This window comes from Streptomyces hokutonensis (assembly GCF_042751305.1).
In the GTDB taxonomy this organism is placed as follows: domain Bacteria; phylum Actinomycetota; class Actinomycetes; order Streptomycetales; family Streptomycetaceae; genus Streptomyces; species Streptomyces hokutonensis_A.
In genome coordinates this window covers 1-57,671 of record NZ_JBHYWD010000016.1, presented here as the reverse complement: position 1 = coordinate 57,671, position 57,671 = coordinate 1, and the positions used below count along the sequence as shown (strand labels likewise).

50 protein-coding genes (1 of these 50 running past the window's edge) are annotated in these 57,671 nt (G+C 70.6%); 36 read left to right on the top strand and 14 right to left on the bottom strand.

Annotated features, from left to right (window positions below; genetic code table 11):
* The 7 genes from ACFXC1_RS34360 to ACFXC1_RS34330 all read left to right on the top strand — a co-directional run.
* Window positions 1–437, top strand: the 3' end of a protein-coding gene (locus ACFXC1_RS34360; protein WP_381250340.1) for an SCO3242 family prenyltransferase. Its footprint begins 463 nt before the window's first position; 437 of the gene's 900 nt are visible here — the last part of the coding sequence; its start codon lies beyond the left edge, outside the window; its stop codon occupies window positions 435–437.
* On the top strand, window positions 434–1,294 hold the full coding sequence (locus tag ACFXC1_RS34355) for a sugar phosphate isomerase/epimerase family protein (protein ID WP_381250337.1): 861 nt from the start codon (window positions 434–436) through the stop codon (window positions 1,292–1,294). Before ACFXC1_RS34360 ends, ACFXC1_RS34355 begins: the two co-directional genes overlap by 4 nt.
* Window positions 1,295–1,386: 92 nt before the next feature.
* A complete protein-coding gene (locus ACFXC1_RS34350) occupies window positions 1,387–2,103 on the top strand; it encodes an EboA domain-containing protein (protein WP_381250334.1) in 717 nt (238 codons plus the stop codon).
* Window positions 2,103–2,957 (top strand): TatD family hydrolase, encoded by an 855-nt coding sequence (locus ACFXC1_RS34345; protein WP_381250331.1) that lies wholly within the window; start codon window positions 2,103–2,105, stop codon window positions 2,955–2,957. Before ACFXC1_RS34350 ends, ACFXC1_RS34345 begins: the two co-directional genes overlap by 1 nt.
* A gap of 7 nt (window positions 2,958–2,964) precedes the next feature.
* On the top strand, window positions 2,965–4,155 hold the full coding sequence (gene eboE / locus ACFXC1_RS34340; protein ID WP_381250328.1) for a metabolite traffic protein EboE: 1,191 nt from the start codon (window positions 2,965–2,967) through the stop codon (window positions 4,153–4,155).
* A complete protein-coding gene (locus tag ACFXC1_RS34335) occupies window positions 4,152–5,528 on the top strand; it encodes an alkaline phosphatase family protein (protein WP_381250325.1) in 1,377 nt (458 codons plus the stop codon). Before eboE ends, ACFXC1_RS34335 begins: the two co-directional genes overlap by 4 nt.
* A 17-nt stretch (window positions 5,529–5,545) precedes the next feature.
* On the top strand, window positions 5,546–6,742 hold the full coding sequence (locus ACFXC1_RS34330) for a cytochrome P450 (RefSeq protein ID WP_381250322.1): 1,197 nt from the start codon (window positions 5,546–5,548) through the stop codon (window positions 6,740–6,742).
* Between the two features lie 99 nt (window positions 6,743–6,841).
* Here ACFXC1_RS34330 and ACFXC1_RS34325 read toward each other — a convergent pair whose 3' ends face one another.
* The 9 genes from ACFXC1_RS34325 to iolC are packed head-to-tail and all read right to left on the bottom strand — an operon-like array spanning window position 6,842 to window position 17,299.
* Window positions 6,842–7,708 carry a sugar phosphate isomerase/epimerase family protein gene (locus ACFXC1_RS34325; RefSeq protein ID WP_381250319.1) on the bottom strand — a complete coding sequence of 289 codons (867 nt, stop codon included), beginning with the start codon at window positions 7,706–7,708 and terminating at the stop codon, window positions 6,842–6,844.
* Window positions 7,705–8,721: a Gfo/Idh/MocA family protein gene (locus ACFXC1_RS34320; RefSeq protein WP_381250316.1), complete on the bottom strand. Its 1,017-nt coding sequence runs from the start codon at window positions 8,719–8,721 to the stop codon at window positions 7,705–7,707. The genes ACFXC1_RS34325 and ACFXC1_RS34320 overlap by 4 nt, the downstream gene beginning before the upstream one ends.
* A gap of 37 nt (window positions 8,722–8,758) precedes the next feature.
* Window positions 8,759–10,186 (bottom strand): sugar porter family MFS transporter, encoded by a 1,428-nt coding sequence (locus tag ACFXC1_RS34315; RefSeq protein WP_381250313.1) that lies wholly within the window; start codon window positions 10,184–10,186, stop codon window positions 8,759–8,761.
* A 12-nt stretch (window positions 10,187–10,198) separates the two neighbouring features.
* The gene (locus tag ACFXC1_RS34310; protein WP_381250310.1) at window positions 10,199–11,149 is read right to left on the bottom strand and encodes a TIM barrel protein; all 951 of its coding nucleotides are present in this window, start codon (window positions 11,147–11,149) and stop codon (window positions 10,199–10,201) included.
* Between the two features lie 40 nt (window positions 11,150–11,189).
* The gene (locus tag ACFXC1_RS34305) at window positions 11,190–12,680 is read right to left on the bottom strand and encodes a CoA-acylating methylmalonate-semialdehyde dehydrogenase (protein ID WP_381250307.1); all 1,491 of its coding nucleotides are present in this window, start codon (window positions 12,678–12,680) and stop codon (window positions 11,190–11,192) included.
* A 12-nt stretch (window positions 12,681–12,692) separates the two neighbouring features.
* Window positions 12,693–14,570 (bottom strand): 3D-(3,5/4)-trihydroxycyclohexane-1,2-dione acylhydrolase (decyclizing), encoded by a 1,878-nt coding sequence (iolD, locus tag ACFXC1_RS34300; protein ID WP_381250304.1) that lies wholly within the window; start codon window positions 14,568–14,570, stop codon window positions 12,693–12,695.
* A complete protein-coding gene (gene iolB / locus ACFXC1_RS34295) occupies window positions 14,567–15,445 on the bottom strand; it encodes a 5-deoxy-glucuronate isomerase (protein ID WP_381250301.1) in 879 nt (292 codons plus the stop codon). The genes iolD and iolB overlap by 4 nt, the downstream gene beginning before the upstream one ends.
* Window positions 15,442–16,314: a Cgl0159 family (beta/alpha)8-fold protein gene (locus ACFXC1_RS34290; RefSeq protein ID WP_381250299.1), complete on the bottom strand. Its 873-nt coding sequence runs from the start codon at window positions 16,312–16,314 to the stop codon at window positions 15,442–15,444. The genes iolB and ACFXC1_RS34290 overlap by 4 nt, the downstream gene beginning before the upstream one ends.
* Before the next feature lie 4 nt (window positions 16,315–16,318).
* Window positions 16,319–17,299, bottom strand: a complete 981-nt coding sequence (gene iolC, locus ACFXC1_RS34285) for a 5-dehydro-2-deoxygluconokinase (RefSeq protein ID WP_381250297.1) — start codon at window positions 17,297–17,299, stop codon at window positions 16,319–16,321.
* Between the two features lie 208 nt (window positions 17,300–17,507).
* On the opposite strand from iolC, the gene ACFXC1_RS34280 reads away from it, so the two are divergent.
* A complete protein-coding gene (locus ACFXC1_RS34280; RefSeq protein ID WP_381250294.1) occupies window positions 17,508–18,509 on the top strand; it encodes a LacI family DNA-binding transcriptional regulator in 1,002 nt (333 codons plus the stop codon).
* A 67-nt stretch (window positions 18,510–18,576) separates the two neighbouring features.
* Here ACFXC1_RS34280 and ACFXC1_RS34275 read toward each other — a convergent pair whose 3' ends face one another.
* From ACFXC1_RS34275 to ACFXC1_RS34265, 3 genes are read right to left on the bottom strand one after another with little or no spacing between them, the layout of a single operon-like run.
* Window positions 18,577–19,464 (bottom strand): ATP-binding cassette domain-containing protein, encoded by an 888-nt coding sequence (locus tag ACFXC1_RS34275; protein ID WP_381250292.1) that lies wholly within the window; start codon window positions 19,462–19,464, stop codon window positions 18,577–18,579.
* 5 nt (window positions 19,465–19,469) lie between these two features.
* Window positions 19,470–20,546: an ABC transporter permease gene (locus tag ACFXC1_RS34270; RefSeq protein ID WP_381250289.1), complete on the bottom strand. Its 1,077-nt coding sequence runs from the start codon at window positions 20,544–20,546 to the stop codon at window positions 19,470–19,472.
* Window positions 20,546–21,550, bottom strand: coding sequence for a sugar ABC transporter substrate-binding protein (locus ACFXC1_RS34265; RefSeq protein WP_381250286.1), 1,005 nt, complete (start codon window positions 21,548–21,550; stop codon window positions 20,546–20,548). Before ACFXC1_RS34265 ends, ACFXC1_RS34270 begins: the two co-directional genes overlap by 1 nt.
* 924 nt (window positions 21,551–22,474) lie before the next feature.
* On the opposite strand from ACFXC1_RS34265, the gene ACFXC1_RS34260 reads away from it, so the two are divergent.
* The 23 genes from ACFXC1_RS34260 to ACFXC1_RS34150 all read left to right on the top strand — a co-directional run bounded on the left by ACFXC1_RS34260 (window position 22,475) and on the right by ACFXC1_RS34150 (window position 51,215).
* The gene (locus ACFXC1_RS34260) at window positions 22,475–22,633 is read left to right on the top strand and encodes a hypothetical protein (RefSeq protein WP_381250283.1); all 159 of its coding nucleotides are present in this window, start codon (window positions 22,475–22,477) and stop codon (window positions 22,631–22,633) included.
* Window positions 22,633–22,875: a hypothetical protein gene (locus tag ACFXC1_RS34255; RefSeq protein WP_381250281.1), complete on the top strand. Its 243-nt coding sequence runs from the start codon at window positions 22,633–22,635 to the stop codon at window positions 22,873–22,875. The genes ACFXC1_RS34260 and ACFXC1_RS34255 overlap by 1 nt, the downstream gene beginning before the upstream one ends.
* 790 nt (window positions 22,876–23,665) lie before the next feature.
* Window positions 23,666–25,165 carry a sugar transferase gene (locus ACFXC1_RS34250; RefSeq protein WP_381250278.1) on the top strand — a complete coding sequence of 500 codons (1,500 nt, stop codon included), beginning with the start codon at window positions 23,666–23,668 and terminating at the stop codon, window positions 25,163–25,165.
* 70 nt (window positions 25,166–25,235) lie between these two features.
* Window positions 25,236–26,552 carry a nucleotide sugar dehydrogenase gene (locus ACFXC1_RS34245; RefSeq protein ID WP_381250275.1) on the top strand — a complete coding sequence of 439 codons (1,317 nt, stop codon included), beginning with the start codon at window positions 25,236–25,238 and terminating at the stop codon, window positions 26,550–26,552.
* Window positions 26,542–27,807, top strand: coding sequence for a glycosyltransferase family 4 protein (locus ACFXC1_RS34240; protein WP_381250273.1), 1,266 nt, complete (start codon window positions 26,542–26,544; stop codon window positions 27,805–27,807). The genes ACFXC1_RS34245 and ACFXC1_RS34240 overlap by 11 nt, the downstream gene beginning before the upstream one ends.
* Complete coding sequence (locus ACFXC1_RS34235; RefSeq protein WP_381250270.1) at window positions 27,804–29,171, top strand: Wzz/FepE/Etk N-terminal domain-containing protein; 1,368 nt, start codon at window positions 27,804–27,806, stop codon at window positions 29,169–29,171. Before ACFXC1_RS34240 ends, ACFXC1_RS34235 begins: the two co-directional genes overlap by 4 nt.
* Complete coding sequence (locus tag ACFXC1_RS34230; RefSeq protein ID WP_381250267.1) at window positions 29,168–30,688, top strand: Wzz/FepE/Etk N-terminal domain-containing protein; 1,521 nt, start codon at window positions 29,168–29,170, stop codon at window positions 30,686–30,688. Before ACFXC1_RS34235 ends, ACFXC1_RS34230 begins: the two co-directional genes overlap by 4 nt.
* 2 nt (window positions 30,689–30,690) lie before the next feature.
* The gene (gene asnB / locus ACFXC1_RS34225; protein WP_381250264.1) at window positions 30,691–32,625 is read left to right on the top strand and encodes an asparagine synthase (glutamine-hydrolyzing); all 1,935 of its coding nucleotides are present in this window, start codon (window positions 30,691–30,693) and stop codon (window positions 32,623–32,625) included.
* Between the two features lie 15 nt (window positions 32,626–32,640).
* Window positions 32,641–34,830, top strand: coding sequence for a bi-domain-containing oxidoreductase (locus ACFXC1_RS34220; RefSeq protein WP_381250261.1), 2,190 nt, complete (start codon window positions 32,641–32,643; stop codon window positions 34,828–34,830).
* The gene (locus tag ACFXC1_RS34215) at window positions 34,827–36,794 is read left to right on the top strand and encodes a heparinase II/III family protein (RefSeq protein ID WP_381250258.1); all 1,968 of its coding nucleotides are present in this window, start codon (window positions 34,827–34,829) and stop codon (window positions 36,792–36,794) included. The genes ACFXC1_RS34220 and ACFXC1_RS34215 overlap by 4 nt, the downstream gene beginning before the upstream one ends.
* Window positions 36,791–38,326, top strand: a complete 1,536-nt coding sequence (locus ACFXC1_RS34210; RefSeq protein ID WP_381250666.1) for a right-handed parallel beta-helix repeat-containing protein — start codon at window positions 36,791–36,793, stop codon at window positions 38,324–38,326. Before ACFXC1_RS34215 ends, ACFXC1_RS34210 begins: the two co-directional genes overlap by 4 nt.
* 1 nt (window position 38,327) lies before the next feature.
* The gene (locus ACFXC1_RS34205) at window positions 38,328–39,620 is read left to right on the top strand and encodes an O-antigen ligase domain-containing protein (RefSeq protein ID WP_381250255.1); all 1,293 of its coding nucleotides are present in this window, start codon (window positions 38,328–38,330) and stop codon (window positions 39,618–39,620) included.
* A gap of 2 nt (window positions 39,621–39,622) precedes the next feature.
* Window positions 39,623–40,864: a glycosyltransferase gene (locus ACFXC1_RS34200; protein ID WP_381250252.1), complete on the top strand. Its 1,242-nt coding sequence runs from the start codon at window positions 39,623–39,625 to the stop codon at window positions 40,862–40,864.
* Window positions 40,861–42,114 (top strand): class I SAM-dependent methyltransferase, encoded by a 1,254-nt coding sequence (locus ACFXC1_RS34195; RefSeq protein WP_381250249.1) that lies wholly within the window; start codon window positions 40,861–40,863, stop codon window positions 42,112–42,114. The genes ACFXC1_RS34200 and ACFXC1_RS34195 overlap by 4 nt, the downstream gene beginning before the upstream one ends.
* A complete protein-coding gene (locus ACFXC1_RS34190) occupies window positions 42,111–42,905 on the top strand; it encodes a sugar phosphate nucleotidyltransferase (RefSeq protein ID WP_381250246.1) in 795 nt (264 codons plus the stop codon). Before ACFXC1_RS34195 ends, ACFXC1_RS34190 begins: the two co-directional genes overlap by 4 nt.
* A complete protein-coding gene (locus tag ACFXC1_RS34185) occupies window positions 42,902–43,549 on the top strand; it encodes a PIG-L deacetylase family protein (protein WP_381250243.1) in 648 nt (215 codons plus the stop codon). The genes ACFXC1_RS34190 and ACFXC1_RS34185 overlap by 4 nt, the downstream gene beginning before the upstream one ends.
* 5 nt (window positions 43,550–43,554) lie before the next feature.
* Window positions 43,555–44,580 carry an NAD-dependent epimerase/dehydratase family protein gene (locus tag ACFXC1_RS34180; protein WP_381250240.1) on the top strand — a complete coding sequence of 342 codons (1,026 nt, stop codon included), beginning with the start codon at window positions 43,555–43,557 and terminating at the stop codon, window positions 44,578–44,580.
* Entirely contained in the window at window positions 44,577–45,851 is a 1,275-nt protein-coding gene (locus tag ACFXC1_RS34175) for a DUF4910 domain-containing protein (RefSeq protein ID WP_381250237.1), read from the top strand. Before ACFXC1_RS34180 ends, ACFXC1_RS34175 begins: the two co-directional genes overlap by 4 nt.
* A complete protein-coding gene (locus tag ACFXC1_RS34170; protein ID WP_381250235.1) occupies window positions 45,848–47,155 on the top strand; it encodes an MATE family efflux transporter in 1,308 nt (435 codons plus the stop codon). Before ACFXC1_RS34175 ends, ACFXC1_RS34170 begins: the two co-directional genes overlap by 4 nt.
* The gene (locus ACFXC1_RS34165) at window positions 47,152–48,099 is read left to right on the top strand and encodes a glycosyltransferase family 2 protein (protein ID WP_381250232.1); all 948 of its coding nucleotides are present in this window, start codon (window positions 47,152–47,154) and stop codon (window positions 48,097–48,099) included. The genes ACFXC1_RS34170 and ACFXC1_RS34165 overlap by 4 nt, the downstream gene beginning before the upstream one ends.
* Window positions 48,096–49,328 carry a polysaccharide pyruvyl transferase family protein gene (locus ACFXC1_RS34160; protein WP_381250229.1) on the top strand — a complete coding sequence of 411 codons (1,233 nt, stop codon included), beginning with the start codon at window positions 48,096–48,098 and terminating at the stop codon, window positions 49,326–49,328. Before ACFXC1_RS34165 ends, ACFXC1_RS34160 begins: the two co-directional genes overlap by 4 nt.
* Window positions 49,325–49,876, top strand: coding sequence for a dTDP-4-dehydrorhamnose 3,5-epimerase (rfbC, locus tag ACFXC1_RS34155; RefSeq protein WP_381250226.1), 552 nt, complete (start codon window positions 49,325–49,327; stop codon window positions 49,874–49,876). The genes ACFXC1_RS34160 and rfbC overlap by 4 nt, the downstream gene beginning before the upstream one ends.
* Before the next feature lie 7 nt (window positions 49,877–49,883).
* Window positions 49,884–51,215, top strand: a complete 1,332-nt coding sequence (locus ACFXC1_RS34150) for a glutamate-1-semialdehyde 2,1-aminomutase (RefSeq protein WP_381250223.1) — start codon at window positions 49,884–49,886, stop codon at window positions 51,213–51,215.
* A 12-nt stretch (window positions 51,216–51,227) separates the two neighbouring features.
* Here the strand turns inward: ACFXC1_RS34150 and ACFXC1_RS34145 are convergent, their stop codons facing one another.
* Window positions 51,228–51,962: a phosphatase PAP2 family protein gene (locus ACFXC1_RS34145; protein ID WP_381250220.1), complete on the bottom strand. Its 735-nt coding sequence runs from the start codon at window positions 51,960–51,962 to the stop codon at window positions 51,228–51,230.
* Window positions 51,963–52,155: 193 nt separating this feature from the next.
* On the opposite strand from ACFXC1_RS34145, the gene ACFXC1_RS34140 reads away from it, so the two are divergent.
* The 4 genes from ACFXC1_RS34140 to ACFXC1_RS34125 all read left to right on the top strand — a co-directional run bounded on the left by ACFXC1_RS34140 (window position 52,156) and on the right by ACFXC1_RS34125 (window position 55,197).
* The gene (locus ACFXC1_RS34140; RefSeq protein WP_381250217.1) at window positions 52,156–52,287 is read left to right on the top strand and encodes a hypothetical protein; all 132 of its coding nucleotides are present in this window, start codon (window positions 52,156–52,158) and stop codon (window positions 52,285–52,287) included.
* A 173-nt stretch (window positions 52,288–52,460) separates the two neighbouring features.
* Window positions 52,461–52,823, top strand: a complete 363-nt coding sequence (locus tag ACFXC1_RS34135) for a bifunctional 3-phenylpropionate/cinnamic acid dioxygenase ferredoxin subunit (protein ID WP_019069625.1) — start codon at window positions 52,461–52,463, stop codon at window positions 52,821–52,823.
* On the top strand, window positions 52,820–53,989 hold the full coding sequence (locus tag ACFXC1_RS34130; protein WP_381250214.1) for an NAD(P)/FAD-dependent oxidoreductase: 1,170 nt from the start codon (window positions 52,820–52,822) through the stop codon (window positions 53,987–53,989). Before ACFXC1_RS34135 ends, ACFXC1_RS34130 begins: the two co-directional genes overlap by 4 nt.
* A gap of 77 nt (window positions 53,990–54,066) precedes the next feature.
* A complete protein-coding gene (locus ACFXC1_RS34125; RefSeq protein ID WP_381250212.1) occupies window positions 54,067–55,197 on the top strand; it encodes an aromatic ring-hydroxylating oxygenase subunit alpha in 1,131 nt (376 codons plus the stop codon).
* A 1-nt stretch (window position 55,198) separates the two neighbouring features.
* Here ACFXC1_RS34125 and ACFXC1_RS34120 read toward each other — a convergent pair whose 3' ends face one another.
* A complete protein-coding gene (locus ACFXC1_RS34120; RefSeq protein WP_381250664.1) occupies window positions 55,199–55,945 on the bottom strand; it encodes an IclR family transcriptional regulator in 747 nt (248 codons plus the stop codon).
* 236 nt (window positions 55,946–56,181) lie between these two features.
* Here ACFXC1_RS34120 and ACFXC1_RS34115 point away from each other — a divergent pair, with 236 nt between their 5' ends.
* Window positions 56,182–56,862, top strand: a complete 681-nt coding sequence (locus ACFXC1_RS34115) for a DUF2637 domain-containing protein (RefSeq protein WP_381250210.1) — start codon at window positions 56,182–56,184, stop codon at window positions 56,860–56,862.
* Window positions 56,863–57,671 lie beyond the last annotated feature (809 nt).

Below are 57,671 nucleotides of genomic sequence, written 5' to 3'. Positions count from 1 at the left end.
CGGAGCCCGGGAGCCGGGCGAGCGCGGTGCCGGCCGCCCTGCTGGTCGGCGCGCACACCTACACCGTCACCGCGCTCAGCCGTCACGAGGTGTCCGGCGCGCCGCGCGCCGTACCCGCCGTCACCCTGGCCGGCAGTACGGCAACCGCCTTGGCCGCCGCCGCGCTTCCCGCTCTGCGCCGGGGCGGCCGGGCGGCGCGGGTCGGTGCCGCTGTCGGAGCGCTCGGCTATATCGCCTCGTACGGCACGGCGCAGGCGCGGGCCGCGCGGGAGCCGTCGGCCGCGAACGTCCGGCAGGCCGTCGGCACCGGGATCATGTCGCTGCTGCCCCTCCAGGCGGCGCTCACCGCCGCCGGCGGTGGCACGGGCCTGGCCGGTGTGCTGGCCGTGGCGCATCCGCTGGCCCGCAGGCTCGCCCGGAAGGTGTCACCGACGTGAGCCCGATACCCGGTCCCCCCGGGCGGCTCCGGTTCGGATTCGGGACCAACGGCTTCGGCTGCCACCGGCTCGACGACGTGCTGAGTGTGCTCGCCGACCTGGGGTACGACTCGGTCGGCCTCACGCTCGACCACGGTCACCTCGACCCGTTCGCCGCCGACCTGCCTCGGCAAGTCGCCCGTCTCGCACGGCGGTTGGACCGGCTCGGCCTTGCGGTGATGGTGGAGACGGGGGCGCCGTACCTGCTGGACCCGTGGCAGAAGCACGTCCCCACGCTGATGTCGGCCACGGGCACCGGGCGGCGCGTCGATCTGCTGGCGCGTGCGGTGCGCATCGCGGCCGACCTCGGCGCCCCGGCCGTCCAGCTGTGCAGCGGCCCGGCACCCGAGGGTATGGCGGAGGGGGAGGCCTGGAAGCGGCTGGCCGCCGGCTGTGAAGAAGTCCTGGGCATCGCACAGGAGCACGGGGTGGCGCTGGGGTTCGAGCCCGAGCCGTACATGTTCGTCGACACCGTGGAACGCGTGGTGGATCTGCGACGCCGGCTCGGCGACCCCGACCTGTTCGGCATCACGCTCGACATCGGTCACGCCCACTGTGTCGACCACCTGCCGCTGCTGGGCTGTGTCGAACTGGCGGCGCCGTATCTGGTGAACGTGCAGATCGAGGACATGCGGCGCGGCGTCCACGAACACCTCGAACTCGGCACGGGTGAGATCGACTTCCCGCCCGTCCTGGCCGCCCTGAAGGCCTCGGGCTACCAGGGGCCGGTCTCGGTGGAGATCCAGGGCGCGTCCCTGAACGCCCCCGAAGTCGCCCGCCGCTCCCTGGAGTTCCTCAAGGCCGCCGAGCCGGTCTGACGCCGCGGCGCTGCATCCCTTCGCTCCGCACCACCAACTCACCACTCCCACAAAGCCGTTGTCGAACACGCATCCAGAAGGAGGCATGCGCGGTGGCCCCACCCATCCTTACCGCCCTCGATCACCACCTCACACCGGAGGCGCGGCGCTGGCTCGCGGATGCCGTCGCCCGCGTCGGCGACGACCCGACAGCGGTGCGCAGCGTCTTCCCCGCCGTCGGCCGGCGCTGCGGGCGCGGGCCGCTCGTCGACGGCTGGGCGGTGGCGGACGCCGCCCGAGCCCGGCTGCTCGCCGCCCTGCCGCTGCGCGGAGCGGCCCTCGTCGAGGAGATCACCGCCCTGCACCGGTACGGCGACAGTGCCGAACAGCGGGCGGTGCTGCGCTCGTTGGCGCTGTTGGAGGACACGGACGCCTCGTTCGCCGACCTGGGGCTGCCCCTCGTGCGTGCGGCGCTGTGGGGCAACGACACGGACCTGATCGAGGCGGCCCTCGGCCCCTACGCCGGACGGCACCTGGACGAGGACGGCTACCGGCACGCCGTACTGAAGTGCGTCTTCTGCGGCATCCCCCTCGACCGGGTGGCGGGCCTCACGGAGCGCGCGGACCGCGAACTCGCCCGCATGCTGGCCGACTTCGCCCACGAACGGGTCGCCGCCGGCCGTGACGTGCCCTCCGACATCTGGCCGATCGTGCGCGCGCACCCCGGCGCGCTGGAGGCCTCGGGACTGCCCGGGGAAGCCACCTCGTCCTCGCCCGACCGCCGAGCCGCCGCCGCAGCGGCGCTCGCCGCCTTCACCGGAGCTGAATGATGCGTATCTTCGACCCCCACATCCACATGACCTCGCGCACGACGGACGACTACGAGGCGATGTACGCGGCCGGTGTCCGGGCGGTGGTGGAGCCCTCGTTCTGGCTCGGCCAGCCCCGCACCTCCGTGGACAGCTTCACCGACTACTTCGACGCGCTGCTCGGCTGGGAGCCGTACCGCGCCGCGCAGTTCGGCATCCAGCACCGCTGCACGATCGCCCTCAACCCCAAGGAGGCCAACGACCCGCGCTGCGCTGGGGTGTTGGACGTGCTGCCGCGCTACCTGGCCAAGGACGGGGTGGTGGCCGTCGGCGAGATCGGCTACGACTCCATGACACCCGAGGAGGACGAGGCCCTGGCCCGCCAGCTCGAACTCGCCGTCGAGCACGACCTGCCCGTCCTCGTCCACACTCCGCACCGCGACAAGGCCGTCGGCACCCGCCGCACCCTCGACGTGGTCCGCGAGTCCGGCATCCCGCCCGAGCACGTCCTCGTCGACCACCTCAACGAACTCACCGTGTCCATGGTCGCCGACAGCGGCTGCTGGTTGGGCTTCTCCATCTACCCGCACACCAAGATGAGCGAGGACCGCATGGTGCGGATCCTCCAGGAACACGGCACCGCGCGGATGCTCGTCAACTCGGCCGCCGACTGGGGGCGCAGCGACCCCCTCAAGACCCGGAAGACCGCCGACGCGATGCTCGCCGCCGGCTTCGACGCCGACACCGTCGACCAGGTCATGTGGGGCAACCCGGTGGCCTTCTACGGGCAGAGCGGCCGACTGGACCTGGAGGACGTCAAGCCGGACGAGACGGCCCTTTTCGAGGGCAACTCGATCAAGCGCGGCGGGGAGTGAGGCCGCCGTGCGCTTCCGGCACACCGACGGCACGACCGTCCACCTCGCCTACTGCAGCAACGTCCACCAGGCAGAGGACCTCGACGGAGTGGTCGCCCAACTCGCCGCCTACGCCGAGCCCGTACGGGAGTCACTCGGCGCCGACCTGCTCGGCATCGGCCTGTGGCTGGCCCGTGACGTGGTCACCGAACTGTCCGCCCGGCCCGACGCCGTCCACCGTCTGCGGACCGAACTGACCGCACGCGGACTGGAGACCGTCACCCTCAACGCCTTCCCCTACGGCGGTTTCCACCGCGAGGTGGTCAAGAAGGACGTCTACCTGCCCGACTGGACCGACCCCGCGCGCCTGCACTACACCGTCGACTGCGCCCGGGTGCTCGCCGGACTGCTGCCCGAGGACGCGCGGCGCGGCAGCGTCTCCACCCTGCCCCTGGCCTGGCGCACACCCTGGCCGACCGCCGCCCGCGACACCGCCCGCCGGGCCCTGGACCAACTCGGCGCCGAACTCGCCGAGTTGGAGCGCGACACGGGCCGTACGATCCGGGTCGGCTTCGAGCCCGAGCCCGGATGCGTGGTGGAGGACACCGTCCAGGCGGCCCGGGAACTCGGGGGACTGGACCCCGAGCGGCTCGGCATCTGCCTCGACACCTGCCATCTCGCCGTGCAGTTCGAAGAACCGGCACAAGCACTGCGCCGCCTCGCCGAAGCAGGCCTCCCGGTCGTCAAGGTCCAGGCCTCCAGCGCCCTCCAGGCCGACGACCCCACCGATCCGGCCGCGCGCCGAGCGCTCGCCCGGTTCGCCGAACCCCGCTTTCTGCACCAGACCCGTACGGCCCCTGGCGGCGCCGTCACCGGCGTGGACGACCTACCGGACGCCCTCGCCGGGGGATTGGACCCAGAATCCGCCTGGCGAGTCCACTTCCACGCGCCGCTGCACGCCGAGCCCGAACCACCGCTGCGTACCACCGCGGCCGAACTGACCACCGCGCTGGGCGAGTTGCTCGGCGGCCCGCACGCCGTCTGCGACCACGTCGAGGTCGAGACCTACACCTGGTCCGTCCTGCCCGAGCACCTGCGCCCGCACGACCGCGCCGGTCTCGTCGCGGGCCTGGCCGCCGAACTCGCCTGGACCCGCGACCGGTTCGAGGAACTCGGCCTGCTTCCCCAGTCCCTCACGCGAAAGGAGACCGTCTCATGACGAGACTGGTCGTTCTCGACATCGCCGGCCTCACCCCCCGCCTGCTGAAGCACATGCCCGCCGTCTCGGCCCTCGCGGCACAGGGCTTCCAGGCCCGGCTCAACCCCGTGCTGCCCGCCGTGACCTGCTCCGTGCAGTCCACCCTCCTCACCGGTGCGCCGCCCGCCGAGCACGGTGTCGTCGGCAACGGCTGGTACTTCCGCGACCTGGGCGAAGTCCTGCTGTGGCGCCAGCACAACGCCCTCGTCGGCGGCGAGAAGCTGTGGCACACCGCCCGCCGCGCCAAGCCCGACTACAAGGTCGCCAACGTCTGCTGGTGGTACGCCATGGGCGCCGACGTCGACCTCACCGTCACCCCGCGCCCCGTCTACTACTCCGACGGCCGCAAGGAACCCGACTGCTACACCTGGCCTCCCGCACTGCACGACGAACTCACCACCAGACTGGGCCCGTTCCCCCTCTTCACCTACTGGGGCCCCAACGCGGGCATGCCCTCCAGCCAGTGGATCCTGGCCGCGGCCCGCCAGATCTTCGACGAACACCACCCCGACCTGACCCTGGTCTACGTCCCCCACCTCGACTACGAACCCCAGCGCTCCGGCCCCGGCTCACCGCAGTCCGCCCGCGAGGCCCGACGGCTCGACGACGCGCTGCGCCCCCTGCTGGACCACTTCCGGCGCGAGGACGCCACGGTCGTGATCCTGAGCGAGTACGGCATCGCGCCCGTCTCCCGCCCGGTCGACATCAACCGCGCGCTGCGCCGGGCCGGGCTGCTCGAAGTCCACACGCAGGACGGCATGGAGTACCTCGACCCGTGGACCTCCCGTGCCTTCGCGGTCGCCGACCACCAGGTCGCCCACGTCTACGTCCGCGACCCCGCCGACACGGACGCGGTGGCGGACATCATCGCCGAACTCCCGGGCGTGGAGCAGGTGTTGGACGAGAAGGGCAAGGCGTTCCACGGGCTGGACCACGAACGCTCCGGGGAACTGGTGGCCATCGCGGAGTCGGACGCCTGGTTCACGTACTACTACTGGCTGGACGACGAACGCGCCCCGGACTTCGCCCGCCAGGTGGAGATCCACCGCAAGCCCGGCTACGACCCCGCCGAACTCCTCTACGACCCGACCGTGTCCGGCGTGAAGGCACGCGCCATCGGCCAGGTCGCCCGTAAGAAGGCCGGCCTGCGCTACCGCATCAAGACGGTCCCCCTGGACCCCTCGGGCGTGCGCGGCAGCCACGGGCGTCTCCCGCACGATCCGCAGGACAGTCCCGTCCTGCTGTGCTCGCAGCCCGGTTCCGCACGCGACGCGATCGACGCCACCGACGTCAAGGACCTCCTCCTCACCCTCGCCGGCATCACCACCCCCTGACCGCAGGAGCCCCCCACATGCACTCGACCGACAGTCCGCCGCCACCACTGCCCCGCCATCGCCCCCTCCTCGACCCCGCCGCCGAGTACGGGCGGTGGATCCGTGAGCGGCCCCTGACCAGGATCAGCCTGTGGGGCGACACCCACCCCTGGCTCGTGACCCGCCACGAGGACGCCCGCGCCGTCCTCAGCGACCCGCGGTTCAGCTCGGAGAACGTCCGGCCGGGCTTCCCCGGGCTCCAGCCGACGACACCGCCGCGCACTCCCGGCCAGTTGTTCGCCATGGACCCGCCCGACCACACCCGGCTGCGCCGCATGCTCATCCCCGAGTTCAGCTTCCGGCGCGTGGAGCAACTGCGGCCGGCCATCCGGCACATCACCGACGAACTCCTCGACGGCCTCGTCAAACAGCAGCAACCCGCCGACCTGGTCGAGCACTTCACCCTGCCGCTGCCTCTTCTGGTCATCTGCGAACTGCTCGGAGTGCCGTACGCGGACCGGGACTTCATCCACCGGCAGGCCGCGGCCTTCGCCACGGTCTCGGCCGGGCCGGAGGCGATGCGGGCCGGATGGGCGGCGCTCTTCGGCTATCTGCAGGAACTGCTGGCCGCCAAGTCGCGCGAACCGGGCGACGACCTGATGAGCAAGCTCGCCACCGAACGGGTCGCCACCGGCGAGGCCACCCCGGCGGAGGCCGCCGGCCTGCTCGTCCAGACACTCATCGCCGGGCACGAGACAACCGCGAGCATGCTCTCCCTCGGCGTCGTCGCGCTGCTGCGCCATCCCGGCCAACTGGCCGCACTGCGCACCGACGAGGAACTCGTGCCGGGCGCGGTGGAGGAACTCCTTCGCTACCTGACCGTCGTCCACATCGGCCTGCGCCGTATCGCCACCCAGGATGTCGAGGTCGGCGGTGTCACCGTCCGGGCGGGCGAGGGCGTGGTGGTCGCCCTGCAGGCGGCCAACCGGGATCCTGCGGTCTTCGCCGACCCGGACACCCTCGACCTCACCCGGGACGCCGGCCGGCACCTGGCCTTCGGCCACGGACTGCACCACTGCCTCGGCCAGTCGCTCGCCCGGGCCGAACTCCGGATCGCGCTGCCGATGCTGTTCCACCGGCTGCCGGCTCTGCGCCTGACCGGTCCCGCCGCGGAGGAGTACGCGTTCGAGGGACGAGCGGTCCACGGCGTGCGGGAGCTGCCCGTGAGCTGGTGATTGTTCGGGGGCGTGGGGCTCGATGAGCGATGTCACCGAATCCCACCATGCTCCCGAACACCCGGAGCGCATCTCAAGTCGGCCTGATGAGGTGGTCGTTCACACCGTGAGTTCCTTGGTGATGCGGTCGAGCATGAACGTCGAGGATTCGCGGGCGCGTTCCTCCCAGGCGAAGACGCAGGCGGTGGCGACGCCGTCGAAGTCGAGTTCGCGGAGGGTGCCGAAGAAGGCGTTCCAGTCGACTTCGCCCTGGTCGATGTCGAGGTGCTGGTGGATGCGGGCGGTGGTGCCGGGCGGGTTGAGGATGTAGCGCAGGCCGCTGGAGCCCTTGTGGTTGAAGGAGTCGGCGATGTGCACGTGCTGGAGCTTGTCGCCTGCGTAGCGCATCATCGCGGCGATGTCGGCGGTCGGGTCGGAGCCCGAGAGGTGGAAGGAGTGCGGGGCGCAGTAGAGGTAGTTCACCCAGGGCTTGTTGATGGCGCGGACGAGGTCGACGGCGGGGGTGTTCTCCTCGCAGAAGTCGTCGGGGTGGGCCTCCAGGTTGAGGGCGATGCCTTCCCGCTCGAAGACCGGGAGCAGTTCCTCCAGTGAGCGCCAGAAGGCGGCCTCGCTCTCGGCGGCGCGTTCGGGGCGGCCGTTGAACTCCGAGTTCATCAGGGGACATTCGAGGTCGGCGGTGATCTCGATCATCCGCTTCCAGTACCGTACGGCGGTCTGCCGTTCCGTCTCGTCCGGGGACGACCACTTGTACAGCGGGAGCACGGAGGACAGCTGAACCCCGTGCGTGCGCAGGGAGTTCTTCAGCTCCGCGATCCGTTCGTCGTCGGCACGCGGGTGCAGGAAGAACGGCATGAAGTCGTCGCGAGGCGACAACTCGATGTACTCGTAGCCGAGTTCGGCGACCGTGCGCACCATGTCGTCGATGGGCAGGGCGCGGAACATGTAGGGGTCGAGGGCGATCTTCACGCGGCACCTCCGTAGAAGGCGGGACGGGGCTTGAGGTCGGTGGCGACGACGTGGCCCGATTCCAGGGCCTCGACGGTCGCGGCGGTGATCACGGTGGCGGCATAGCCGTCCCAGGCCGAGGGCCCGGTCGGCTCGCTGCCGGCCGCGAGGCCCGCGATCCACTCGCGGAACTCGGTGTCGAAGGCCTCCTTGAAGCGGCCCACCCAGTCCGTGAGGACCTCGGTGCTGTGCCGGCCGGCGGTGCGGACGCCCACCGCGGCAGGGTCGGGCAGCCGGACCAGACCCTCCTCACCGACGGCCTCGCACTGGATGTCGTAGCCGTACTGGCAGTTGACGAAGACCTCCAGATCGATGCGGACGCCCTTGGCGGTCTCGAAGAGCATGATCTGCGGGTCCTTCAGGTGGGCGAACCGCTTGCTCGTGGCGCGCGGGGTGACCACCTGGGTGGAGACGATCTCGTCGTCGAGCAGCCAGCGCAGTACGTCCACCTCGTGCACGGCCGTGTCCAGGGCCGCCATGGCGGAGGTGTACGACTCGGGGACGGTCGGGTTGCGGTGCGCGCAGTGCACGATCAGCGGCTCGCCGATGCGGCCGGCGTCGATGACCTGCTTCATCTGCCGGTATCCGGCGTCGTAGCGGCGCATGAAGCCGACCTGGACCAGGCGGCGGCCGTGCGCCTGCTCGGCCTCGATGATGCGCAGGCAGTCCTCGGCGGTGGTGGCCAGCGGCTTCTCGCAGAAGACCGGTTTCCCGGCGGCTATCGCGGTCAGGACGTGTTCGGCGTGGGTGGGGCCCCACGACGTCACGAGTACGGCGTCCACGTCGTCCGCCGCGATCAGGGCCGCGCCGTCGGGCAGCACCCGGGCACCGACCGGCGCCGCGGCCTCTGCGGCGCGGTCGGGGTCGATGTCGGTGACGGCGGTGACGCGGGCGCCGGTGACGGTGTGGGTGAGGCGCTGGATGTGTTCGTTGCCGATCCAGCCGGCGCCGATGACGCCTACACGTACGGTCATGGTCATTCCTTATGCGGCAGAGGTCGGATTTCAGGGGTCAGGAGAAGCGCGCCCGGAGTTCGGCTTCGAGGGTTTCGAGGGTGCGGCCCTTGGTCTCGGGGACGTAGAGCCTGACGAAGGTGAACGAGAAGACGCCCGCCACCACGAAGAGGAAGAAGGTGTTGGAGATCCCGATCGCGGAGACCAGCGTCGGGAAGACCAGGCCGATGGCGAAGTTGGTCAGCCACAGCACCACGGCCGCGACGCCCATGCCGAAGCCGCGCATCCGCATCGGGAAGATCTCCGACAGCATCAGCCAGGTCACCGGCGAGATCGCCCCCTGCTGGAAGGCGAGGAAGGTGACCGTCATGGCGAGGACGGCGAAGGCCCGTCCGTCGCCCGACGGCAGCAGCAGGGAGAAGACCCCGATGAGCAACAGGGCTGCTGTGGTGCCGATCTGACCGGTCATCAGCATCGGCCGGCGCGGGACCCGGCCCAGCAGCCAGATGCCGACGAAGGTGGCGAGTACGGAGATGGCGCCGTTGGCGATGTTCGCGGTCAGGGCGCTGTCGGCGGTGAAACCGGCGTCGGTGAGGATCTGGGTGCCGTAGTACATGATCGTGTTGACGCCGGTGATCTGCTGCACGATCGCGATGCCGAAGCCGACGAACATGAGCCTTCGCAGCCATGGCGTGGACTTCATGTCCTGCCAGCCGCCCAGTCGTTGCTGGTCCTCCTTGACCGCGAGCGCGGAGACTTCGGCGAGTTCGGCTTCGGCCCGCTGCTGGGAGCGGACCTGCTTGAGGACTTCGAGGGCCTCGGCGAAGCGGGTCTTGGAGGCCAGCCAGCGGGGGCTCTCCGGCATGACCAGCATGCCGAACCAGAGCACGACGGCCGGGACGGTGGCGAGCACGAGCATGTAGCGCCACACTCCGCCGGACTCACCGCCGACCCGCGCGATCACCGCGTTGAAGGTGAAGGCGAGCAACTGCCCGCTGACGATCATGAGTTCGTTACGGGTGACCAGTGCCCCGCGCTGCTCGGCGGGCGAGATCTCGGCCAGATAGACCGGCACGGTCACCGAGGCGCCGCCGACCGCGAGGCCCAGCACGAACCGTGCCACCACCATGACGGCCGTGTTCGGCGCGAGCGTGCAGCCGAGTGCGCCGACGAAGAACACCACCGCGAGGACGAGGATCGTACGGCGCCGTCCGCGTGCGTCCGAGAACCGTCCACCGGTGATCGCGCCCAGCGCGGCGCCGAGCAGCAGCGAGCTGGTGACCATGCCCTCGGTGAAGGGGGTCAGGCCCAGGTCGTCGGTCATGTAGGGCAGGGCGCCGTTGATGACGCCGGTGTCGTAGCCGAAGAGCAGGCCGCCGAAGGTGGCGATGACGGTGATGAGCCGCAGCCGCCGTGACACCGCCGGAGGGGCGTCGTCCGCGATCGCGGTGGGCGTGGCTGTGGTCGTGTCGTCCCTGACGTCCATAGCCGTTGCCTCCTATCGGTCGAGGTGCGGGCGGCGGGTGCCCGTCAGGCCGCAGCCGGCCAGGTGTTCACGTGTGCTGACCGCGATGGGCAGCGGCACCTCGGGAGCGCACGGGTACAGGTCCTGCTCGACGATGACGAACAACTCGGCGTCCAGCCGCGAGAGTTCGGCCACCACGTCGGCCGGGTTCGGCACGCCCGCGGGAGGTGACACGCACACCCCCCGCTTGACCGCCTCGCCGAACGACAGGTCCTCCGCGGCGACTTGGGCGAGGATCGCCGGGTCCATCTGCTTGATGTGGACGTAGCCCACGCGCTCGCCGAAGCGGCGGATCAGATCGAGGTTGTCGCCGCCGCCGTAGGCCACGTGCCCGGTGTCCAGGCACAGGTTGGTGTAGCGGGAGTCCGACTCGTTCAACAGCCGCTCGATCTCCGGCTGGGTCTGGATGTGGCTGTCCGCGTGCGGGTGCAGGACGAGCCGTACGTCGTACTCGTCGAGCAGCAGCTTGCCGAGCCGGTCGGCGGACCGGCCGAAGCCCGCCCACTGGTCGGCGGTCAGCTCGGGCGACTCGGTGAACGCCCCGGTCTTCTCGTCCCGGTACATGGGCGGGATCAGGACGAGGTGGTGCGCGCCGGCGGCCGCGGTCAGTGCGGCGACCTGGCGGACGTGGGCGAGCATCTCGTCCCAGGCCTCGGGCCGGTGCAGGGCGCCGAAGGCGGTGCCGCCGGAGACCTGGAGCCCACGGACGTCCAGCTCCTCCTTCAGGCGCTGCGGGTCGGTGGGGAGATAGCCGTACGGGCCCAGCTCCAGCCACTGGTAGCCGGCCGTGGCCAGCTCGTCGAGGAAGCGGGTGTACGGCACCTGGTGCTCGTCCTCGGGGAACCAGATGCCCCAGGAGTCGGGGGCGGAGCCCAGGCAGAGGTTGCCGGCGGTGGTGCGGAGGGGAGTTGGCGCCGTTGCCATGGTCGGTCCTTTGCGAAGGGGGGAGAGGGGACTCTGTGGATCAGCTGGAGGTGGGGAAGTCGAAGCCGGCGGCGACCTGCTGGGCGGCCCGCGGCCAGCGGGTCGTGACGACCTTGGGGCGGGTGTAGAAGCGGATGCCCTCGGGGCCGTGGATGGGGGAGTCGCCGATGAGGGAGTCCTTCCAGCCGCCGAAGGAGTAGTAGGACATCGGCACGGGCACCGGCACGTTGACGCCGATCATCCCGACCGTGACCTTGCGCTGGAAGCGGCGCGCGGCCTCGCCGGAGGCGGTGAACAGGGCGGTGCCGTTGCCGTACGGGTTGGCGTTGATGACGGCGATGGCCTCGTCGAGGGTGTCGACGCGGACGATCGCGAGGACCGGGCCGAAGAGTTCGTCCCGGTAGGCGTCCATCTCGGCGGTGACGTGGTCGAGGAGGGACGGGCCGGTGAAGAAGCCCTCCTCGTGCCCCTCGATCTTGAGGCCACGGCCGTCCACGACGACGGTGGCGCCCTGCGCGGCAGCGATGCCGACGGCGTTCTCGACGCGTTCCTGCGCGACCTTGGTGATCAGCGGTCCCATCTCCACGCCGGGGACGTGACCGGGTCCGACCTTCACCTCGCGGGCCTTGCGGGCCAGCACCTCCACCAGGCCGTCCGCCGCGTCACCCACGGCCACGGCGACGGAGACGGCCATACAGCGCTCACCGGCCGAACCGTAGGCGCCGGCGGTGATGTGGTTCGCGGCGAACTCCAGGTCGGCGTCGGGCAGGACGACGGCGTGGTTCTTGGCCCCGCCGAGCGCCTGGACGCGCTTGCCGTGCGAAGTGGCCTGCTCGTGCACGTACTTGGCGATCGGCGTCGATCCGACGAAGGAGACGGCCGCGATGCCGGGGTGGGCGAGGATCGCGTCGACGGCGTCCTTGCCGCCGTGCACGACGTTGAACACACCGTCCGGCAGCCCGACGCGCCGGTACAGCTCGGCCACGAAGTTCGCGGCGGACGGGTCCCGTTCGCTGGGCTTGAGGATGAAGGTGTTGCCGGTCGCGATGGCGATGGGGTGCATCCAAAGGGGCACCATGGCAGGGAAGTTGAAGGGGGTGATGCCCGCGACGACGCCGAGCGGCTGACGGAAGTTGTGCACGTCGACGTCCCGCGAGACCTGGTCGGAGAACGAGCCCTTCAGGACGTCGCCGAGACCGCAGGCGAACTCCACGACCTCGCGGCCGCGGGTGATCTCGCCCCGCGCGTCGGCCACGGTCTTGCCGTGCTCCGCGGAGATGATCCGCCCCAGCTCCTCCTCGTGCTCGACGAGCAACTGCCGGAAGGCGAACATCACTTGGGTGCGCTGCGACAGCGACGACTCGGACCAGGTCTCGAAGGCCCGCTCGGCGGCGGTGACGGCGGTGTTCACGACCTCGGGCCCGCCCAGGGCCACGCGGGCCCGCTCCTGGCCGGTGGCCGGGTCGAACACCGCGGCGGTGTCCGTGCCGGGCACGGCCGAACCGTCGATCCAGTGCTGAATGGTATTCACGGCAAGGTGTCCTTACAGGTAGTGGCGCTGGGCGTGCTTGTTGTGGGCGTACGTCTCGTACGCGCTGCGGGTGGAGTCCAGGGCGGAGGTCTGGCCGACGGGCACGTCCCACCAGCCGTGCGCGGGCGGGTTGGGCCCGTAGAGGTCGGTCTCGACGTGGACGACGGTGGTGCGGCTCGCGCCCTTCGCCTTCTCCATCGCCGTACGGAAATCGTCGACGGAGGCGGCGTGCAGGACGTCCGCGCCGAGCGAGGAGGCGTTCGCGGCGAGGTCGACGGGGAGGACGTCGCCGTCGAGCTGACCCGAAGTGCCGTCGCGATAGCGGTACTTGGTGCCGAACCGCTGTGAACCGAGCGCCTGCGACAACGCGCCGATGGAGGCGAAGCCATGGTTCTGGACGAGGACGACGATGACCTTCAGGCCCTCGGAGACCATGGTCACGATCTCCTGAGCCATCATCAGATACGAGCCGTCGCCGACGAGTACGACGACCTCGCGTGAGGGATCGGCCATCTTGGCGCCGACGCCGGCGGCGATCTCGTAGCCCATGCAGGAGTACGCGTACTCGACGTGGTAGGCCTTCGGATCCCTTGCCCGCCACAGCTGTTGGAGATCGCCGGGCATGGATCCGGCGGCGTTGATGACGACGTCGCGGTCGCCGAGCACGTCGTTGAGCGCGCCGAGGATCTCCGTCTGCGCGGGCAGTGGACCGTGGCCGACCGTGAAGCAGCCGTCCTCGATCTCCCGTGTACGGGCGATGAGTCGGCGGGTCCGCGCACGGTACTCCGGGGTGACCTCCCAGTCGGCCAGCGCTCCCGCGAGGGCCTCGATGCCGAGCCGGGCGTCGGCCACCAGGGGCTCCGCGGAGTGCTTCACCGCGTCCAGGCGGGCCACGTTGAGGTTGACGAAGGCGACGTCCGGGTTGGCGAAGACGGTGTGGCTGGCGGTGGTGAAGTCGCTGTAGCGGGTGCCGATGCCGAGGACGACGTCGGCCTCCTTCGCCAGTTCGTCGGCCGCGTACGAGCCGGTCGAACCGATCCCGCCGACCGCGCAGGGGTGGTCCCAAGGGACCGCGCCCTTACCCGCGTGGGTGTCGGCGACCGGGATGCCGGTGGCTTCGGCGAAGGCCCGCAGCTGGGTCTCGGCGCCGGAGTACACGGCACCGCCGCCGGCGACGATCAGCGGCTTGCGCGCGTTGCGCAGCAGCCGCGCGGCCCGCTCGACGGCGCTGGGTTCCGGCACCGGGCGGCCCACATGCCACACCCGGCGCCGGAAGAACGCGACCGACCAGTCGTACGCCTCGGCCTGCACGTCCTGCGGCAGGGCGAGGGTCACGGCGCCCGTCTCGACCGGGTCGGTCAGCACCCGCATCGCCGCGAGCGCGGCGGGGATCAGCTGCTCGGGGCGGGAGATCCGGTCGAAGTACTTCGACACCGCACGGAAGGCGTCGTTGACGGTGACGTCGCCGCCCCGGGTGTCCTCCAGTTGCTGGAGGACGGGTTCCGCGACGCGGGTGGCGAACATGTCGCTGGGCAGCAGGAGCACCGGGATGCGGTTGGTCGTGGCGAGGGCCGCGCCCGTGATCATGTTGGTCGAGCCGGGGCCCGTGGAGGCCGTGCAGGCGAAGGTGGCCAGGCGGTCGCGCATCTTGGCGTAGGCCACCGACGCGTGGACCATGCCCTGTTCGTTGCGGGCCAAGTAGTAGGGCAGGTCGGCTTCTTGGGTGACGGCGGCCTGGAGCAGTGCCTGTCCGATGCCGGCGACGTTGCCGTGTCCGAAGATGCCCCAGACCCCGGGGATGAGCCGCTGTTCCTGGCCGTCGCGCTCGCTGTACTGATTGGCGAGGAAGCGGACCAGGGCCTGGGCGGTGGTGAGTCGTACGGTGGTCATCGCTGCGTGAGTCCTTCGAAGGGCAGGCGGTCGTCGACGTCCTGGGACCGCCAGGTCTCCCGCACCCATCCGTGGACGGGGTCGTCGCAGATCAGCCAGGCGCGGTCCTGGCCAGGGCCGGCCATGACGTTGAGGTAGTAGAGGTCGTAGCCGGGCGCCGCGATCGACGGGCCGTGCCAGCCGTGCGGGATCAGCACGGTGTCGCCGGAGCGGACCTCGGCGAGCACGTCGATGGGCCGCTCCTGTGTGCCGTAGACCCGCTGGTAGGCGAAGCCGCCTTCGCCCGCGATCTGGAAGTAGTAGATCTCCTCCAGCTCCGACTCCTGGCCAGGCCGGGGCTCGTCGTGCTTGTGGGGCGGGTAGGAGGACCAGTTGCCGCCGGGGGTGAGGACCTCGCACACCAGGAGCTGTTCGGCGTCGAAGGTGCCCGGCAGGCAGTAGTTGTTGACCTGGCGGGAGCACGCTCCCGCGCCGCGCAGCTCGACCGGCACGTTCTTCTGGGACCCGTACCGAGCGGAGAGTGAGCTCCGCTCGGTACGGGCGCTGGGCAGTGCGAACGTCCCGCCGTCCGCGCTGCTGATCAGGGCCGCCGACTCGCGGGGGAGGTACGCGAAGTCGGTGGCCGAGGCGAACACGCCTGTCCGGCCGGCGAGTTCGAAGGCCGTGCCGTCCGTGGTGACGGTGCAGGAGCCCGTCAACGGCAGGACCAGGAACTCGGAATCTCCGGTGGACAGGGCGTGTGCCTCGCCCGGCTTCAGGGTCAGGATCCTGAGGCCGGAGTATCCCCAGCCCGCCGACTCGGGCGTGACCAGGAGGTCGTAGGAGCCGTCGGCCGAAGTCCCGCTGGGCAGGTGGTACTTGCTCGTGTCGCTCACAGCAGGCTCACCGCCTTGTCGACGGCGCCGGCGACATCGCCGTTCGACGGGTAGAGCAGGGAGCGGCCGACCACCAGGCCCTGTGCGGTGGGGAGTTGGAGGGCCTTGCCCCAGGAGGCGAAGGCCGCTTCGGCGTCCTTGACCTCGCCGCCGAGGAGGAGCGCGGGGAGGGTGGAGGAGGCCAGGACGCGTTCCATGCCGTCCACGACGGGCAGCTTCAGCCAGGTGTAGGCGGTGCGGCGGCCCAGGCCCGAGGCGATGGTGATCGACTTGACGACGGCGTCCGTCGAGAGGTCGTTGCGTATCCTGCCGTCCTGCCAGGAGGAGAGGAACGGCTCGACCATGGCGATGAGTTGACGGTCGTTCAGCTCGTTGACGGCGCGGGCGGTGTTCTCCAGGACGAAGGGCGTCGCCGGGTCGTCGAGGGCGATACGGGTGAGCATCTTGCCGCCGTCGAAGCCCATCGCGGCGATCGTCTCGGCGTCGTAGCCGGTGAAACGGTCGTCGATCTCGAAGACCGAACCGGCCAGGCCCGCGCGGTTCATGGAGCCGAAGACGCTCTTGCCGTCCAGGACGCCGAGCAGCAGCAGGTCCTCCAGGATGTCGGCGGTGGCCAACACGCCGGTGACACCGGGCCGTTCGAGCGCGGTGCACAGTCGGTCGAGGAGTTCGAAGCGGTCGGCCATCGCGTTGGGGTTCGCCCCGACGGCGTTGGCGCCGCGTGCGGGATGGTCGGCCGCGATGATCATCGCCCTGCCGTGCTCGCCGAGCGGCGAGGTGGCTCTGACCCGGCGTGCGGCGGCGGCCGCGACGGCGCCGGGGTCGCCCACCCGGGCGGACACGATCCGGCTCACGTTGTCGGACAGCACGTCGTCACGCCCTTCGTTCGATGGTGGGGGAGGTGGCGGCGAGGGATGCCTCGCGCAGCTTGGCGTCGACCTCGGCCTCGGTGGGCATCGCGTCGGAGCAGGAGAGCCGGCCCGCGACGACGGCCCCGGCCGCGTTGGCGAAGGCGACCGTGCGGCGGGTGTCCCAGCCGGACAGCAGACCGTGGCAGAGCGCGCCGCCGAACGCGTCACCGGCGCCGAGCCCGTTGACGACCTCCACCGGGACCGGCGGTATCTCGACGGCCGAACCGTCGCGGTCGACTGCCAGGACGCCCTTGGGGCCCTGCTTCACCACCGCCAGTTCCACCCCGGCGGCGAGCAGCGCCTTCGCGGCGGCGTACGGCTCGCGCTCACCCGTCGCCACCTCGCACTCGTCGAGGTTGCCGACGGCCACGGTGGTACGGCGCAGGGCATCGGCGTAGTACGAACGCGCCTGACCTGCGTCCTTCCAGAACATCGGCCGCCAGTCCAGGTCGAAGACCGTCGTCCCCGCCTTCGCTCGATGCGCGAGCGCGGAGAGTGTGGCCGAGCGGCTCGGCTCCTCGCTCAGCCCCGTCCCGGTGAACCACAAGATCTGGGCGTCACGGACGGCGTCCAGGTCCAGTTCGTCCGGCTGGATGTCCAGGTCGGGAGCCTTGGGCAGCCGGTAGAAGTACAGCGGGAAGTCGTCCGGCGGGAAGATCTCGCAGAACGTCACCGGCGTCGGCGCGATGTCCGACGTACCGACGAACCGGCTGTCGACGCCGTACCCCTCCAAGGCCGTGCGGACGAAGTCCCCGAACGGGTCCCGGCCCGTCTTCGTGATCACGGCCGCGGAGTGCCCGTAACGGGCCGCGGCGACGGCGACGTTGGTCGGACTGCCGCCCAGGTACTTGCCGAACGACGTGACCTCGGCCAGCCCCACACCGGTCTGGAGCGGATATACGTCCACCCCTACGCGGCCCATGGTCAGCACTTCGAACGGCATCACGCTGGTTTCCCTTTCATGCCAGAGACGGAGGCGTACAGGAGATTCACTGCCGCGCTCTACTAGCGCGCTCTAGTCTGTGTACGATGACTCCTGTCCAAATGTCATGTCAATACCTTGTTGCTGGGAGATTTCAGAGGGCCCGTAGGGTTGGCCGCGGCGGAAGGTGGATTCACAGGTGGATGCGGCAGGAAAGCAGCGGCCCACGATGGCGGACGTCGCTGCGAAAGCGGGCGTGTCGCGGGCGCTCGTCTCGATCATCTTCCGGGGGCAGCCGGGCGCGAGCGAGGAGACGCGGCAGCGGGTGCTGCGGGTGGCCGACGAGATCGGCTACCACCCCGACAGCGCGGCCAGGCTGCTGGCCCGCGGCCGCAGCCGCACGCTCGGCGTGATGTTCACCGTGCACCAGACCTTCCACGCGGACCTCATCGCGGGGATCTACCCCGAGGCCGAACGCCTCGGCTACGACGTCCTGCTCTCGGCGGCCACCCACGGTCGCAGCGAGTCGAAGGCGGCCGAGGCGTTGCTCAGCCACCGCTGCGAGGCACTGATCCTGCTCGGCCCCGAGGCGGAGGCCGGGTATCTCGACGAACTCGGACGCCGAGCGGCGACCGTCTCGGTCAGCCGCCGAGTGCCCCGCGCCCGCGTGGACTTCGTCCACAGCGCGGAAGGCAAGGGAGTGCACCAGGCCATGGAGCACCTCGTCGAACTGGGGCACCGCCGAATCGTGCACATCGACGGCGGCCGGGGGCCCGGATCGGTCGAGCGGCGGCGTGCCTACCGGGCCGCGATGCGCCGGCACGGGCTGGAAGCCGAGGTGCGGGTCGTCCCCGGGCAGCACACGGAGGAGTCGGGCATCGAGTCGGGCCGCCTGTTCCTGGCGGAACGCGATCATGGGCAGGCCCTGCCGACGGCGGTCCTCGCGGGCAACGACCGTTGTGCGTGGGGCCTGTTGATGGCCCTGACGCGGGCAGGCGTCGATGTCCCGCGTGATGTGTCGGTTGTCGGGTACGACGACAGTCACCTCTCCCATCTGATGCCGATCGGCCTGACCACCGTCCGCCAGGACGCGACTCTGATGGCGGAACACGCCGTGCGGTTCGCCGTCGAACGGCTGGAGAACCCGGAACTGGAAGCCCGAGAGGCCGTACTGGATCCGAAGCTCGTGGTACGCGGTACCAGCGGCAAGGCACCGGAGACGTCGGCCTGAGACATCGGCGACCGGCCATGTCCCCCAGCAGTCGGGGCTTTCGACCTTGCCTGCTGGGGACATGCCGCTACAGCGCCGTCAGGTCTCTCGCGTCGGGGAGCTCTTCGACGTCGACGCCGCGGACCTGGGACAACTCGTGCTTGAGCGCGGCGAGTTCGGTGCCGCCGGCCATGTGGTTGGTGAGCTCTTCGAGGGTGATCTCGCTGCGTTCGGCGGAGAGTTCCATGGTTCCCAGGCGCAGGACGCTGAAGTGGTCGCCGACCATGTAGGCGTGGTGCGGGTTGTGGGTGATGAAGATGACCCCCAGACCCCGCTCCCGGGCCGCGGCCACGTACTTCAGCACGACACCGGACTGCTTGACGCCCAGGGCGGCGGTCGGCTCGTCGAGGATGAGGACGCGGGCGCCGAAGTAGACGGCGCGGGCGATGGCCACGCACTGGCGCTGGCCGCCGGAGAGGGTGCCGATGGGCTGGTCGAGGTTGTCCAGGACGATGCCCATGTTGCGGAGCTCTTCGTCGGCGGTCTGTTTCATCTTCTCGATGTCGAGGCGGCGGACGGGCCAGGGGCCCTTGGTCATCTCGGAGCCGAGGAAGAAGTTGCGCCACACCGGCATCAGCGGCACCACGGCCAGGTCCTGGTACACGGTCGCGATACCGCGGTCCAGTGCTTGGCGGGGGGTGGTGAAGTGCACGGGTTCCCCGTCGACGAGGAACTCGCCCTCCGTGTGCTGGTGCAGTCCGGAGATGATTTTGATCAGGGTGGACTTGCCGGCGCCGTTGTCGCCCAGGACGCAGGTGACCTGGCCGGGTCGGACGGCGAGGTTGACGCCGTGCAGGGCGCGGACGTTGCCGTAGGACTTGCCGGCGTTGCGGAGCTGGACGAGGGGATGGTCCCCGTCCGTGGCCGGCGTGTCGGTCAGGATCGCGCCGTGGGTGCCGGTCGTGTTGTCGGTCATCGAGGTCACCTCCGGGTCGCGGTGCGCTGCACCCACAGATTGATCATGACGGCGCCCAGCAGCATCACACCGAGGAACGCCTTGAACCAGTCGGGGTTCCAGCCGGCGTAGACGATGCCCTGCTGGACCATGCCGAACATGAACGCCCCGAACACCGGGCCGATCGCGGAACCGGCGCCACCGGTCAGCAGACAGCCGCCGATCACCGCCGCCGAGATGTAGATCAGCTCCTGCCCGACACCCTCGCCGGACTGCACGGTGTTGAAGGAGAACAGCTGGTGCATCCCGATGAACCAGGCACCGAAACCGACCAGCATGAACAGCGAGATCTTCGTGAACGCCACCGGCACACCCACCGCCCGCGCGGAGTCCTTGTTGCCGCCGACCGCGAAGATCCAGTTGCCGTACCTGGTGCGCAGCAGGACCCAGGTCGCGATCGCCGCGAACACCAGCCACCACACGATGGTGATCTTCACCTGCACACCGCCGACATCAAACGACGACGCGAAGACCTTCTTGGCCTGGTCGAAACCGTCCATGGTGCTGATGTCATCGGTGGCGACGTTGCCCGTGACCAGCTTCGTGACGGCGAGATTGACCCCCTGCAGGATCAGGAAGCTGCCCAGGGTGATCAGGAAGCTGGGAAGCCCGGTTTTGACCACGAGCCAGCCGTTGAGGAAGCCGATTGCCAACGACACGACCAGGGCGGCGATCACACCGACCCACACGTTCATGGTGAGCTGGTAGCTGAGCATGGCCGCGGTGAGCGCGGAGGTGATGACCGCGACACCGGCGGAGAGGTCGAACTCGCCGCCGATCATGAGCAGTGCGACCGGCAGGGCCATGATCCCGATGGTTGAGGAACCGTAGAGGATGTTCGCCATCGAGGCGCCCTCGCGCACCGGCGGGGCGGCGATCAGGAAGAACACGTACACCGCCGCCGCGCCGAGGAAGACTCCGACCTCGGGGCGGGCCAACAGCCTTATCGCCTGCGGACGTTCGGCCGTGCGGCCGTCAACCACCTTGGGGCCGGGGACCGGCGGTGTGGTCACCGCCGGGTCGGCGTGCTGGGTCATGCTCATCACCGGGTTCCGTTGGCGGCGAACTTGGCGACGCTGTCGACGTTGGTCTTGTCGATGAAAGCCGGTCCGGTGAGGACGGGCGCGCTGCCGCCGCCGCTGAAGTTGCCGTTGGTCTTGTAGAGCCACAGCGAGTCGACCGCCAAGTAGCCCTGGAGATACGGCTGCTGGTCCACGGCGAATTCGATCTTGCCGTCCTGGACGGCCGTCACCAGGTCCTTGCTGAGGTCGAAGGTGGCGAGCTTGGCCTTGCTGCCGGAGTCGGACAACGACTGGATCGCCGTCAGCGCGATCGGGGCGCCGAGGGTGACCACCTGGTCGATGGAGGAGTCCTGGCTGAGCTTGGCGGTGATGGTCGACTTCACCGACGGCATGTCCGTGCCGTTGACGTAGAGGATGTCGGTCTTGCCGCTGAAGCCCTTCTTCAGACCGGCGCAGCGGGCCTCGAGGGCGACCTGACCCTGTTCCTGGATGACACAGAGGGCGTGCTTGGCGCCGAGTTGGTTGAGGCGTTGGCCGAATGCCTGGCCGGCGATGCTCTCGTCCTGTCCGAAGTACTCGAGCATGCCGAGCTTCTTCCAGTCGCTCACACCGGAGTTGAAGCCGACCACGGGGATGCCGGCCGACTTGGCCTTGGCCACCACGTCCTTCATGGCGTCCGGCTTGGCCGCGGTGAGTGCGATGCCGTCGACCTTCTGGTCGATCGCGTTCTGCACCAGGTTGGCCTGGTTGCCGGCGCTGGGGTCGCTCGAGTACACGAGCTTGACGTTGTCCTTGGCGGCGGCGGCCTGGGCGCCCTTGCGGACCAGGTCCCAGAAGGTGTCGCCGGGGGCGGCGTGGGTGATCATGGCCACCGTCATACGCGGGGTGGTGGCCTTGCCGGCCGAGGCGTCCGCACCTCCTCCCTCGGACTTCTTGCCGCCCGAGCTGCTGGAGCAGCCGGCGGCGAACAGAGTGCCGACCAGAACGGTGGCGGTGAAAACTGCGGCTCGGTGGTTTCTGCGCATGTCCCTTGCACCTCGCTGTGCTTGTCAGGGTGGAGTCTCTGGTGGACGGAAGCGCGTCCCGCGTCGGCGGCCGATGCGTGTTCACCGAATGGCGACGCGGTGCGCGAGTGGTGTGTATGTGCCGGGCGTGGCGGCTCTTCTTCTGTGGCGGTCGTTGGTGTAGACCGCCTGTTCAGCGACTGGAGCGCTTTAGTAGCGCGCTCTAGTTGGAGAGACTATGGGGCCGTCTCTGTGGGGATGTCAACAGGTATGTCAGGACGTACCAACAAAGTGTTCGGAATGAAATTGAGCTGCGGATCCGGCCACGGGGTTGGCTGTAATAGCCACCTGGCTGACCTGGGTGAAGGGCTGAGCGATGCCGGACGGACGGCCGGGGCTCATGACCTACGGATCAGATGCGTGGGGGTTCGGGCAGTGATGTCGTCGGGGCTTCGCGCCCGCGCTGGATCAGCCAGAGCCTGTCGTTCGGATCAGGCCGGCCTGGCTCACGGTGCCTTGTCTGTTGACCCGAGTGGGGCGTGGCGCGTGCAGTTGCAAGGCGGAGGAGACGTTGACATCCTCCCCGCGCCTTTAAGACAGACCTTTAAGACAGAGGGGAGTGCGGGAGAGATGCGGGGTGAAGTCTTCCAGCAGACGCCGGGGCGGCGTGGGGGCCAGGTCTCTTGCCTCTCACGCAGTCGCCGTCCGCCGTGGTCCGTTCGTCGCGGCGGGAGGGCCTGCCTGCCGCGACCGTGGTGGTCTCTGCGGCGGACACGGTACTTTCGCCGTCGGGACGCTCGAACTGCGGGCGCTCATGGACGGGACCGCGGTGACGAACCTCCGGACACCCGCCGTCTCCGTCGCGGCGACCGCTCCGCAGCTCACCCGGTTCACCGGGCCGATCGTGCCGGTTGTCTTCGGGGCGGGTCCCGGGCGGTCGGTCACGTGGACGCGATCCGGGGCGTCGACTCGGTCGAACTGGTCGATGTCGTCTATGTGGTGCGCCACCCCGACCGGGCCCGCGAGCAGTTGCCGCCCCGCGCCACCAGCGCCCGTACCCCGCTGTTCGACTCCGCGCACTTGACGGACGGTACGGCCCGTTGATGGCTCGCGCACACGTCGTCGTCGAGGACGTGCGCACGGTGTTGCGCGAGGCCGAGGACGTCGTGCCGGCGAATCGCGAGGTGCACCTTCATGTCGACGGGCTGATCCCGATGGCGGTCGTGGTCCGGGGCGCGCGGACGCTTCCCCCGGATCGCACCGCGGTTTTCAAGAGCGTGGGAATGTCCTGGCAGGATCTGGTCGTGGCCGAGGAGATCATCGAACAGCACCTGCGCGGCAGGTGATCCGGCGAGGCCGGGTCCATCACGACCCCGGCCGGTCGGCCGGACCGTCCCCACCCCCGCGGCCTCCACCTCCCCCGCGATCGTCGCTTTCCCGCCAATCGTCGGCCGCGTTCGCGGCGGCCGGGTCGACGGGTTCGCGCCAACCGCCTCGGCCGTACCCGGAGAGGTGAACTCCCTTTTCCTGGCACGATTGATCAGTCTCGATCAGTGTGGGCACGCACGGGTTGCCATAGCCAACGGTCCGGAGAACTCCCGCCGTCACTGGGCGCAGCGTATGTTTTCCGTCTCCGGTGTACCTGCGGGCAGTCGCAGATCTATCGACTCGGCGTCAAATGTTGTGCACAAATTCCACACAGACCTCTCTCCAGGCGGGCACACATGGTCTAGATTGACCTTGCTTCGCACGGTGTGACACCAGGCGACAAAGGATGATCTATGGGTCCGGCGATGCGGGTGGCCAGCGGTTGTGGCTCTCGTGCGGAGCGTGGGGGCGGTCAATTCTGTTAGCCCGAGGGGGGCTTGGGGCGTGGAGAGCATCCGAGATCGCGACGGGTTCCCGTGCGCTTCAGGAGGCTGGCAGGGCCTGCGGGTCCGGTGTTGCCAGGGTGCGTTGTTCGCGAGGATCTGACATGGCCGGGACGTCGTGCGCCGGGGGCGCGGACTTCCCGAGGGGGAACAGCGGAGTGTGAGCTTCCGTAGGGGAGCTGCAGAGCGGGAGGCGGGGGCCTTCCGCAGGGGACGAACAGTGCGCGGCGACCACGTCAAACCACTGTGGACCTTGGGGGGTTCTGTGCGGCAGGGGGGAATAGTCGGCCCTTTTCCGTCGGCGCGCGGGCGTCTGGCGAACGGGGCGATCGGCCAGCCGGCGATCGAATGGGAGCAGCGGTACAGACGTACCGTGATCATCAGCGACACCGTCGCGACCGCTTGTGTGGTGGCGTCGATCGGTGACTTCTTCGGGGCCCGGGACGCGGCCAACTGGCATGAGAAGTGGGGCATTCTCGCCTTCGGCACCCAGGTGCTGGTGCTGGGCGCGCTGGCGGTGAGCCGCGCTTGGTCCCCGGCCGTACTCGGGCAGGGCGCCGAGGAATTCCGCCGGTTGGGACGCTCACTGTTCACGGCGACCGTCGTCCTGGCGCTCGGCGGGATCGCCCTGACCTCGACCAACATCAAGCTCTGGATCTTCGTCGCGATCCCGGCGATCGCGATCGTCACCATGACGGAGCGGTATGTGCTCCGTCTCCGGCTGCACAAACAGCGCAACGAAGGACGCTGCCTGAGACCGGTGCTCGCCGCCGGGAGCCCGGCGACCGTGCGCGACCTGATCAGCCGCACCCGCAAGTTTCCGCACCTCGGCTGGCGCGTGGAGGCCGTGTGCACGACGGACGGCCGCGGGCTCGACGGTGATCAAGGCGGCCTGGACGGCGACCACTTGGACGGAGTGCCGGTCATAGGGCTGCTGGAGGACGTCGCCAAGCACGTCCGCCACGACGGCTACCGGGTCGTCGCGGTCACACCCGACCCGCACTGGTCACCGGACCGCCTGCAACGCCTGGCCTGGAACCTCGAGGGCAGCGACGCCGAGATGATCGTCGCCCCGGTGCTGATGGAGGTGGCCGGCCCGCGGCTGCACGTCGACGCGGTGCTCGGGATACCGCTGCTGCGGGTCAGCATGCCGACCTTCACCGGAGGCCGCCGGGCGATCAAGGGGGTCGTCGACCGGCTGGGCGCCGCGATCCTGCTGCTCGTGTTCGCGCCGCTGATGATCCTCGTCGCACTGCTCGTGCTGTTGGACAGCCGGGGTGGAGTGTTCTACCGCCAGCGCCGGGTCGGCAAGGACGGTCACGAGTTCACCATGTTCAAGTTCCGCAGCATGGTCGCCGACGCCCACCGGGCACGCGCGGCGCTGGCCGACCGCAACGAGGGCGCGGGCCTGCTGTTCAAGCTCCGCCGGGACCCGCGGGTGACCCGGGTCGGCACGGTGCTGCGCCGGTACTCGATCGACGAGCTCCCGCAGCTCTTCAATGTGCTCACCGGATCCATGTCGCTCGTCGGACCCCGGCCCCCGCTGCCGGAGGAGTCCGCCGCGTACGACCCGGACATCCGAAGACGGCTGCTGGTCAAGCCCGGGCTCACCGGTCTGTGGCAGATCAGCGGACGCAGCGACCTGCCGTGGGAGGAGGCCGTCCGCCTCGACCTGAGGTACGTGGAGGACTGGTCGCTCGCCCTCGACACAGTGATCTTGTGGAAGACCTTGCGTGCCGTGATCCACGGGCAGGGGGCCTACTGATGCGCGGGGGTCGTCCGACCGGCGCGCGGACCGCAGGCCGCAGGGGCCTGCCTGGGGGGAGAGACCGGTCATGAGAGTCAGCGTCTTCGGGCTCGGCTACGTGGGCTGTGTGTCGGCCGCGTGCCTGGCCAGCATGGGCCACGAGGTCATCGGGGTGGACGTCAACCAGGTGAAGGTCGACCTGGTCAACGACGGCAAGGCACCCGTGGTGGAGGAACGTATCGGCGAACTCATCGCCGAAGTCGTGCGGACCGGCGCGCTGCGCGCCACCCGCGACGTCCGCGAGGCGATCGCGGACAGCGAGGTGTCGCTGATCTGCGTGGGCACCCCGTCGGAGCCCAACGGCAGCCTGTGCACCACCTACTTGGAGCGGGTCACCGAGGAGATCGGTGCCGCGCTCGCCGAGCGGGGCGGACGGCAGACCGTCGTGTTCCGCAGCACCATGCTCCCCGGCACCTGCCTGAACCTGCTGGTGCCGATCCTGGAGAAGCACGTCGGCGGTCTGGCCGGCGTGGACATCGGGGTCGCGGTCAACCCGGAGTTCCTGCGCGAGGGCACCAGCGTGAAGGACTTCTTCGACCCGCCGAAGACCGTCATCGGCGAACTCGACGCCGCTAGCGGCGACGCGGTGGCGGCGCTCTACGAGGGCCTGCCCGGCGAGGTGTTCCGGGTGCCGGTCCCGACCGCCGAGGCCATCAAGTACGCGGACAACGCGTTCCACGGCCTCAAGATCGGCTTCGCGAACGAGCTGGGCGCCGTGTGCCAGGCCCTCGGTGTGGACTCGCACCAGGTGATGGACGTGTTCCTCGCCGACCGCAAGCTGAACATCAGCCCCGCCTACCTGCGCCCCGGCTTCGCCTTCGGCGGCTCCTGCCTGCCCAAGGACCTGCGCAGCCTCGTCCACGCGGCACAGCGGGCCGACGTCTCGGTGCCCATCCTCTCCCACGTCCTCGCCTCCAACGCCGACCACCTCCAGCGCGCGGTGGACCTGGTCGAGCGCACCGGCAAGCGCAAGGTGGGAATGTTCGGGCTCTCCTTCAAGCCCGGCACCGACGACCTCCGCGAGAGCCCGCTCGTCGAACTCGCGGAACGGCTCTTCGGCAAGGGCTACGACCTCAAGATCTACGACGCGAACGTGAGCCTCTCCCGGCTGCTCGGCGCCAACCGCGAGTACATCGAGAGCCGCCTGCCGCACCTCGCGCAGCTCCTCGCCGACTCCGTCGACGAGGTGATCGACCACGCCGAGGTGTGCCTGGTGGGCACCAAGGACGCGACCGTACTGTCGGCGCTGCCCCACACGGGCGACCCGGCGATCATCGACCTCATCCGCCTTCCCGACGCCGACGCGCGCCGGACCGAACCGGGATACATGGGCCTTGCTTGGTAACGAGACCGGCGGCGACGGCACAGGCCGTCGCGCGCTGATCCTGGTGGAGAACCTGTCGGTCCCCTTCGACCGGCGGGTGTGGCAGGAGTGCACCACGCTGCGCGACGCGGGCTGGGAGGTGCACGTCATCTGCCCCCGGGGGGAGAAGCGGGACACGGAGGCGGAGGCGGTGATCGACGGGGTGCGGATCCACCGCTACCCGTTGCGCGCGGCCACCGGAGGTCCGGCCGGCTATCTGCGGGAGTACGGAACGGCGCTGTGGCACACGCTCCGGCTGGCCCGCAAGGTCGGCCCGGTCGACGTGGTGCACGCCTGCAACCCGCCCGACCTGCTGTTCCTGCCGGCCCTGTGGATGAAGCGGCGCGGCGCGCGCTTCGTCTTCGACCAGCACGACCTGGTGCCCGAGCTGTACCTCTCCCGCTTCGACCGCGGCGAGGACCTGCTCTACCGCGCCGTGTGCGCGCTGGAGCGGCGGACCTACCGGGCCGCGGACATCGTGCTCGCCACGAACGAGAGCTACAAGGACGTCGCGCTGAGCCGTGGTGGCAAGCGGCCCGAGGACGTCTTCGTGGTGCGCAGCGCGCCCGCCACCGACCGCTTCCAACCGGTGCCCCCGGAGCCGGAGTTGAAGCGCGGCAAACCCCATCTGCTGTGCTACCTCGGCGTCATGGGCCCCCAGGACGGCGTCGACTACGCCCTGCGGGCCCTGGCGAAACTGCGCGACGAGGTCGGCCGGACCGACTGGCACGCGGTCTTCGTCGGCGCCGGCGACGCCTTCGACGCCATGGTCGAACTGTCCCGGCAGCTCGGTCTGACCGACCAGGTCCAGTTCACCGGACGCATCCCGGACGCCGACCTGGTGCGCTACCTGTGTACCGCCGACGTATGCCTCTCCCCGGACCCGCACAATCCGCTCAACGACGTGTCGACCATGAACAAGGTCCTGGAGTACATGGCGATGGGACGTCCCATCGTCTCGTTCGACCTCCGGGAGGCGCGCGTCTCCGCCGGTGACGCCGCCGTCTACGCGCCCGCCAACGACGAGGCCCAGTTCGCCAAGCTGATCGCGCTGCTCCTCGACGACCCGGAGAAGCGGGCCCGGATGGGGAAGACCGGCCAGGAGCGGATCGGCGGGCCGCTGTCCTGGGAGAACTCGCAAGCGTCACTGCTCGCCGCCTATGCCGCCGCCTGCCGGGACCAAGCCCCGGTGTCGGCGGGTGGGCCGCTCCGTACGGGGAAGAGGCCGCACCATTGAATGACGACACGATCCGCCTGGTCACGATCGGGCGGATTCTCCGGCGGCGGTGGCGGCTCCTGGCCGTCCTCGCGGTAGCGGGCGCGCTCTTCGGCTACGGCACCTCGGTGCTGCTGCTTCCGCCGCGCTACACGGCAGAGGCATCGGTGCTGCTGCCGGGCCAGTGGGAAGAGCGCGAACTGCTGACCCAGGTGGACATTGCCACCAGTTCGGCGGTGGTCGACCGCGCGGCCACCGCGCTGAAGTGGGGCGTCAGCGGCACCGAGCTGCAGAAAGACGTGAGCGCCAAGGCGGACGACGGCAACATCATCAAGGTCTCCGGTACGTCCGACACCCCGGAGCACGCGCAGCGGCTCGCCGACCAGCTGGCCCAGCAGTTCGTCACCTTCGCCACCCGGATCGCGGGCGGCGACACCGACCCGGCGGCGGACACGGCGACGCAGGCGCTGCGCAAGCAGGTGGCCGAGACCAACCGCCGTATCACCGACCTGGCCGAGGCGGCCAATCCCGGGCAGACCGTGGAGGGCGTGCAGGCCCGCACCGAGCTGGAGGGGCTGCGCACCGGGCTGCAGGACGCCATGAAGAAGCTGGAGGAGGCCAACCCGGCGTCCGCCAAGGCCAACATGGTCGTCATGGGTCCGGCCCCCCGGCCTACCGGCGCGGCGGCGCCGACGCGCATGCAGCTCATCGTCGCCGGGGCGCTGCTGTTCTTCGTGCTCGCGGTCGTCGGCCATCTCGCCGCCGCCCGGGTGAGCCGTCGGCTGCGCACCGAGGCGGAGATCGCCGCGGCGCTCGGCTCGCCGTTCCTCGGCACCGTCGACGTGCCCGGCGAACGGCACGGGCACCGGCCCGAGAGCCACGGCACGCGGGCCCGGCTCCGCCACTTGCTCGGCATCGACGTCCGGTGGGACGTACCGGCCCCGCAGCGGTCCGGCGACGAGGCCGAGCGGCGGATCCGCTACCGGCGGGTGTGCGCCCGCCTAAGGGACCAACTGCCCGCCCCCAGGCGGCTGCTGGTCGTCGTACCGGAAGGCGACGAGGTCGCCCGGCTGGCCGCCGGACAGCTCGTCGCCGAGGCCACCAACGACCCCCGGCTGCGGGTCGTGGAGGTCTCGGTGGACCGGCCGATCGTGCCGGACCGCGACACCGAGTCCGGTGCCCTCGCCGTCCTCAGCGCGGGGAGCTGGACCGCCGCGGAACTCGCCGGCATCGCCGAGGCGTGCGCGGACGGCGGGCACGAGCTCGTCGGCGTCGTCGTCGCCGGCACGGTCCGCACCCGGCCGACGGAGACCGCCGACCGACTTTCCGACGACGCCACTTTGACGTTCGCGGTCCATGGCCGCGCGACAGGAGATCCAGCGTGACGACGAGCACGACTTCGGAGTCGTCGGCCGCCACCCCGCTCCTCGACCTCCAGGCGCTGGTGGTCGCGGTGCGCAGACGCCGCCGCCTGTGGGGCGCCATGGCGCTCCTCGGACTGCTGGCCGGCGCGGCCGTGGCGGTCCTCATGCCACCGGCCCCGGCCGCCGTGACCAAGGTGCTGGTCGCGCACCAGGAGGACCAGCCGAACGACACCGGAACACTGATCCGCACCGACGCCCAGCTGCTGGCCACCTCGCGGATCGCCGGTGCGGCCCTGAAGATCCTCAAGTCCCCGGAGAAACCCGAGGACTTCATGAAGGACTACCGGGGCACCGGACTGACCAACAACGTCCTCGAGATCGATGTGACGGGCAAGACCGACGCGGAGGCGGTGGCCCGCGCCAAGGCACTGGCCCAGGCGTTCGTCGCGGACCACGCCAAGCGCATCAACGACATCGCCAACGCCAACGCCCAGGGCCTGCTCGACCAGCAGGCCCGGATGCAGGCGGAGCTCGCCGACGTCAACAAGACGATCGGCGGCCGGTCGCCCGACACCGACCCCAAGGACGCGGCGAACCTCGAGTCGCTCTTCGCCCGGCGGGCCGAACTCACCTCGCAGATCTCCGACTTCGGCCAGCGCGCCGAGGAGGCCCGCGTCGGCGCACCCCAACTCGTCGCCGGAACCCAGATCGTGGACGCCCCGCGCGCGGTGGCACACTCCCTGCCCAAGGCGCTCGTCACCGACGGCGTGGTCGGCCTCGTCCTCGGGCTCTTCCTCGGGCTCGCGCTGTCCGCCGTCGGCGTGGTCGTCGCGGACCGGCCCGTGCTGCGCCGGGACATCGCGGCGAACCTCGGCGCCTCGGTCATCGCCGAACTGCCCCGCCGCTCCGGCAGGTTGTGGCAGCGCCGCCGGACCCGGGTGGCACGCGAACGGCTCACCACCACGCTGGCCCGCACCTCGCGCGGCTCGGCGGAACCCCTGTCGCTGCTGGAACTCGGCTGTGCGCGCAGCACGGCCGGGATCGCCCTAGGCCTCGCCCGGGCACTGGGGGAGGACGGCCCGGTGACCGTCGTCGACGGCCTCCCCGGCACCCAGCTCTCGCGCCGCCGCCCGAAACCGGGAGACCCCACGGTGGTCGGCGGCGAAAGGGCCGCGACCGTGTCCCCGCAGGACCAGCGGATCGGTGTCGGCTCGGTGGCGCCGGGCACGGCGTGGACCGACCTCCAGTACCTCGGCACCCGCACCGTCCTCGTCGTCCGCGCCGGGCACGGCAACGCCGCCTGGCTGCACACCGTGGCCCGCCAACTCGCCGACCAGCGCATCCCGGTGATCGGTGTCGTACTGATCGACCCCGACCCGCGCGACCGGACCGACGGCACCCTGTGGGACGGCCTGGCCAACGCGCTGCGCGGCCGGACCGAGCGGCCGACCTGGCAGAACGCGACGGGGCGGCGGCTCACCGAACGCCAGCCGATACGGGCCGCACGTGTCCCGGACAACGACCAGGAGGTGCGGTAGACGTGTGTGGCATCGCGGGCACCTACCGATGGCCGGACGGAAAGGCCGTCACCGACCGGCTCACCGACACCCTCGCCCACCGGGGCCCGGACGGCTCGGGCCGCTACGGCCACCCCCTGGGCGACGGCGAGGTGCAGCTCGGACACCGCAGGCTGGCCATCGTCGACCTGTCCGAGACCGGCGCCCAGCCGATGGTCTCGGACGGCCTCGCCCTGACGTACAACGGCGAGCTGTACAACGCACCAGAACTACGGGCCGAGTTGGAGGCCGCCGGGGTGCGCTTCCGCGGCACCTCCGACACCGAGGTGCTGCTGGAGGCCTGGCGGCGCTGGGGCACCGACTGCCTGCCCAGGCTGCGCGGCATGTTCGCGTTCGGCATCTTCGACGAGCGCACCGGCGACCTGGTGCTCGTCCGCGACCAGCTCGGCATCAAGCCGCTGTTCCTGCTCCGGCGCGGCGAGGGCCTGATGTTCGCCTCCGAGCTCAAGGCGCTCGCCGCCGCGACCGGCAAGTCCCTGGAGGTGGACCAGGCGGCGCTCGTGGCCTCCCTGCTCTACTACTGGGTGCCGGACTCGCGCTGCGCGTTCCGCGAGGCGGAGAAGCTGCCGCCGGGGAGCTGGCTGCGCTGCCGGCCCGACGGCCGGGTGGAACGCGGCAGCTTCTGGAACCTGAAGGACGTCGCCGCCGAGGGCCGGGACCGCGCTCTGGCCGGTGAGCGGCCGGACCTCGCCGCCATCGTCGAGGAGTCGACCCGCCGCCATCTGATCTCCGACGTGCCCGTGGCGACCTTCCTCTCCGGCGGCCTCGACTCCAGCTATCTCACCGCGCTGGCGGCCCGCCACCAGCCCGGGATCTCCGCCTACACGATCGGATTCCGCGCCGAAGACGCCAAGTTCGAGGCGATGCCCGACGACCTGCGCTACGCCCGCCAGGTCGCCCAGCAGTTCGGCGTCGACCTGCACGAGATCGAGATCGCGCCCAACGTGCTCGACCTGCTGCCGCAGATGACGTACAGCCTGGACGAGCCGATCGGCGACCCCGCCGCGATCAACACGTATCTGATCTGCATGGCCGCCCGGGAGGCCGGGGTCAAGGTGATGCTCTCGGGCATGGGCGCCGACGAGCTGTTCGCGGGGTACCGCAAGCACTTCGCCAACCTGCTCGCGCTGCGCTACCAGCGCGTCCCGCGACCCCTGCGGCGCGGGGTCTCCGGGGTCGTGGACCGGCTGCCCGTCGCCTCGGCCACCCGCGGCTACCGGTCGGTGCGCTTCGCGAAGCGGTTCCTCTCCTTCGCCGATCTGCCGGAGGAGACCGCGTTCCGGCGCAGCTACACCATGTACGACCAGGACGAGCTGCTCGCCCTGCTCAACCCGGACCTGGCCGGGACGGTCGACGACGTGATCACCGAGCACACGGACGTCTACGAGGACAACGACCTCGACGACTTCGTCAACCGCATGTGCCTGACCGACTCCCGCATGTTCCTGCCGGGTCTGAACCTCGCCTACACGGACCGCTCCAGCATGGCCGCCTCCACCGAGGTCCGGACGCCGTACGTCGACATCGAGGTGGTCAAGGCGGCGTTCACCGTGCCCGGCAACCGCAAGATCGTCGGCAGGCAGGGCAAGGCCGTCCTCAAGGAGGCGGCCACCTCGATCCTGCCCAAGGAGATCGTGTACCGGCCCAAGGGCCTGTTCAGCGCCCCGCTGCGGGCCTGGATGAGCCGGGACCTGGCGCCGCTGGTGCGCGAGGTGGTCAACGACGGCGAGCTCGTCCGGTCCGGGCTGCTGCGCCGTGACGCGCTGGCCCGGATGGTCGCCGAGGACGCCGCCGGACAGGCGGACTACTCCAAGCATCTGTGGCACGTACTGACCCTCGAGTACTGGTATCGCGACGCGACCTCTGGCTCCGCCCAGAGCACTCGGTCGACGGCTTAGGAATCAGGAGTTCTGGTGAAGCAGGTTGTACAGAACTACAAGAGCGGCGAGCTGGCGGTGCTCGACGTTCCGGTACCGGGGTGCAAGCCGGGCGGGGTGCTGGTGCGCAGCGCCTACTCGCTGATATCCACCGGCACCGAGCTCATGAAGGTCTCCGAGGCCGGCATGTCGATGCTGGGCAAGGCCCGCTCCCGGCCTGACCAGGTGGCCAAGGTCATGCAGAGCGTGGCCACCAACGGACTGCCCGCCACCTACCGCAAGGTGATGGGCAAGCTGGACTCCTACACCCCGCTGGGCTACTCGCTGTGCGGGGTGGTCGAGCAGGTCGGCGCCGGGATCGACGACGTGAAGGTCGGCGACCTGGTGGCCTGCGCGGGCAATGAACACGCGCTGCACGCCGAGCTGAACTGGGTGCCGAAGAACCTCTACGCCCCGGTCCCCGACGGCCTCGCCCCGCAGCACGCGGCCTTCGGCACCGTCGGCTCGATCGCGATGCAGGGCGTCCGCCAGGGCGAGCCGCAGCTCGGCGAGGTCGCCCTGGTCATCGGCCTCGGACTGATCGGACAGCTGGTCGTCCAGCTCCTCACCGCCGCAGGCGTCCGCGTGGTCGGCGCCGACCCCGACCCGACCCGCTGCGAACTCGCCGAACGCCTCGGCGCCGCCGCCTGCGGCGACCCCGCCTCCGCCGCCGTGGAGGCGGCCGTCGCCGAACTCACCGACGGCCACGGCGTGGACCAGGTGTTCCTGGCCGCAGGCGGCGGCAGCAACCAGCCCGTCGAACTGGCCGCCCGGCTCGCACGGGACCGCGGCCGGGTCGTCGACATCGGCAAGTGCCGCCTGGACCTGCCGTGGAACGCGTACTACGAGAAGGAACTCGACGTCCGCTTCTCCCGCTCCTACGGCCCCGGGCGCTACGACCCGTCGTACGAGCTGGAGGGCCGCGACTACCCGATCGGCTACGTCCGCTGGACCGAGCGCCGCAACCTCGCGTGCTTCCTCGACCTCGTCGCCCGCGGCCGCGTCGACGTGGAGCCCCTGGTCTCCCACATCGCCGACTTCGACGACGCCGTGGAGACGTACCAGCGGCTGAAGGACGGCGAGTTGAAGGCCGTGGCCGTGCTGTTCCGCTACCCCGAGCAGACGGAGGAAGCGGGGGAGGCGGAAGCCCCGTCGGTGGCCGTGCCCGCGGTCCGCCGCAGTGAGGGGACGTCCACCCCGGCCCGGTCCGCGAAGACTCCGGTGCGCCTCGCGTTCGTCGGCGCGGGCAACTACGCGACCTCGATGCTGCTGCCGCACCTGGCCCGGCGCGAGGGCGTCGAGCTGTCGACCGTCGTCACCACGACCGCGCTCTCCGGGGCCAACGCGCAGCGGAAGTTCGGCTTCGCCAAGGCGACCACCGACCTCGACGCCGTCCTCGGCGACAAGTCCGTCGACGCGGTGTTCGTGGTCACCCGGCATAGCTCGCACGCCGAACTGACCCGGCAGGCGCTGCTGGCCGGCAAGACCGTGTTCGTGGAGAAGCCCCTCGCTCTCACCGAGGACGAACTGGCCGGAGTGCTCGCGGCGGTCGAGGAGTCCGGCAACGACCGCCTCCAGGTGGGCTTCAACCGCCGCTTCGCACCGCTGCTGACGGAGGCCAAGGAGCGGTTCGGCGCCCGGACCGGTCCGGCGAGCCTGCGCTACCTGGTCAACGCGGGCAAGCTCCAGCACGGCAGCTGGTACCTCCAACAGGGCGCCGAGGGCACGCGGTTCGCCGGTGAGGGCGGCCACTTCATCGACACGGCGAGCTGGCTCCTCGACGCCGACCCGGTCTCCGTGTACGCGACGGCAGCGCCCGGCAACGAGGACCTCCAGGTCGTCCTGCGCTACCCGGACGGCTCCACCGCCACCATCAGCTACGTCACCTCCGGCGCCTCCGGCTTCCCCAAGGAGACCCTGGACCTGGTCGGGGACGGCAAGGTGCTGAAGCTCGACGACTTCGTCCGTGCCTCGGTCCACGGCCCCAAGAAGTGGGTCAGTTCGCGGCTGCCCAAGGCCCGGGACAAGGGGCAGAACGCCGAACTCGCCGCGTTCATCAAGGCTGTTCGGACCGGCGGGCCGATGCCGGTGCCGCTGGAGTCGCTGGTCGCCACCACGGCGGCCACCCTCGCCGTAGGGACCGGCCTGGCCGGCGGCGCGCCGGTGACCTTGGCGAGGACGCCATGAGCATGAGCGCGGGCTGGTACCTGCGCCGACTGTCCCGGATGGGCCCGCGTGAGATCGCGGGCCGGGCGGGCGACACCGTGCGCAGACGGCGCTGGCGGTCGGCGCGGCCCGACTCCCCGACCGTCACCGGCGCCCGGTTCACCTCCGTCCTGCCCGCGGGCACGGTCGCCGAGGTGGAGCCGGACGCCGTGAAACGGCTCGTCGCCGAGGCGGACCGACTGATGGCCGGGCACGCCGAGTTCTTCGGGGTGGACCGCGACGACCTCACCGACCCGGACTGGTTCCACGACCCGAAGACCGGGCGCCGGGCCCCGTCGGGCTACGCCTTCGACGTGCCGTACCGCGACGAGAACGTGGCCGGGGACATCAAGCAGATCTGGGAGCCGTCCCGGCACCAGTACCTCACCGTGCTCGCCGCCGCCTACGCGGTCACCGGCGACGAGCGGTACGCCGAGCGTGTCGCCGCGCACCTGCGGTCCTGGTGGGCGGCCAACCCGCCGCTGCAGGGCGTGCACTGGATCAGCGGTATCGAGCTGGGCATCCGGCTGCTGTCCTGGGTGTGGATCCGCCGGCTGCTCGACGGCTGGCCGGGCGCGGCCGAGCTGTTCGAGGACAACCCGGTCGCGCTGAACCAGATCTGGCACCACCAGCGCTGGCTGGCCGCCTTCCCCAGCCGGGGCTCCTCGGCGAACAACCACGTCATCGCCGAGACCGCAGGGCAGTTCGGCGCGGCCTGCGCCTTCAACTGGTTCCCCTCCTCGGCGCGTTGGCGCTCCGACGCGCTGCGCTCGCTGGAGCGGCAGCTGCGCGCCAACACCTTCGACTCCGGCCTCAACCGCGAGCTGGCCACCGAGTACCACGGACTCGTGCTGGAACTCGGCCTGGCCGCGCTGGCCGAGGCCGACGCCGCCGACGTGCCGGTCCCCGAGTCGCTCCGGCTGGTGCTGCTGCGGATGACCGACGCCCTCGCGGCCGTCGTGGACAACCGGCTGCGCCCGCCCCGCCAGGGCGACGCGGACGACGGCTTCGGCCTGATCGTGGACGGCGAGGGCACCGACCGCTGGGGCTCGCTGCTGGCCACCGGCGCGGCCGTGTTCGGCCGGCTCGACTGGTGGCCGCAGGTGACCGGCACCGACGTGCGCACCCCGCTGCTGGCCGCGCTCATCAGGCCGTACGCGAACGAGGGAACCGCCCGCCCGGCGACCAGGCCCGACCGCTTCGCCGACGCGGGGCTCACCGTCCTGCGCGGTCCGGAGGAGATCTGGTGCCGCTGCGACGGCGGTCCGCACGGCTTCCTGTCCATCGCCGCGCACGCCCACGCCGACGCGCTGTCCGTGGAGGTCCGGCACGACGGGATCGACGTGCTCGCCGACCCGGGGACGTACTGCTACCACGGACAGCCCGAGTGGCGGCGGTACTTCCGGTCGACCCTCGGTCACAACACCCTGGAGCTTGACGGCGGTGACCAGTCCGTCTCCGGCGGCCCGTTCCTGTGGACCCGGCACGCCCGCACCCGCGTCCTGGACGTGGACAACTCCCGTGCGGGGGTGGCCCGTTGGGCCGCCGAACACGACGGCTACCAGGGCTCGGTGCACCGCCGCCGAGTGGAACTCACGGCCGAGAGCCAGGAGTTGAGGATCGTCGACGAGGTGACCGGCCCGCGCCGGGACGTGCGACTGGCGTTCCACCTCGGGCCTGCGGTCGCCGCGGACCTGGTGGGGCACCGGGCGGTGCTCACCTGGATCCGGGACGGCGAGGGGCGCTCCGCGGTGCTCGACCTGCCCGAGCAGCTGTCCTGGCGGGCGCACCGCGGCGAGAGCGAACCGCCGCTGGGCTGGTACTCCGCCGGATTCGGACGCAAGGAACCCACCACCACACTCATCGGCACCGGTTCCTCCGACGTCACGGACGGGTTCACCACCGTGCTCGGGTTCCGCGGCCAGGGGGGCGCGTGGGCAACATGAGACGGCACTGGGCACCGGCGGTCGCACCGCTGGTGCTGCTCCTCCTGACGGTCACCGGCTGCGACAACACGTCGAGCGCCCCGGCCGCGACGAAGCCGCACGCCGCGCCGTCCACGGCCACGTCCGCCGCCCGGTCCGTGGCCCGGGTGTGCGCCAACCCCGCCGCCGGACCGGCGACGGCGCCGGCGGGCGCGGTGACCGTGGACCCCAAGGTGGTCGGCGACCTGGCGGCGAAGACCAAGAAGAGCCCCCCGAACACCACGTTCTGGCTCAAGCCGGGGACGCACACGCTTGAGCGGGACCGCTACGCACAGGTCATCCCCAAGAAGGGCGACCACTACATCGGCGCGCCGGGTGCGGTGTTCGACGGCCGCAAGGTCAACCAGTACGCCTTCACCGGCAACGCCGCCGACGTCACCATCCGCTATCTCACCGTGCGGGGATTCGTCGCGCCGCAGGACGAGGGCGTCGTCAACCACGACTCGGCCGACGGGTGGGTCGTCGAACACTCGACGATCGAGGACAACTCCGGCGCCGGACTGATGGCCGGCGCCCGCCAGCAGGTCCGCGCCGACTGCCTGCGCGACAACGGCCAGTACGGCATGAACGCCTACAAGGGCAACGGCCGCCTCACCGGCCTGGTGGTCCAGGGCAACGAGATCGTCGGCAACAACACCGGTGACTGGGAGCGGAAGCAGAAGGGCTGCGGCTGCACCGGAGGCATCAAGTTCTGGGAGGTCAACGGCGCCGACATCAGCGGGAACTGGGTGCACGACAACCGCGGCACCGGGCTGTGGGCGGACACCAACAACAACGACTTCCTCATCGAGAACAACGTGATCGAGGCCAACGACGGTGCCGCACTGATCTACGAGACGAGCTACAACGCGGTCATCCGGGACAACACGATCCGGCGGAACAACTGGGTCGAGGGCCGCAAGGCGGCCGACGGCGGCGACAACTTCCCGTACGCGACGATCTATCTGTCGGAGTCCGGCGGCGAGCCACGGGTCAAGGCCCGCACCCACAAGATCGAGATCTACGGGAACGTGCTGGAGAACAACTGGAACGGGATCACCCTGTGGGAGAACGCCGACCGGTTCTGCAACAGCCCGGCCAACACCTCCTCCGGTGACTGCACGCTGCTGGTGAAGAAGACCAGCAGCTGTGTGCGCCCGGCGATCGCCAAGGCACCGCTCTACTCGGACTGCCGGTGGAAGACCCAGTGGGTGGACATCCACGACAACCGCTTCGTGCTCGACGAGTCCGTCGTCAAGTGCACGGAGATGTGCGACCGCATGGCGGTGCTGTCCAACTACGGCACCTATCCGGACTGGTCGCCGTACCACGGCGAAGGGGTGGCCGACGCCATCACCGAGCAGCAGCACAACAGTTGGCACGCCAACGTCTACGTCGGCCCGTGGAAGTTCGTCGCCGAGGACCAGAGCAAGGTGCTCGACTTCGTGCAGTGGCAGATGGCGCCGTACCAGCAGGACAAGGACAGCACCCTCGACCTACAGGCCGGTGGTTGAGATGAGTGAGAACTCCACGCGTGAACCGGACACGGTCGGAACGCTGCCCGGCACCGAGCCGCCTCGCCCGGCCGGCACACCGAAGACCGTCGGGATCGTCTGGGGGCTGCTGGTCCTCAACACGCTCGGCTCCGCCGGGGCGAAGACCATTGTCCCGCTGCCCCGCTCCCTCATCCAGATGGTCACCATGGGCTCGCTGGTCGCCGCGTTCGGTCTGGCCCTCCTGGTCAACCAGCGGGTGCGCGTCCGGTCCAGCTCCTACGTGCTGCTGCTCTCCCTGCTGCTGGTGTCCAGCGTGATCTCCAGCGCGAGCCTGGAGTCCGGGATGGGCGCGCTGTTCCGCTGCTTCCGGCTGACCCTCTTCGTCGGCACCCTGTGGCTGCTCAGCCGCTGGTGGGACGGCAGCCTGACCTTCGTCCGCTACCACATCCGGGCCTACTTCGCGGTCCTCGGCTCGGTGGCCCTCGGCCTGGTCGTCTCCCCGGGCAAGGCTCTGCCCGACCTCTACGGCGGACGCCTGGTCGGTGCGCTGTGGCCGCTCACCCCGCCGCAGATCGGGCAGTACGCGGCGGTCATCATCGGGCTCACCGCGCTGCTCGTCATCGGCAGGCGGACCGACCGGACCAGCGCCGTGCTGGTCATCGTGCCGTCGCTGGTGCTGCTCGCGCTGACCCACACCCGGACGGCCACCCTCGGCCTGCTGCTCGGGCTGTCGCTCGCGATCGGCTCGCTCGTCCTGACCAGTGCCGCGGCCCGCCGCTTCTTCAGCTGGTCGGTGCTGATCTCCGTGGTGGCCGCGGTCGGCTTCGCCTCCGCGCTGCAGACCTGGTTCCTGCGCGGCCAGAGCCAGGAGAACTTCTCCAGCCTCACCGGCCGGGCCAAGGTCTGGAACGCTCTGCTGGCCGAGCCCCGGTCGACCGCGCAGCAGCTGTTCGGCGTGGGGCTGGGCGACAAGTCGTTCGGCGGGCTGCCGATCGACAACAGCTGGCTGGCCGTCTACAACGAGCAGGGTCTGGTCGGTGTCACCCTCGTCGCGGTGATCATCGTCGTGCTGGGCGGTGTCGCGCTGCTGCGCCCGCCGTCGTTGCAGCGGGCCTGCGCGATCTTCCTGATCAGCTACTGCGCGATCGCCTCGTACACCGAGGCGGGACTCGGCGACGCCTCGCCGTATCTGCTCCATCTGGCCCTGGCCGCCTCGCTGTTGGCGGCACCGGCCAAGGCCGCTCCGCTCGCGCTGCCCGAAGCCCCTCGACGGCGCGTCCCGCGCTGGGCCCGTGGATCGGAGGTGAAGTGAGCATGCACGTTCTCGTGGTGCACAACCGCTACAACTCGGCGCAGCCGAGCGGGGAGAACAACGTCGTCGACCAGGAGGTGGAGCTGCTGCGCGCGGCCGGCCACCGGGTCGAGCTGTTCGAGCGGCGCAGCGACGACATCGGCGGACGCTCCCTCCTCGGCAAGGTCGCGGTGCCGCTCCTGGTGCCGTGGAACCCGGCCGTGCGCAAGGAGTTGGCCGCCAAGCTGCGCGCCGAACGGCCGGACGTGGTGCACGTCCACAACGTGTTCCCGCTCCTGTCGCCCGCGGTCCTCGCCGCCTGCGCCGACGCCGGAGTGCCCGCCGTCGCCACGCTGCACAACTACACCCAGGTGTGCCCGCCCGGCACCCTCCAGCGGGACGGCCGCCCGTGCACCGAGTGCGTGGGCTCGACACCGCTGCCCGCCGTCCGGCACGGCTGCTACCGCAACTCCAGCCTCGCGACCGTGCCGCTCGCCGTCAGCCTCTCGGTCAACCGGCGGCGCTGGTGGACCGGTGTGGAGCGCTTCCTGTGCATCTCCGCCGCGCAGCGCGACGTCCTGGTGAGCTCGGGCATGCCGGCCGAACGCCTCGCGGTGAAGCACAACTTCGTCCCCGAACCCGACATCCGCCGGGAGGGAGCGGGCGAGCAGCTGCTCTATCTCGGCCGGCTCGCCGAGGCCAAGGGCGTACGGCTGCTCATGGCCGCGTGGGACGAGGTCGCGGCCGGCGGAGGTGTGGGCGTCCCGCTCGCGATCGCCGGCACCGGGCCGCTGGAGAAGGAGGTCACCGCCTGGGCGGCCGGCCGGGACGACGTGCGCTACGTCGGCCTGCTGGACCCGGCGGAGTGCCGCAAGGCCATCGCGCGGTCCGTCGCCGTGATCGCGCCCTCGACCTGGCTGGAGGCGTTCGGCCTGGTGGTCGTGGAGGCGATGGCGGCCGGGGTGCCGACCGTCGCCGCCGGCCACGGCGCCTTCGTCGAACTCGTCGAGGACGGCGTCACCGGGCTGCTGCACAAGCCGGGCGAGGCCGCCTCGCTCGCGGCCGGCATCCGCCGGATCGCTGCCGCTCCGGACCGCAACCGGGAGATGGGCGAGGCCGCCCGGCGCCGCTACGAGCAGGGGTTCAGCCCGGCTGTCGGCCTGGAGCGCCTGCTGGAGGAGTACCGCACCGCGATCGCGGGACGGTCAGCACTGGCTCGCGGTGGGGACACCCACGCGGGCAGGGGGGATGGGGACAGCACATGACACGATGCCGACTCTGCGGCTCGGAAGCGATGGCGAGCGTCGTCGACCTGGGGGCGACACCGCCGTGTGAGAGCTTTCTCGCCGCGGACCAACTGGACCTGCCGGAACCGGCGTACCCGCTGCACCTGCGGGTCTGCACCGACTGCTGGCTGGCGCAGATACCGCCGCTGATCACGCCGGAGGAGACGTTCAAGGAGTACGCGTACTTCTCCTCGTTCTCGACGTCCTGGGTGGAGCACGCGCGCACGTTCGTCGACGGCGCGGTCGAGCGCCTCGGCCTCGGCACCGACGCCTTCGTGGTCGAGGTCGCGAGCAACGACGGCTACCTGCTGCGGCACGTGGTGGACCGGGGGATCCGCTGCCTGGGCATCGAGCCCTCGGTGAACGTCGGTGCCGCGGCGCGCGAGGCGGGCGTGCCCACGTTCACGGACTTCCTGAGCCCCGACACCGGCGCGGCCGTCCGCGCCGAGCACGGCCCGGCGAACCTGGTCGTGGCCAACAACGTGTACGCGCACATCCCCGACGTCGTCGGCTTCACCCAGGGCCTGCGCGCCCTGGTCGCCGACGACGGCTGGGTCTCCATCGAGGTGCAGCACCTGCTGACCCTGATCGAGGACAACCAGTACGACACCATCTACCACGAGCACTTCCAGTACTACACCGTCGCCTCCGCGATCCGGGCCCTCGCCAGCGGCGGACTCACCCTCGTGGACGTCGAGTTGCTGCCCACCCACGGCGGCTCCATCCGCCTGTGGTCGCGCCCGGCCGAGGCCGCGGGGGAGCCCTCGCAGCGGGTGGCCGACGTACTGGCCCGCGAAAAGGCCGCCGGGCTTCAGGAGTTGGCCGGATACACCGAGTTCTCCGCCCGGGTCGCCAAGGTGCGCCGGGACCTGCTCCGGTTCCTCATCGACGCGGCCGACCGCGGCGAGACGGTCGTCGGCTACGGCGCTCCCGGCAAGGGCAACACCCTGCTCAACCACTGCGGCATCCGCCCCGACCTGCTCGCGTACACGGTCGACCGCAACCCGTACAAGCACGGCCGGTTCACCCCCGGCACCCGCATCCCGATCCTGCCGCCCGAGCAGATCGCCGCCGACAAGCCGGACTACGTCCTCGTCCTCCCGTGGAACCTGCGGGCCGAACTGGTCGAGCAGCTGTCCTTCGTCCACGAGTGGGGCGGCCGGCTCGTCTTCCCCATCCCCGAACTGAGCATCGTCGAGGTCGCGCAGCCGAAAGAGGTCACAGCATGAAGGTCGTCCTGTTCTGCGGCGGTTACGGGATGCGCATGCGCAACGGAACCTCCGACGACGTTCCCAAGCCCATGGCGATGGTCGGGCCGAGACCCCTGATCTGGCACGTCATGCGCTACTACGCGCACTTCGGGCACAAGGAGTTCATCCTCTGCCTGGGCTACGGGGCCCACCACATCAAGGACTTCTTCCTCAACTACGAGGAGACGGTGTCCAACGACTTCGTACTGCGCGGCGGACAGACCGAGTTGCTCTCCACCGACATCGCCGACTGGACGATCACCTTCGCGCAGACCGGCATCGAGTCGCCCATCGGGGAGCGGCTGCGCCGGGTGCGCCACCACCTGGACGGCGACGAGATGTTCCTCGCCAACTACGCCGACGTGCTGACCGACGCCCCGCTGCCGGAGATGATCGACAAGTTCGCCCAGCGCGACGCCGGCGCGTCGATGATGGTCGTGCCGCCCCAATCCTCCTTCCACTGCGTGGAGTTGGGTGAGGACGGACTGGTGGGCGGCATCACCGCGGTGAGCGACATGCCGCTGTGGGAGAACGGCGGCTACTTCGTACTCCGCCAGGAGGTCTTCGACCACATACCGGAGAACGGCGATCTGGTCGCCGACGGCTGCTCCCAACTCGCCAAGCGGGGACGGCTGGTGGCCCATCAGCACCGCGGCTTCTGGAAGCCGACCGACACCGTGAAGGAGCGGGCCGCGCTCGACGAGGCCTACGCGCGGGGCGACCGCCCGTGGGCCGTGTGGGAGCGGGACAGCGCGGGGGTGCGTGCGTGATCAGGCTCGGAGCCGGTCGGCTCGACCGGATCGTGGCGGTGGGCGCGCACTGCGACGACATCGCCATCGGCGCCGGCGGCACTCTGCTGACGCTGTGCCAGGCGCGGCCCGGCATCCGCGTCGACGCGCTGGTGCTCTCCGGCGGCGGCAGCGAGCGCGAGCAGGAGGAACAGGCCGCGCTCACCGCCTTCTGCCCGGGCGCCGACCTGCGGCTGACCGTGCACAAACTGCCGGACGGCCGGCTGCCCGCCCATTGGGAGGAGGCCAAGGCCGCCGTCGAGGAACTGCGCGCGCAGACCGAGCCCGAGCTGGTCCTCGCGCCGCGCACCGACGACGCCCACCAGGACCACCGCGGTCTGGCGCAACTGATGACCACGGCGTTCCGCGACCACCTCGTGCTCGGCTACGAGATCGTCAAGTGGGACGGCGACCTCGGCCGGCCGGCGGCCTACCAGCCGCTGGAGACCGAGACCGCCGAAGAGAAGGTACGGCTGCTGCAGGAGCACTACCCCTCGCAGCGCCACCGCCCGTGGTACGACCGGGAGGCCTTCCTCGGCCTCGCCCGGATCCGCGGTATCGAATGCCACGCGCGCTACGCCGAGGCCTTCGCCGTCACCAAACTCACGCTCAACCTGGGGGGTTGAACACCTTGCGCGTACTTCTGACCGGACACCAGGGATATCTGGGCACCGTGATGGCACCCGTCCTCACCGCCGCAGGACACGAGGTCGTCGGCCTCGACTCCGGCCTGTTCGCCGACTCCGTCCTCGGCCCGCAGCCCGCCGACCCGCCCGGCGTGCGGGTGGACCTGCGCGACCTCACCGCGGAGCACGTGGCCGGGTTCGACGCGGTGATCCACCTGGCCGCGCTGTCCAACGACCCGCTCGGCTCGCTGGCGCCGGAACTCACCTACGACATCAACCACCACGCCTCCGTACGGCTGGCGAAGCTGGCTCGTGACGCGGGAGTCGGGCGCTTCCTGTACGCGTCTACGTGCTCCGTCTACGGCGCCTCCGGTGGCGACGATCTGGTCACCGAGGACGCCCCGCTGCGCCCGGTGACGCCGTACGCGGAGTCGAAGGTGCGGGTCGAGGACGACGTGCACGCGCTGGCCGACGACGACTTCACCCCGGTGTTCATGCGCAACGCCACCGCCTTCGGCTACTCGCCCAGGCTGCGCGCCGACATCGTGCTGAACAACCTGGTGGGGCATGCCCTGTTGTCCGGCGAGGTCCTTGTCCTCTCCGACGGCACCCCCTGGCGCCCGCTGGTGCACGCGGCCGACATCGCGCGCGCCTTCACGGCCGCGCTCACCGCACCGCGCGAGGCGGTCCACGACCGGGCGTTCAACATCGGCAGCGAGATCAACAACGTCACCGTCGCCGAGATCGCCGAGCAGGTCGCCGAGGCGGTGTCCGGCGCGAAGGTGGTGATCACCGGCGAGAACGGCGCCGACCCGCGCTCGTACCGGGTGGACTTCTCCCGCTTCCGCAACGCCATCCCCGACTTCGACTGCGAGTGGACGGTGAAGCAGGGCGCCCTCGAACTCGCCGATGCCTACCGGAAGTTCGACCTGACCCGGGAGGACTTCGAGCAGCGCTTCACCCGCCTCGCGGTGCTCAAGGCGGCCTCCGAGGCCGGCACCGTCGACGACACCCTGCGGTGGCGCCGATGACATCGGTCGGCGAGGAGATGCACGCACTGGTGGAGCGGCTCTACCCGCTCTGCCGGAGCATCACCGGCGACGGCGTGCGCGCCACCCTGGACATCGTCGGCGAGTACGTCCCCTTGCAGGTGCACGAGGTGCCGACCGGGACGCAGGTGCTCGACTGGACCGTTCCACAGGAGTGGAACATCCGGGACGCGTACATCGCCGACGCCACCGGCCGGCGGGTCGTCGACTTCGCCGAGTCCAGCCTGCACGTGCTCGGCTACAGCGTTCCGGTGTCGAGGACCATGCCGCTCTCCGAGCTGCGCGAACACCTGCACACGCTGCCGGAGCACCCGAACTGGGTGCCGTACCGCACGAGTTACTACAAGCCGGAGTGGGGTTTCTGCCTGGCCCAGGAGACCCTGGACGCGCTGCCCGACGGCGAGTACGAGGTGCGGATCGACTCCACCCTCGCGGACGGCCACCTCACCTACGCCGAGCACGTGGTCCCCGGGCAGGTGGCCGACGAGGTCATCGTCTCCTGCCACACCTGCCACCCCTCGCTGGCCAACGACAACCTGGCAGGCATCGCGGTCGCGACCTTCCTGGCCCGCGCGCTGGCCCGGCAAACGCCGTACTACACCTACCGGTTCATCTACGCCCCCGGCACCATCGGGGCGATTACCTGGCTGGCCCGCAACGCGGAACGCGTCGAGCGGGTCAAGCACGGGCTCGTGCTTGCCTGCGCCGGAGACACGGGCCAACTGACGTACAAGCAAAGCCGACGCGGCGACGCGGAGATCGACCGCGTGCTGCAACACGTACTGGCCGCGTCCGAACGCCCGCACCACATCAACGAGTTCACGCCCTACGGCTACGACGAGCGGCAGTACTGCTCACCCGGGTTCAACCTCGGCGTGGGCTCGCTCAGCCGGACCCCGTACGCGGGCTACCCCGAGTACCACACCTCGGCGGACAACCCGGACTTCGTCTCCCCGGAGGCGATGGCCGACACCCTCGCCGTCTGCCGCGAGGCGTTCGCCGTTCTCGACCGCAACCGGCGCTATCTCAACCTCAGCCCCTGCGGCGAACCCCAGCTCGGCCGGCGCGGGCTGTACGACGCGCTCGGCGGCCGCAGCGACACCAAGCAGGCACAGATGGCCATGCTCTGGGTACTCAACCTCTCCGATGGCGAGCACAGTCTGCTGGACGTCGCCGAGCGGTCCGGGCTGCCGTTCGACAGCGTCGCCGGAGCGGCCGACGCCCTGCACGAGGCCGGACTGATCAAGACATGACACCGATGACCACCGACGGGGAGAACCCCCAGACGACCGACAGACCCGCCCGGTCCGCCAAACGGGCCCTCGTCGGCCGGCTCTCCTGGGGACTGGCCGACCAGGCGGCCTCCAGCATCAGCAACTTCGCGGTGGGCATCTACGTCGCCCGCTCGCTGGGGGTGACCGCGTTCGGCGTGTTCAGCCTCGCCTGGGTGACCTACGGCGTGGTGCTCAACGTCTCGCGGGGCCTGGCCACCGACCCGCTCGTGGTCCGCTTCAGCGGAGTGCCCCAGGCGTCCTGGCGCGGGGCGGTGGCCCGCTCGACGGGCACCGCGCTCGGCGTCGGCACGGCCCTCGGAGTGCTCTGCCTGGCGGCCGGACTCGGCCTCGGCGGCCGGGTCGGGCCCGCCTTCGCCGCCCTCGGCCTCATGATGCCGGGACTGCTGCTCCAGGACGCCTGGCGGTTCTCGTTCTTCGCCGCGGGCGACGGGCGGAAGGCGTTCGTCAACGACATCGTGTGGGGCATCGCGCTGATCCCCGCCATGGTGGTGGCGGCCCATGTCGACACCGTGGCAGCCTTCGTGCTCGCCTGGGGCGCGTCCGCCACGGTCGCGGCCGGATACGGCTGCGTCCAGTCCGGCATCCGGCCCCGGCCGGCCCAGGCCCGCGGCTGGCTGCGCGAACAGCGCGACCTCGGCTACCGGTACCTGGTCGAGAACGTCAGCCTCAGCGGCGCGAGCCAACTCCGGGCGTACGGCCTCGGCGTGATCGTCGGAGTGAGCGCGGTCGGCGCGGTGCGCGGCGCCGAACTCCTCCTCGGCCCCTTCCTCGCCGTACTCATGGGGCTCTCGCTGGTCACCGTCCCCGAGGCGGCCCGCGTGCTGCGACAGGCCCCGCACCGACTGGGCAGGTTCTGCCTCTACCTCGGCGGGGGACAGGCCACCGGAGCCCTGCTCTGGGGCTCGGCGCTGCTGCTGATGCCGGGCAGGCTGGGCGAGTTGGCGCTCGGTGACGTCTGGCACTCCTCCTCGCACCTCATCGTGCAGATCACCCTCAGCGTCGCCGGAGCGGGCCTCGGCACCGGCGCCGCCGCCGGACTCCGCGCACTCGGCGCCGCCCGCCGCAGCCTGCGCTGCCAGCTCTTCGCCTCCGCCTGCTACGTCAGCGGCGGACTCGGCGGAGCGGCCCTCGGCGGCACAGCGGGCTCGGCCTGGGGCGTCGCCGCCGCGACCATCAGCGGCTCGGCCGTGTGGTGGCTGCAACTGCGCTCCGCCCTGCGCGAGCACCACCGCGAAACCATCCCCGAAGTGAGGACCTCATGACCGACCGACCGCGGCTGAGCATCGGCCTGCCCGTGTACAACGGCGAGGAGTACCTGGCCGAGTCGTTCGACGCCCTCCTCGGCCAGACCTACGAGGACTTCGAACTGGTCGTCTCCGACAACGCCTCCACCGACGGCACCGAGGCCATCTGCCGCAAGTATGCCGCCCAGGACTCCCGCATCCGGTACATCCGGCTGCCCCGCAACATCGGCGCCACCCCGAACCACAACCACGTCTTCGCCGAGTCCCGCGGCGAACTCTTCAAGTGGGCCTCGCACGACGACCTCTACGGCCGCGACCTGCTGACGCGCTGCATCGAGGCCCTGGACGAGCGGCCGGACGTCATCCTCGCCCACACCGACCAGGCGGTGATCGACGGCGACGGCCAGGTGACGGTCCCGTACGAGTACACGCTCGCCACCGGATCCCCGAGCGCGCCGGAGCGCTTCCGCAGTCTGCTGTTCGAGCCGGGCGGCGACGACTTCTACGGCGTGATGCGCGCCGACATGCTGCGCCGGGTGAAACCGATGGACAGCTACCACCACGCGGACCGCACCTTCGTCGCCGAGATCACCCTGCACGGACGCTTCCACCAGGTCCCGGAACTCCTCTACTTCCGCCGCGACCACCCCACCCGCGCCGAACGCGCCAACCCCTCCAAGCGCGCCCGCTGCGTCAACCTCGACCCGCGCCGGGCGGGCGCACTGCACCCGACGCCCCGGCTGCTCGCCGAGTACATCTGGGGCTTCGCCTCCGCGATCCGACGGGCACCGCTGTCCCCGGCCGACCGGCGCGCCTGCTACCGCCACCTCGCTTCCTGGATGACCAGCCGGGTCCGCCCGGGCGCCGGCGAGCGGGTCGAGGACCGCGCCCCGGTCGACCCGGCCCAGCTCACGGTCTCCGTGGACGCACTCGTCGCCGGCCGCGAAGGGAGGCACGCATGACGTCCGTGCCCGAACTGCCGGTGCGCGTCGGGGTGTTCGGCCTGCTCGGCTCCGGCAACCTCGGCAACGACGGATCGCTCGAAGCCGTCCTCGGCTACCTCCGCGCCGACCACCCGGACGCGATCGTGGACGCCCTGTGCGGCGGGCCCGAGGCCGTGACCGCCCGGTTCGGGATCCCCGCCACCCGGATGCACTGGAACCGCGCCGAGTACCGCACCGCGTCCCGCCTGGGGTCGATCGCGGCGAAGGGGTTGGGCAAGTTCGTCGACATCTTCCGCACCGCCGCCTGGGTGCGCCGCCACGACGTGGTGATCGTGCCGGGCATGGGCGTCCTGGAAGCGACGCTGCCCCTGCGTCCGTGGGGCTTCCCGTACTCTCTCTTCCTGCTCTGCGCGAGCGGCCGCCTGACGGGCACCCGGGTCGCGCTGGTCAGCGTCGGCGCCGCCGAGATCCGCAACCGGCCCACCCGCGCCCTGGTCCGCTGGTCGGGGCGGCTGGCCGCCTACCGCTCCTATCGGGACGCCCAGTCCCGGGACGCGATGCGGGCGATGGGCGTGGACACCGCGCGCGACGAGGTCTACCCGGACCTCGCCTTCTCCCTGCCGGCCCCGCAGTCGAGCGCGCCCTCGGACACGCCGGGCACGGTCTGCGTCGGCGTCATGGACTTCCACGGCGGCAACGACGACCGCGCCCGCGCCGACGAGATCTACGGGCGCTATCTCGACGGGACGATCCGGTTCGTCCGCACCCTGGTCGAGGAGGGCCGGCCGGTCCGGCTGCTCACCGGCGACCGCTGCGACGCCACGGTGGTCGCCGCGATCCTCGAAGCGGTCGACTCACCACTGGTGACGGCCGCCGAACCGACCTCCCTGGACGACCTGATGAGGGAGATGACGGCCGCCGACACCGTGGTGGCGGTCAGGTACCACAACCTGATCTGCGCGCTGAAGACCGGCACACCGGTGCTCGCGCTCAGCTACGCGGCCAAGAGCGACGCGCTCATGGAGCGGATGGGCCTCGGCGCGTACTGCCACCCGGCGCGCGAGGTCGACGCCGACCGGTTGCTGGAGCAATTCCGGGCGCTGGAGAAGCGAGCGCCCGAGCTGCGCCAGACCCTCACCGAGCGGAACGAGGCCGCCGCCCGCCAACTGCAGGACCAGTTCAGCTCGTTGACCGCGGCCGTGTTCCCCGCGACCCACCACACCCACGCCCGCCAGGAGTCTCCATGAAAGTCACCGAAGTCCCGGAGATAGCCGGCGCGTTCCTCTTCGAGCCGACGCCGTACACCGACGAACGCGGCTTCTTCTGCCGCACGTTCGACGCCGACGTGGTCCGCTCGGTGGGGATCGACCCGGACGCCTTCGTCCAGGACAGCCTGTCCCGCTCGGTCCGGGGCGTGGTGCGCGGCCTGCACCTGCGATCCGGCGCCGGCGAGGCCAAGTTGGTGCGCTGCTCGTACGGGCGGATCTTCGACGTCGTCGTGGACCTGCGGCCGGATTCGCCGACGTATCGCAATTGGACTTCCTTTGAACTCACAGGAGAATCACAACCAACTCTTTACATTCCCGCGGGCTGCGGGCACGGTTTTCAAGCACTGACCGACACCGCCGACACTTCGTACCGGATCGACCGCCCGCACGATCCGTCGGAGGACGTGACCATCGCCTTCGACGACCCGGAGCTGGCCATTCCCTGGCCGCTGCCGGTTGCACTGATGTCCCAGCGGGACCGCGAGGCGCCGAGCCTCGCCGAGGTCCTGAAGCACAGAGAAAGTTGAGGTCCTCGTGGACACCGAAGTGCTTGACCTGCCCCTGTCGCGGACAGCCAATGAGCGGCTGCACGCGTTGATCCCCGGGGGCGCTCACACCTACGCCAAGGGCGACGACCAGTACCCCGAGAACCTGGCCCCGGTCATCAGCCACGGCAGCGGTGCCCACGTGTGGGACGTCGACGGCAACCGCTACATCGAGTACGGCTCCGGCCTGCGGTCGGTCAGCCTCGGCCACGCCCACCCGCGCGTGATCGAGGCGGTACGGCGCGAACTCGGCCGCGGCAGCAACTTCGTCCGGCCGTCCATCGTGGAGGTCGAGGCCGCCGAACGCTTCCTCGCCACCGTGCCGACCGCCGAGATGGTGAAGTTCGCGAAGAACGGCTCCGACGCCACCTCCGCCGCGGTCCGCCTCGCCCGCGCCGTCACCGGCCGCTCACGGGTGGCCCTCTGCTCCGACCACCCGTTCTTCTCCGTCGACGACTGGTTCATCGGCACGACGCCGATGTCCGCCGGCATCCCGTCCACGACCACCGAACTCATCGCGTCCTTCCCCTACGGCGACCTGGCCGCCACGGAGGAGCTGTTCACCCGCTACCCGGACGAGATCGCCTGCCTGATCCTCGAACCCGCCACCCACACCGAGCCCCCGCCCGGCTACCTCGCCGGCCTCCGCCAACTGGCCGACCGGCACGGCTGCGTCCTGATCTTCGACGAGATGATCACCGGCTTCCGCTGGTCCGAGTCGGGCGCCCAGGGCCTCTACGGCGTCGTCCCCGACCTCTCCACGTTCGGCAAGGCGCTGGGCAACGGATTCGCCGTCTCCGCGCTGGCGGGGCGCCGCGACCTGATGGAGCGCGGCGGGCTGCGCGACTCGGGCGACCGCGACCGGGTGTTCCTGCTGTCCACCACGCACGGCGCCGAGACGCACTCCCTGGCCGCCGCGATGGCCGTGCAGGCGACCTACGTCGAGGAGGGCATCACCGCGCGGCTGCACTCCCTCGGAGAGCGGCTGGCCGCCGGTGTCCGCGACGTCGCGGAGGCCATGGGCGTGGGCGACCACGTAGTCGTCCGGGGCCGGGCCAGCAACCTGGTCTTCAACACCCTCGACGAGAACCTGCAGCCGTCGCAGCAGTACCGCACCCTGTTCCTGCGCCGGCTTCTCGCGGGCGGGGTGCTCGCCCCGTCCTTCGTGGTGAGCAGCGCGCTCGACGACGAGGACATCGACCGCACCGTCGACGTGGTGGCCCAGGCATGCGCCGTGTACCGCAAGGCACTTGACGCCGCCGACCCCACCCCCTGGCTGGCCGGGCGGCCGGTGAAGCCGGTGTTCCGCCGCCTGGCGTGAGGTGACGTGACGTCAGGGGCGCTCGCGCCGACCGGCGTCGGCCGTCCTGCGGGACGGCCGGTCACCCAGCCGGTCGGCCGCCCGGTCGACCAGCCACGCGGTCGCCGGAACCACCGCCAGCGCGGTGCACCAGCCGCCGAGGGCGTCGGTCGGGTAGTGCGCGCCCAGCCCGACCTCCGCCCACCCCATGATCACGCCCGCCACCAGCCCCGCCCCGAGCACGAGTGACGTACCGGCCGCCCTCCCGAGGCCGAGCCGGTCCGTCGCCAGCAGCGCCGCCATGAGCGCGAGCGCGGTGGCGAAAGCGGTGTGCCCGCTCGGATACGACAGGTTGCCGGGCCCGTGGATGGTCCGCCCCACCACATGCTTGAGCACCGTGGTCGTCCCCACGGTCACCCCGGCCCCGGCGACGACGAGCACGGCCATACGGGGACGCCGGACCACCAGGCAGCCCACGACACCGCCCACGATCACCAACGCCGACCCCACGGGTTCCCCCAAGAAGTCCAGCACCAGAGCGACTTGGCGCCACGGCGCCCGCACACTGTCCGACGTCGGCGGGAAGATCCACCGGTCCACCGCACCGGGCGCACTGTGCCCGGAGTACAGCACCCCGATCACGACGACCACCAGCGCGCCGAGCACCCCGATCAGCCCGAGCCGTGGCCCCAGCGACGCGGGCAGCACCGCACGCGCCACGCTCTCGCCCGGCCCGGCTTCCAGGTCCTCTCCTGCCGCACGATCCAACGCGAGCCCCCCTCGTGTCCCCTTCGTGAGCCATCAGCACCCTAACTCCTGGGCATCGAGGACACGCAGATGAGGAGGTTCCCGGCCGCGGGAATCCGGCAGGTGGCAACGGCGGTGGGAGGAACTCGGCGAGATCAGCCTGGCGAAGCTGGAGGAGAAGCACCTGCTGCGCGCCTTCAGCGCGCTGATGGCCGTGGCGACGCCCGAAGAACAGCGCACCCTCCTCGCCAAGGCCCCGGCCCCCGCCCGCCTCCTCTGGCGCCTCTTCGGCCGCCGCGCCCACGCCCGCAGGGAGGCCCGCCTGCGCGCGGGCCACGGGGGCTGAGCCACTGGGGAGCGCCGGTCCGTGGAGTTGCTTATAGTGCGGCATGTTGCGTGAGAGGCAACGTCGAGTCCGGGGTTCACCTGTCCTCTGGATGCCTTGACAAGGGTTTGGGGGCGCCCTCAAACTGACGTTGCGCTTACCGCAATCCGTTTCGCTATACGCACCGAGGTGTCATGATGATTCCCGCGTGCCTTCTCGTGGATCTGCCGCGAGGCGAGGCCTACCGGCTCGACATCGATCCGCCGGTTTCGGTGTTCCACACCGACGACGGCGAGGTCTTCGCCATCGACGACACGTGCACTCACCAGGACGCCTCGCTCGCCGACGGCTGGCTGGAGGGCTGCGAGGTGGAATGCCCGCTGCACGCCTCGAAGTTCGACCTGCGGACCGGAGCGGTCGACGCCCCGCCGGCCAAGCGCCCGGTGCGTACCCATGAGGTGCTCGTCCAGGACGGCATGATCTACGTCGTGCCGTCCACGGACGCCCCGAACCTGCCGCCCTGCGTCGCGTCCCGGCTCGCCGGCGGACCCGCGTGAGGACCGTGGCCGTGGTCGGCGCCTCGCTGGCCGGGCTGTCGGCGGCACGCTCACTGCGGAAACAGGGCTACGACGGACGGCTCGTCGTCATCGGCGACGAACCCCATCGCCCCTACGACAGACCGCCGTTGTCCAAGGAGTTCCTGGTCGGCACCCTCGGCGAGGCCGATCTCGCGCTGGAGTCGGACGACGAGGACCTGCGCGCCGAGTGGCTGCTCGGCGTCCGTGCCGTCGCCCTCCAAGCCGACGGCACGGAACGGGTGTTGACCCTCGAGGACGGCCGGGAGATCCGGGCCGACGGGGTCGTCCTCGCGACCGGCGCGGTGGCGCGCAACCTGCCGGGCACGGACGGTCTGGCCGGCGTGCACACCCTGCGCACCCTGGACGACGCCCGCGCCCTGCGCGACGAACTCGCCCTGGGCGGACGGCTGGTGGTGATCGGCGGCGGCTTCATCGGCGCCGAGGTCGCCTCCACCGCGTACGCCCTCGGACTCGACGTGACGGTGATCGAAGCGGCACCGACCCCCCTCGCCGGCCCCCTCGGCGAGACCATGGGCGGCATCGTCTCCGCCCTCCACGAGGCCCACGGCGTACGGCTGTTGTGCGGTGCCGGGGTGAAAGGGCTGAGCGGGGAGACCCGTGTCGACGCGGTGCTGCTGGAGGACGGACGTACCGTCCCCGCGGACATCGTCGTCGTAGGTGTCGGCGCCCGCCCGTGCGTCGACTGGCTCGAAGGCTCCGGCGTCGAACTCGACAACGGCGTCAAGTGCGGTGCGGACGGCCGTACCGGCCTCGCCGGCGTGGTCGCCGTAGGAGACTGTGCCAACTGGTACGACCCGCGGGCGGGTTCGCACCGGCGGGTCGAGCACTGGACCGGTGCGCGGGAGCGGCCCGACGCGGCCGTTGCCGCGCTGCTGTCCTGGGGGGCGGCGGAGCCGGGGGTGCCCCGGCCGCCGTACTTCTGGTCGGACCAGTACGGCGTGAAGATCCAGTTCGCCGGTCACGCGGCCGGTGCCGACAGTGTGACCGTCGAGGAGGGCGCCCCGGGCGACCGGAGCTTCCTCGCCGTCTACCGGTGTGCCGGGCAGCCGGTCGCCGTGCTCGCGATGGACCAGCCGCGGCTGTTCATGCGGTGGCGCAAGCAGCTTGCCACCAGCGCGAGTTGACCCGTACCTACGCAGTCCGGAGTCGCTCTTCCCGGCGCGTGAATGACCGACCCACGACGTTCTCCGAGGAGTGCACTGTGACCTCGACCAGCCTGCCGGACAGCCTGATCGCCACCCTGCCCGGCTCCTCCTACACGGACCCGGCCCTCTTCGCCCAGGAACAGGAACGCATCTTCGAGACGATGTGGTTCTGCGTCGTGCGCTCCTCCGACCTGGCCAAACCCGGCGCCTTCCGGACCGTGGACGTCGGCCGCGAGAGCATCCTCGTCACCCGCGCCCGCGACAACTCGATACGCGCCTACTTCAACGTCTGCCGGCACCGCGGCGCCAAGCTCTGCACGGAGGAGGCCGGCGAGGTCAAGCGGGCTTTCCAGTGCCCGTACCACGCCTGGACGTACGACCTGAACGGCAAGCTGGTCGCGGCACCCAACCTCACCAAGATGCCCGACGTCGGCCGTACCGAATTCGGACTGGTGAGCGTCGCCGTCCGCGAATGGCTCGGCTATGTGTGGGTCAACCTGGCAGAGAACCCGCCGTCGTTCGACGAGGACGTCATCAGCGAGGTCGTCACCCGGCTCGGCGACGTGGAGTCGCTGGAGCACTACGACATCGACCACCTCTCGGTGGGCCGGCGCATCGTCTACGACGTCAAGGCCAACTGGAAGCTCATCATCGAGAACTTCATGGAGTGCTACCACTGCGCCACGATCCACCCCGAACTCACCGAAGTACTCCCGGAGTTCGCCGACGGCTACGCCGCCCAGTACTACGTCGGCCACGGCGCGGAGTTCGGCGAGGAGGTCCAGGGATTCACGGTTGACGGTTCGGAGGGGCTCGACCGCATCCCCGGGGTCAGCGAGGACCAGGACCGCCGCTACTACGCGATCACCATCAAGCCGCAGGTGTTCATCAACCTCGTCCCCGACCACGTGATCTTCCACCGCATGTACCCGGTGGCCGTCGACCGCACGATCGTCGAGTGCGACTGGCTCTACCTCCCGCACGTCGTCGAGAGCGGCAAGGACGTCAGCCGGTCCGTGGAACTCTTCGACCGGGTCAACCGCCAGGACTTCGAGGCCTGCGAGCGCACGCAGCCCGGGATGAGCTCACGGATGTACGCCAAGGGCGGGGTGCTGGTGCCCAGCGAGCATCACATCGGCGCGTTCCACGACTGGGTGAACGAGCGCCTGGGGATCAACGCGGGGTGACTCAGCCCAGGTAGCCCATGCGGTGGCTGATCTCCTCGGCGCCCTTGACCAGGATCGGGGCGAGTTCGTGCAGCCGCTCCTCGGTGAACCGGTACGCCGGTCCCGAGGCGCTCACCGCCGCGATGACCTCGCCGTCCCGGTTGCGCACCGGTGCGGCCACGGCGTGCAGCCCGACCTCCAACTCCTCCAGCGTCCAGGCGTATCCGCGCTCCCGGGCGTCGGCGAGGTTCTTCTCCAGCTTCGTCTTCGAGGTGATGGTCCCCGGGGTCACCTTCTTCAGGCCGGCCTCCGACAGCAGCGCGGCGCGCTCCTTGGCGGGCATGTGCGCGAGCAGGACCTTGCCGCTGGAGGTGGCGTGCAACGGGGTCAGTTCACCGACCCAGTTGTGCGCGGTGACGGCGCCGGGGCCGCGGACCTCGTACAGGTTGATCGCGTACTGCTCCTGCATCACCGCGATGTTGACCGTCTCGCCGATCTCCTCGGCGAGACGCTCGCAGACCGGGCGGCCCTGCTGCGTGATGTCGATCCGCCCGGTGACCGCACCGGCCAGCCGCACGATCCCGAACCCGAGCCGGTACTTGCCCCGCTCACCCGCCTGCTCCACCAGCCCGCGCGCCTCCAGCGCCCCGAGCAGCCGGAACGCGGTCGACTTGTGCACGTCGATCTCCCCGGCCACCTCGCTGACCCCGGCCTCGCCGCGCTGCGCGAGAATCTCCAGCACGCTGATGGCGCGGTCCACGGACTGCACCCCGCCGGACTGCGAACCTGTCGTTTCAGTATCTGGACTGTAGTTGCTCACAGCGAAACTATACGCGTAGTACGCTACAAGGTGTTTACTGCGGGGACTCTGACCAGGTCTTTTGGGCTGGTAGCGGATGGTTCGAGGGTCGAAGGGCGCACCGCTTCTACCTGCGAGTTCCCGGAAGTTCCCGCGGAAATGTGCACTGATTGTGCACTGGGTCCGGGCGGTGGATGGTGGTCGGGATGACCGCTGCCGATGCCCAGCGGGAGGGTGCGGTCACGAGTCGGGCCTTCGATCTCGACGCCTGGATCCGACCGCTGTGCGCTCTGGTTGTGGCGGGGGTGGCCGCATACGCCTCGTACGTGCACCAGCGGGAGTTCGCTCACCAGGGTGGAGCGGACGCGGTCAGCGCCTCGTTGTGGCCGCTGTCGGTCGACGGGCTACTGCTCTTGGCGACGGTGGGACTGTTGAAACCCTCGGGCTTGCGGACACGGCGAGCGCGGGGTGCCGTGTGGACCGCCTTTCTGCTGGGAATCGCGGTCTCGTTGGCCGCGAACGTCGCGGCGGCACCGGCTTTGGAGTGGAAGCCGGTGCTTGTTGCGGGGTGGCCGCCGGTGGCCTTGCTCCTGTCGGTTGAACTTCTGGTGCACAGACCGGATCGTGAGATGGCGGATCTCTCCGAGGGTGGTATTTCGGGGGAGGACGACGGTCCGCAGGGCGATGACCCTTTGTTGGCGAGAGCGTTGGTGCTTGATGCCCGGCACCGGGCCGTGCGGCAACGGCCGATCTCTGCCGAGACCTTACGGAAGGAACTGCGCGTCGGCGCAGTGCGGTCGCGGCAGCTGACTGCTCTTGTCCGGATGCGCCGGGGTGGTTTCGGGCGCGCTGATGGATCTCGCGACGTGACGGAGGGATCTGGCTGACGGTGCGACATCGGGAGACCACGGCATGGGGCCAGCCTCGTGTGCGCGGGGCACAGTACTTCCGACGCTCCGTCAGTGCGTGGACGAGCAGGATGGTGCGGCGCGCGGAACACCAGGGGCGCCATGTTGCATGCGTCAGGCGAACACTCTGAACCCTTGGGGCCAGCCTGAGCGTTCGGGCAGGTTCCCGCAATGGACCGTGACTATGATCGTGGCCTGTCCGCCGGGGGAAAGATTCGCCCGCGAAGCGTTGACCCGCACTCAGTCGTTGTTCATGCACACCGCGGGCGCGGCGCCAGCTGCACGACGCCGGCTCGGGAACCGTCCGACCGGGCCAACGAACCGATCTCATCATCCTCGACCGGGACATCACCAAGGTGCCAGTAAAGGACATCCGCGCCACCCAGGTCCGGTACACCCTGATCTCCCGAGGGGTGGTCCACGACGCGGTGTCCCGGACTGGACGTGCCCGAACCGAGGCGGCGCAGCACATCGGCGCGCACAGCGCCGGCCGCACAGCCGGTGGCTCCTGCTACCAAGTGCGCTGACTCGCACGGACCAACGCGGCCCGGCTCACCCAGGCAGCAGTCGGGGCACGGCGCAGAGGCCCGCCGACCACGGAATATCGCCTTGGCTTCGGTCCCCGTCAGTCGAGAGGGGATACGTGGCCTGGGCGTCGCTCTGACCAGGGACCTTCGGACGTGTCTCCGAGCGGGGGTGCGAGCCGGGGGGCTCTCGGGAGAACACCGGGGGGCGCCCTCCCGCGCGCGTGGGGCGGGGGGCGGGGGGCGGCGGGGAGGGGGGCGCGG

Coding starts and splice junctions, on each gene's coding strand:
- ACFXC1_RS34345 (WP_381250331.1), top strand. CDS start 2,103: ATGCGTATCTTCGACCCCCACATCCACATGACCTCGCGCACGACGGAC.
- ACFXC1_RS34335 (WP_381250325.1), top strand. CDS start 4,152: ATGACGAGACTGGTCGTTCTCGACATCGCCGGCCTCACCCCCCGCCTG.
- ACFXC1_RS34330 (WP_381250322.1), top strand. CDS start 5,546: ATGCACTCGACCGACAGTCCGCCGCCACCACTGCCCCGCCATCGCCCC.
- ACFXC1_RS34320 (WP_381250316.1), bottom strand. CDS start 8,721: ATGACCGTACGTGTAGGCGTCATCGGCGCCGGCTGGATCGGCAACGAA.
- ACFXC1_RS34315 (WP_381250313.1), bottom strand. CDS start 10,186: ATGGACGTCAGGGACGACACGACCACAGCCACGCCCACCGCGATCGCG.
- ACFXC1_RS34310 (WP_381250310.1), bottom strand. CDS start 11,149: ATGGCAACGGCGCCAACTCCCCTCCGCACCACCGCCGGCAACCTCTGC.
- iolD (WP_381250304.1), bottom strand. CDS start 14,570: ATGACCACCGTACGACTCACCACCGCCCAGGCCCTGGTCCGCTTCCTC.
- iolC (WP_381250297.1), bottom strand. CDS start 17,299: ATGCCGTTCGAAGTGCTGACCATGGGCCGCGTAGGGGTGGACGTATAT.
- ACFXC1_RS34280 (WP_381250294.1), top strand. CDS start 17,508: ATGGCGGACGTCGCTGCGAAAGCGGGCGTGTCGCGGGCGCTCGTCTCG.
- ACFXC1_RS34275 (WP_381250292.1), bottom strand. CDS start 19,464: ATGACCGACAACACGACCGGCACCCACGGCGCGATCCTGACCGACACG.
- ACFXC1_RS34270 (WP_381250289.1), bottom strand. CDS start 20,546: ATGAGCATGACCCAGCACGCCGACCCGGCGGTGACCACACCGCCGGTC.
- ACFXC1_RS34265 (WP_381250286.1), bottom strand. CDS start 21,550: ATGCGCAGAAACCACCGAGCCGCAGTTTTCACCGCCACCGTTCTGGTC.
- ACFXC1_RS34255 (WP_381250281.1), top strand. CDS start 22,633: ATGGCTCGCGCACACGTCGTCGTCGAGGACGTGCGCACGGTGTTGCGC.
- ACFXC1_RS34245 (WP_381250275.1), top strand. CDS start 25,236: ATGAGAGTCAGCGTCTTCGGGCTCGGCTACGTGGGCTGTGTGTCGGCC.
- ACFXC1_RS34215 (WP_381250258.1), top strand. CDS start 34,827: ATGAGCATGAGCGCGGGCTGGTACCTGCGCCGACTGTCCCGGATGGGC.
- ACFXC1_RS34210 (WP_381250666.1), top strand. CDS start 36,791: ATGAGACGGCACTGGGCACCGGCGGTCGCACCGCTGGTGCTGCTCCTC.
- ACFXC1_RS34205 (WP_381250255.1), top strand. CDS start 38,328: ATGAGTGAGAACTCCACGCGTGAACCGGACACGGTCGGAACGCTGCCC.
- ACFXC1_RS34200 (WP_381250252.1), top strand. CDS start 39,623: ATGCACGTTCTCGTGGTGCACAACCGCTACAACTCGGCGCAGCCGAGC.
- ACFXC1_RS34195 (WP_381250249.1), top strand. CDS start 40,861: ATGACACGATGCCGACTCTGCGGCTCGGAAGCGATGGCGAGCGTCGTC.
- ACFXC1_RS34190 (WP_381250246.1), top strand. CDS start 42,111: ATGAAGGTCGTCCTGTTCTGCGGCGGTTACGGGATGCGCATGCGCAAC.
- ACFXC1_RS34175 (WP_381250237.1), top strand. CDS start 44,577: ATGACATCGGTCGGCGAGGAGATGCACGCACTGGTGGAGCGGCTCTAC.
- ACFXC1_RS34170 (WP_381250235.1), top strand. CDS start 45,848: ATGACACCGATGACCACCGACGGGGAGAACCCCCAGACGACCGACAGA.
- ACFXC1_RS34165 (WP_381250232.1), top strand. CDS start 47,152: ATGACCGACCGACCGCGGCTGAGCATCGGCCTGCCCGTGTACAACGGC.
- ACFXC1_RS34160 (WP_381250229.1), top strand. CDS start 48,096: ATGACGTCCGTGCCCGAACTGCCGGTGCGCGTCGGGGTGTTCGGCCTG.
- rfbC (WP_381250226.1), top strand. CDS start 49,325: ATGAAAGTCACCGAAGTCCCGGAGATAGCCGGCGCGTTCCTCTTCGAG.
- ACFXC1_RS34135 (WP_019069625.1), top strand. CDS start 52,461: ATGATGATTCCCGCGTGCCTTCTCGTGGATCTGCCGCGAGGCGAGGCC.
- ACFXC1_RS34115 (WP_381250210.1), top strand. CDS start 56,182: ATGACCGCTGCCGATGCCCAGCGGGAGGGTGCGGTCACGAGTCGGGCC.